The sequence below is a fragment of the Vibrio sp. V12_P9A6T4 genome, assembly GCF_963874835.1.
Classification (GTDB): domain Bacteria; phylum Pseudomonadota; class Gammaproteobacteria; order Enterobacterales; family Vibrionaceae; genus Vibrio; species Vibrio anguillarum.
Genome location: NZ_CAWNJO010000104.1, coordinates 57,672 through 100,320 on the forward strand (window position 1 = coordinate 57,672; position 42,649 = coordinate 100,320).

37 protein-coding genes (1 of these 37 running past the window's edge) are annotated in these 42,649 nt (G+C 44.7%); 18 read left to right on the forward strand and 19 right to left on the reverse strand.

Translation table 11 applies throughout. The features are described 5' to 3' along the window. Positions 1-286: the start of an ATP-binding protein gene (locus tag AACQ42_RS15835; protein WP_094164895.1), read on the reverse strand. It extends 2,063 nt beyond the left edge of the window; the window shows 286 of its 2,349 coding nt (coding positions 1-286); the start codon lies at positions 284-286; the stop codon falls past the left edge of the window. Then, complete coding sequence (locus AACQ42_RS15840; RefSeq protein WP_094146905.1) at positions 283-1,635, reverse strand: ABC transporter substrate-binding protein; 1,353 nt, start codon at positions 1,633-1,635, stop codon at positions 283-285. The genes AACQ42_RS15835 and AACQ42_RS15840 overlap by 4 nt, the downstream gene beginning before the upstream one ends. A 275-nt stretch (positions 1,636-1,910) precedes the next feature. Here AACQ42_RS15840 and AACQ42_RS15845 point away from each other — a divergent pair, with 275 nt between their 5' ends. Continuing rightward, positions 1,911-3,290 carry an MFS transporter gene (locus tag AACQ42_RS15845; RefSeq protein ID WP_088733419.1) on the forward strand — a complete coding sequence of 460 codons (1,380 nt, stop codon included), beginning with the start codon at positions 1,911-1,913 and terminating at the stop codon, positions 3,288-3,290. A gap of 187 nt (positions 3,291-3,477) precedes the next feature. Continuing rightward, on the forward strand, positions 3,478-4,941 hold the full coding sequence (gene pyk, locus AACQ42_RS15850) for a pyruvate kinase (protein ID WP_019280880.1): 1,464 nt from the start codon (positions 3,478-3,480) through the stop codon (positions 4,939-4,941). 142 nt (positions 4,942-5,083) lie between these two features. On the opposite strand, the gene torS is transcribed toward pyk, so the two are convergent. Further along, entirely contained in the window at positions 5,084-7,981 is a 2,898-nt protein-coding gene (torS, locus tag AACQ42_RS15855) for a TMAO reductase system sensor histidine kinase/response regulator TorS (protein WP_254918552.1), read from the reverse strand. A gap of 88 nt (positions 7,982-8,069) precedes the next feature. On the opposite strand from torS, the gene torT reads away from it, so the two are divergent. Both torT and AACQ42_RS15865 read left to right on the forward strand, forming a co-directional pair. Further along, the gene (torT, locus tag AACQ42_RS15860; RefSeq protein ID WP_088729656.1) at positions 8,070-9,071 is read left to right on the forward strand and encodes a TMAO reductase system periplasmic protein TorT; all 1,002 of its coding nucleotides are present in this window, start codon (positions 8,070-8,072) and stop codon (positions 9,069-9,071) included. A 52-nt stretch (positions 9,072-9,123) separates the two neighbouring features. After that, a complete protein-coding gene (locus tag AACQ42_RS15865) occupies positions 9,124-9,579 on the forward strand; it encodes a methylglyoxal synthase (protein WP_026027464.1) in 456 nt (151 codons plus the stop codon). Between the two features lie 103 nt (positions 9,580-9,682). Here the strand turns inward: AACQ42_RS15865 and helD are convergent, their stop codons facing one another. Continuing rightward, complete coding sequence (gene helD, locus AACQ42_RS15870; RefSeq protein ID WP_176429636.1) at positions 9,683-11,746, reverse strand: DNA helicase IV; 2,064 nt, start codon at positions 11,744-11,746, stop codon at positions 9,683-9,685. Between the two features lie 182 nt (positions 11,747-11,928). Between helD and yccS the strand changes: the two genes are divergently transcribed. The 6 genes from yccS (at position 11,929) to AACQ42_RS15900 (ending at position 18,698) form a co-directional block, all read left to right on the forward strand. Then, complete coding sequence (yccS, locus tag AACQ42_RS15875; RefSeq protein ID WP_094164902.1) at positions 11,929-14,082, forward strand: YccS family putative transporter; 2,154 nt, start codon at positions 11,929-11,931, stop codon at positions 14,080-14,082. Positions 14,083-14,220: 138 nt separating this feature from the next. Next, the gene (locus AACQ42_RS15880) at positions 14,221-14,445 is read left to right on the forward strand and encodes a hypothetical protein (RefSeq protein WP_013867905.1); all 225 of its coding nucleotides are present in this window, start codon (positions 14,221-14,223) and stop codon (positions 14,443-14,445) included. 67 nt (positions 14,446-14,512) lie between these two features. Further along, positions 14,513-14,812, forward strand: coding sequence for a hypothetical protein (locus tag AACQ42_RS15885; RefSeq protein WP_013867906.1), 300 nt, complete (start codon positions 14,513-14,515; stop codon positions 14,810-14,812). A gap of 87 nt (positions 14,813-14,899) precedes the next feature. Then, positions 14,900-16,159 (forward strand): hydroxymethylglutaryl-CoA reductase, encoded by a 1,260-nt coding sequence (locus AACQ42_RS15890; protein WP_081245083.1) that lies wholly within the window; start codon positions 14,900-14,902, stop codon positions 16,157-16,159. 185 nt (positions 16,160-16,344) lie between these two features. Beyond that, the gene (gene glpD / locus AACQ42_RS15895; protein ID WP_094164904.1) at positions 16,345-17,889 is read left to right on the forward strand and encodes a glycerol-3-phosphate dehydrogenase; all 1,545 of its coding nucleotides are present in this window, start codon (positions 16,345-16,347) and stop codon (positions 17,887-17,889) included. A gap of 143 nt (positions 17,890-18,032) precedes the next feature. After that, positions 18,033-18,698, forward strand: coding sequence for a PilZ domain-containing protein (locus AACQ42_RS15900; protein ID WP_176429637.1), 666 nt, complete (start codon positions 18,033-18,035; stop codon positions 18,696-18,698). Between the two features lie 17 nt (positions 18,699-18,715). Here AACQ42_RS15900 and luxQ read toward each other — a convergent pair whose 3' ends face one another. From luxQ to AACQ42_RS15930, 6 genes are all read right to left on the reverse strand, one after another. Further along, positions 18,716-21,262, reverse strand: a complete 2,547-nt coding sequence (gene luxQ / locus AACQ42_RS15905) for a quorum-sensing autoinducer 2 sensor kinase/phosphatase LuxQ (RefSeq protein WP_094164906.1) — start codon at positions 21,260-21,262, stop codon at positions 18,716-18,718. Positions 21,263-21,277: 15 nt separating this feature from the next. After that, positions 21,278-22,378 (reverse strand): autoinducer 2-binding periplasmic protein LuxP, encoded by a 1,101-nt coding sequence (locus AACQ42_RS15910; protein ID WP_094164908.1) that lies wholly within the window; start codon positions 22,376-22,378, stop codon positions 21,278-21,280. Between the two features lie 224 nt (positions 22,379-22,602). After that, a complete protein-coding gene (locus AACQ42_RS15915; RefSeq protein ID WP_094164910.1) occupies positions 22,603-23,754 on the reverse strand; it encodes a conjugal transfer protein TraF in 1,152 nt (383 codons plus the stop codon). Positions 23,755-23,849: 95 nt separating this feature from the next. Continuing rightward, positions 23,850-24,173 (reverse strand): GIY-YIG nuclease family protein, encoded by a 324-nt coding sequence (locus AACQ42_RS15920; RefSeq protein ID WP_094164912.1) that lies wholly within the window; start codon positions 24,171-24,173, stop codon positions 23,850-23,852. Beyond that, positions 24,174-24,821 (reverse strand): YceH family protein, encoded by a 648-nt coding sequence (locus AACQ42_RS15925; protein WP_094164914.1) that lies wholly within the window; start codon positions 24,819-24,821, stop codon positions 24,174-24,176. A 57-nt stretch (positions 24,822-24,878) separates the two neighbouring features. Beyond that, positions 24,879-25,082 carry a hypothetical protein gene (locus AACQ42_RS15930; RefSeq protein WP_026027876.1) on the reverse strand — a complete coding sequence of 68 codons (204 nt, stop codon included), beginning with the start codon at positions 25,080-25,082 and terminating at the stop codon, positions 24,879-24,881. 190 nt (positions 25,083-25,272) lie between these two features. Here AACQ42_RS15930 and AACQ42_RS15935 point away from each other — a divergent pair, with 190 nt between their 5' ends. Together AACQ42_RS15935 and AACQ42_RS15940 are read left to right on the forward strand one after the other, a co-directional pair. Next, entirely contained in the window at positions 25,273-25,590 is a 318-nt protein-coding gene (locus AACQ42_RS15935) for a DUF496 family protein (protein WP_010319897.1), read from the forward strand. A 307-nt stretch (positions 25,591-25,897) separates the two neighbouring features. Next, on the forward strand, positions 25,898-26,149 hold the full coding sequence (locus tag AACQ42_RS15940) for a YgjV family protein (RefSeq protein WP_013867916.1): 252 nt from the start codon (positions 25,898-25,900) through the stop codon (positions 26,147-26,149). A 149-nt stretch (positions 26,150-26,298) separates the two neighbouring features. Here AACQ42_RS15940 and glpK read toward each other — a convergent pair whose 3' ends face one another. Together glpK and AACQ42_RS15950 are read right to left on the reverse strand one after the other, a co-directional pair. Then, positions 26,299-27,819: a glycerol kinase GlpK gene (gene glpK, locus AACQ42_RS15945; RefSeq protein WP_026029114.1), complete on the reverse strand. Its 1,521-nt coding sequence runs from the start codon at positions 27,817-27,819 to the stop codon at positions 26,299-26,301. A 52-nt stretch (positions 27,820-27,871) separates the two neighbouring features. After that, positions 27,872-28,726 carry an MIP/aquaporin family protein gene (locus AACQ42_RS15950; protein ID WP_010319894.1) on the reverse strand — a complete coding sequence of 285 codons (855 nt, stop codon included), beginning with the start codon at positions 28,724-28,726 and terminating at the stop codon, positions 27,872-27,874. Positions 28,727-29,255: 529 nt separating this feature from the next. Between AACQ42_RS15950 and glpA the strand changes: the two genes are divergently transcribed. The 3 genes from glpA to glpC are packed head-to-tail and all read left to right on the forward strand — an operon-like array spanning position 29,256 to position 33,438. Next, entirely contained in the window at positions 29,256-30,905 is a 1,650-nt protein-coding gene (gene glpA / locus AACQ42_RS15955; RefSeq protein ID WP_013867918.1) for an anaerobic glycerol-3-phosphate dehydrogenase subunit A, read from the forward strand. Next, positions 30,902-32,215: a glycerol-3-phosphate dehydrogenase subunit GlpB gene (gene glpB, locus AACQ42_RS15960; protein WP_094130345.1), complete on the forward strand. Its 1,314-nt coding sequence runs from the start codon at positions 30,902-30,904 to the stop codon at positions 32,213-32,215. Before glpA ends, glpB begins: the two co-directional genes overlap by 4 nt. Further along, complete coding sequence (gene glpC / locus AACQ42_RS15965) at positions 32,212-33,438, forward strand: anaerobic glycerol-3-phosphate dehydrogenase subunit GlpC (RefSeq protein ID WP_094130348.1); 1,227 nt, start codon at positions 32,212-32,214, stop codon at positions 33,436-33,438. The genes glpB and glpC overlap by 4 nt, the downstream gene beginning before the upstream one ends. 89 nt (positions 33,439-33,527) lie before the next feature. On the opposite strand, the gene AACQ42_RS15970 is transcribed toward glpC, so the two are convergent. Further along, entirely contained in the window at positions 33,528-34,619 is a 1,092-nt protein-coding gene (locus tag AACQ42_RS15970) for a ketoacyl-ACP synthase III (protein WP_094164916.1), read from the reverse strand. Positions 34,620-34,806: 187 nt separating this feature from the next. Here AACQ42_RS15970 and trxC point away from each other — a divergent pair, with 187 nt between their 5' ends. Beyond that, positions 34,807-35,241 (forward strand): thioredoxin TrxC, encoded by a 435-nt coding sequence (gene trxC, locus AACQ42_RS15975; protein WP_017043322.1) that lies wholly within the window; start codon positions 34,807-34,809, stop codon positions 35,239-35,241. A 193-nt stretch (positions 35,242-35,434) separates the two neighbouring features. Next, positions 35,435-36,595, forward strand: a complete 1,161-nt coding sequence (locus AACQ42_RS15980) for an MFS transporter (RefSeq protein WP_017047243.1) — start codon at positions 35,435-35,437, stop codon at positions 36,593-36,595. 16 nt (positions 36,596-36,611) lie between these two features. On the opposite strand, the gene AACQ42_RS15985 is transcribed toward AACQ42_RS15980, so the two are convergent. Further along, positions 36,612-37,016 carry a nitrous oxide-stimulated promoter family protein gene (locus tag AACQ42_RS15985; RefSeq protein ID WP_202599014.1) on the reverse strand — a complete coding sequence of 135 codons (405 nt, stop codon included), beginning with the start codon at positions 37,014-37,016 and terminating at the stop codon, positions 36,612-36,614. Between the two features lie 97 nt (positions 37,017-37,113). On the opposite strand from AACQ42_RS15985, the gene AACQ42_RS15990 reads away from it, so the two are divergent. Next, a complete protein-coding gene (locus AACQ42_RS15990; RefSeq protein WP_094164918.1) occupies positions 37,114-37,314 on the forward strand; it encodes a DUF2986 domain-containing protein in 201 nt (66 codons plus the stop codon). Here the strand turns inward: AACQ42_RS15990 and AACQ42_RS15995 are convergent. From AACQ42_RS15995 to nirB, 5 genes are all read right to left on the reverse strand, one after another. Beyond that, a complete protein-coding gene (locus AACQ42_RS15995; RefSeq protein WP_010319683.1) occupies positions 37,303-37,776 on the reverse strand; it encodes a LabA-like NYN domain-containing protein in 474 nt (157 codons plus the stop codon). The genes AACQ42_RS15990 and AACQ42_RS15995 overlap by 12 nt on opposite strands. Before the next feature lie 63 nt (positions 37,777-37,839). Next, complete coding sequence (cobA, locus tag AACQ42_RS16000; protein ID WP_013867926.1) at positions 37,840-38,595, reverse strand: uroporphyrinogen-III C-methyltransferase; 756 nt, start codon at positions 38,593-38,595, stop codon at positions 37,840-37,842. Between the two features lie 68 nt (positions 38,596-38,663). Beyond that, positions 38,664-39,476: a formate/nitrite transporter family protein gene (locus AACQ42_RS16005; RefSeq protein WP_094124194.1), complete on the reverse strand. Its 813-nt coding sequence runs from the start codon at positions 39,474-39,476 to the stop codon at positions 38,664-38,666. Between the two features lie 142 nt (positions 39,477-39,618). After that, positions 39,619-39,954: a nitrite reductase small subunit NirD gene (gene nirD / locus AACQ42_RS16010; protein WP_017046108.1), complete on the reverse strand. Its 336-nt coding sequence runs from the start codon at positions 39,952-39,954 to the stop codon at positions 39,619-39,621. A gap of 2 nt (positions 39,955-39,956) precedes the next feature. After that, the gene (nirB, locus tag AACQ42_RS16015; RefSeq protein ID WP_094164920.1) at positions 39,957-42,545 is read right to left on the reverse strand and encodes a nitrite reductase large subunit NirB; all 2,589 of its coding nucleotides are present in this window, start codon (positions 42,543-42,545) and stop codon (positions 39,957-39,959) included. Between the last annotated feature and the right edge of the window lie 104 nt (positions 42,546-42,649).

The following is a 42,649-nucleotide window of genomic DNA, read 5'->3' on the forward strand; positions in this document are numbered from 1 at the left end:
TCGTCGTTAAATTGTTATCCAAACGTTGCCGTTGCTCATCCAACTCAACTTTGTTACGCGTATTTGAGATGATTTCGATCCGTCTTTTAATTTCCGAACTACTGCTTTCGAGCAGATAACTGGCATTATATTTAGGAACACTTTTATCAAGCAGCTCGCTCACTTGATTATCTAAACTATTCCATGTTCCCCATGCGACGATGCTGACAATCGTCAACAGCAAGGTACTACAAGCAAAGGCTAAAACCAGTCTCGCGCCAATCGTGTTGTATTTCGGAAAAATCATGGCGTATCGACCCGGTCCAAGTTTTTTAGATCGGACAAAGCTTCTTCTAAGGTTAATGCCAACTGCATCTTCCAACGATGCGTCAGCTCCGCTACTTGCATAGAAATGGCGGCGGAGTGTGTCTCATACTGCGCCTCATCAACACTGATTTTTTGCCATGACTGATATACCACGGCTAACTCTGTTTCGGTCACAGGTAAAGAGAACACTCGAGTTTCAATATTTTCAATGAGCTTCAGAGCGGGTTCATTGTGTGCGTACTTGGTTTTAGCATGATTGATTGCGAGCCAAGTGTCTTTTAACTGAGGTAAGCGTTTGGTAATCGCAATTTCAAACAATAAGTTAACTAACTCCTCACGATGTGTAATGGATGCCATGGACAACTGTGTATATGCCTCATTAAACAGGGATTTATCGTTTATCGCATGTTTAGAAAAATCATTGCTATCCATATTCGTTTGTACCGATTTTGACATCAATAAATCGATGAATGCCTTCGCATATTGATCATTTTCACGCAGGCTCACTTGGGCGACGTATGTGGGCATTAGGGTAAAACTTTCATCATAGCGAAATTGAACGTGCTCAAATTTTCGTTCTAATATGCTGGCATAGCTATCAATCGTTGGGCCTATCCCAAATTGCCCTTTGGCTACATAATCACTCACACCAAAACTGCGTGAGGAAATTGTCCCTAAATTTGCCCCCACGTTCAGTAAAATCCGCCACCCTTGTTGCCAACCATATTTAGCAAGAATGCTCTCGACCATTAACTGAGTAGTACCCGAACGTGTTGGGGTACTCATCGTGATGTGGTCAAAGTAGATAAAATTAGCCAGATCGGTGAACGACGTAGGCGTCGGTAAATGATGTAAGCTGAGATAGTCACGATTCCATACCAAACCAGCGCCAGAATAGCCTATCGTCACGACTTTATCGGTTGGCGGTAACATGTAGGGTTTTAACCATTCTGGTGGTTGCAAATGGGCAGGTAAGGTTGCGAGCTTATTGCTATTTGCTAAATGCTGCATTAAAAAAGGCGATGAGCTCAGCACTACATCAATATTCTGGATATAGCTTTTATTAAGCAGTTGAATACTCGATTGTGCTCTACGGTGGACAACTTGCACATCAACCCCTTGATACTGTTTGCTGAACTCTTCAATAAGAGGTAGCAAGGGTTCACGTGAAAATGTGGTCAGTATGACTAACTCATTCTCTTTTGCATAAGCGGTATTGATAGCCGCCGCTATCGATCCTAGTAGCACCATCCATTTGCACCAGCGTAATAAGGTACAAGAACGGGAAACCGCTTTTAAATCACAAAACCCTAAAAATTGTGCGTTCACTCAAAACTCTACCGTTTAGCTAAAAATAAATTATTAAACATTTGTGTCAGTTATGACGCAAAACAGCGTATTACAATTTCAATTTTATCAGCAAAACATAATTTACCCTTCGCTGAATTCCCATTTTTGACCCATTCACACTCTCAATTTGAGTCATTTCTGCCTCAAATTGGCACTTTTGAGCCCCATACCCATTTGTTTGAAGATGCATTCCGACAACGAAACAACCCTATTTAGTAATAACCCTATTTAGTATTTGATGAATGGAGAGCTCCATGCTTAACTTTTTTAAAACTCGCCCAGATCTACCGCTATCGGATAGCTCTCAGGGCGCAATGCAATCGCGTTTCAAAAGTTTTCAATGGCAAGTATTCTTAGGCTTAGTCTTTGGATACGCCATGTTCTATGTGGTTCGTATGAGTTTAGGCGTCGTTAAAAAACCGATGCTTGATGCGGGCATCGTATCGATAGAAGAACTCGGGATCATGGGATCAGCCTTCTTCTTCACCTACGCATTTGGTAAGTTTTCGAACGGTTTCCTTTCTGACTACGCCAACATCGGCCGATTTATGTCGTTCTCACTACTGCTTTCCGGTGCCACTGCCATATTCATGGGGTTGAACACCACGGCATTCTTCTTTGTGTTACTTTGGGCCGTCAATGGTTGGTTCCAATCGGTGGGTTCTGCGCCTTCTTGCGTCTCGCTTTTCCAATGGTTCTCACCTAAACAACGCGGAAGCCGTTATTCAATTTGGGGAGGATCTCGAAATATCGGCGAAGGCATCACTTGGATTCTAACAGCAACGCTAGTGAGTTATTTAGGTTGGCAAGCGGGTTTCATCGGTGCGGGCATTGCCGCCATCATCGCTGCATTGATTATGTTCTTTGTACTGAAAGATCGTCCGCAGACCTATGGTTTACCTGATGTTGCAACAGCATTTGGTGAAGAGCCCGAGTTCAAAAAAGCCAACGATCCAAAAGAAACACGTCGCGCTCAACTGTTCATTTTGAAGCAACCGACTGTCTGGCTGATTGCCGCTGCTTGTGCCGCGATGTATATCTCTCGCTATGCGATGTCTTCTTGGGCGGTGTTATACCTACAAGAAACCAAAGGTTATTCACTGATTGATGCTGGTTTTGCAATGTCCACTTACCCTATTGCAGGCCTCGCGGGCGCTATTTTGTCTGGTATCATTTCAGATAAAGTATTCAACGCTAACCGTCATATCCCAACGCTACTTTACGGATTTGCCAATATTGCAGGTATGTGCTTGATGTTCTTCGGCCCCGATAACCGTATGGTAGATGCTGTTGCTCTAGGCTTAATTGGCTTTGCGATTGGTGGGCTTGTCGTATTTCTTGCTGGCCTAACGGCTTGTGACTTAATGCCTAAAAATGCCGTCGGTGCCGTAAAGGGCTTTATTGGTTTGTTCTCTTACTTAGCCGCTTCGGCTCAAGAACTGGTGTCTTCATCACTGATTAAAATGACGGAAGTGGATGGCGTAACCAAATATGACTTTACTCAAGCACAATATTTCTGGTTGGCCGCTGGCGTGATTTCTTTACTGCTTGCGACTACGGTATGGAATGCCAAGAAAGTAACGGATATTGATGCTCCTACGGGCCAAATACTGGAAACGAAACCAAGTCTCTAATCTATAACACCCTTGATACAGGGAGGATAATCCTCCCTGTTATTTTCTTATTTTCATTCTTATTTTCTATATCCAAATCACTTGAAAAATCGACCAAATGTCGGCCGAGAGCAATGGACAAGTGCAATTAGCACCACCATAACTTCAAGTAAAATGGCTATAGCGAGTGTCGTTATAGGATACCACTATGTGTAAAACAAAAATCGTTGCAACGCTTGGCCCTGCAAGCCAAAGCCGTGAGATGATCACCAAGCTCATTAATGCTGGTGTTAACGTTGTACGTTTAAACTTTTCTCACGGCACCGCTGACGAGCATATTGAACGCGCGATGTTAGTACGTGACATTTCACAAAAGCTTGGTGTCAGTGTCGGCATATTAGTCGATTTACAAGGACCTAAGATCCGTATTTCCTGTTTTGAAGACGGTGCGATCACTCTAAAAGCGGGTGACTCATTTATTCTCGATGGGCTTCACCCCACAATGGCTGGTAACCAAGAACGTGTAGGCTTAGATTACCCGCAACTGATTCAAGACTTGAAGTTGGGTGATACTTTACTGCTTGATGATGGCCGAGTACAACTCCGGGTCGAAGAACTCAACAAACCACAGCAGTGGGTAAAAACTCGCGTCATAAACAACGGTAAGCTGTCTAATCGCAAAGGCATTAATTTGCTCGGTGGTGGCCTTTCCGCGCCAGCACTGACGGACAAAGACAAACGAGACATCATCACTGCCGCGAAACTCCAAGCCGATTTTCTAGCCGTCTCATTTCCACGTAATGCCCAGGATTTACATGAAGCGCGCCGGTTAGCGGTACAAGCCGGATGTCATGCACATATTGTCGCCAAAGTAGAGCGAGCCGAAGTGGTGAGCGATCAAAAAAATATGGACGCGGTCATCAATGCATCCGACGTAGTGATGGTTGCTCGTGGTGATTTAGGCGTTGAAATCGGTGATGCTCGCCTACCCGGCGTACAAAAAGCGTTGATTGCGCGCTCAAACTATTTAGGCAAACCCGTTATCACCGCAACACAAATGCTGGAGTCGATGATTGACAACCCGCTGCCAACACGCGCAGAAGTGCTTGATGTAGCAAACGCGATTATTGATGGCACTGACGCTATTATGCTATCAGCAGAATCAGCGGCGGGAAGCTATCCCATTGAAGCAGTAGAAGCGATGGTGCGTATCGCTCATGGTGCAGAACAAGAGTTAGGCTGTGCGCAAAATTCATGGGATAAACTGCATCATTTGTGCAGCGATGCGGGCAAAAGCTTCGCGCTTTCTTCCATGATATCGGCGACTAAGGTTCACAAAGATCTTGGGGTCGCCATTTTAACTCAACAGGGAGAAACACCACTGTTGATGTCTCGCTGTCAAAGCCAAGCTACCATTTGGGCACTCTCCGACAGGCCTGAACTGCTGCGTAAATTAACCATTTTGCGCGGCGTTACACCAACCTATATTCCATCATTAGCGACACAAGCGGATTTGCTGTCTCAGCAAGTGCTTAACGCTCTGGCACAAGACGCAGCTAACCGCCATATTTCATCCATTTTGATGACACAATTAGAATCGATCGAAGGCGTGGGTAATATTAACGTCTGTCGTTTATTGACGTTGCCAGTAGTAAAAGAATTAGCCGCGTAGAATGTAGGGTTCTGCGCCGCTAATCATGAGATCATTAAAATTATTCAGTGATCTCAACCTCCCCCTAAAAAAACCTTGCTCCACAGGGAACTTGGCCTGCGCTTGTCGCAGGCCCTTTTTAATAATGCCAACAGCCAATTATTTATATAAACAGTAACCTGAGTGAATGAATGGATTGAGCGGCTAAGGCTTCTAATTCCGCTTGTAGCTCTTGATAAGTTTGCGCAGAGTCAGCACTTTTCTCAATGACTAAACACAGATCAAACAAGGCATGCAAACCTAAGCTGCCAGCTGAACCTTTCAATTTGTGTGCTAACGACTTAACGACCTGAGCCTGTTCCCTCGATTGACGAAACTCGTGTAGGTATTCATGCGTGCAATCGGCGAACAGCTCAATGATTTCATCCATCTTGTCACGCCCTAGCACTTCAATATCCGCGAGTAGGATCCGCTCGTCCATAATCGGACGAGCGGATTTTTGGCTATCCGAGGTTGCGTGCGTAGGCACACTCAACTCAACGAGTAAGGTATTGTGTTCAATACGTTGCTGGACAAGTTGTGCAAGATCTTCTTTGACTAAAGGTTTGGGCAAATAGCCATCAAAACCAGCCGCTAAATAGCTTTCCACCTCTTCATTAAACACATGCGCCGAAATAGCAATCATCGGTGTGGAGCGTAGATGCGAATACTGTTCATTTTCGATAAGTTTGAGCTGCGCCAACAGCTCAACACCATTAACGTCAGGTAGATTAATATCGAGCAGTGCGATATCAAACCGGTGTTCACTAAACAGAACCCGAGCTTCAGCGCCTGTTTTCGCGGTGAGCACATTATGACCGAGACTGGTCAAAAACCCTTCAGCAACCATGCAGTTAACAGGGTTATCCTCCACCAGCAAGATGTTGGCCTCTCGCGTCGCGGCTATCGGCCTTTTAACCACTTCATCCACTGCCTCTCCTCGCTGTAAAGGAACAGTAAACTCAAAACGGCTTCCTTTGCCTAAATCTGATTCAAGCTTAAGCTCGCCGCCCATGGCTTCAACAAGCCGTTTGCTGATAGCCAAACCAAGCCCAGTACCGCCTTTGTAACTCTGTTCACTGGAAGCTTGAGTAAACGCATCAAACAGCCTGATTTGATCCTGTTTACTGACTCCAACACCGGAATCCGACACTTCAAATGTCACTTGATTAGGCATTTCAGCATCAAGACTGACATAAATATCCACATAACCTTGATCGGTAAATTTGATGGCATTACCCACAAGGTTCGTCAGCACTTGACCCAAGCGAGTCATATCACCCACCCAAAAAGAAGCAACATCCAGTTCAATCTGCTTGGTAAATTCAAGCGACTTTTCTTCAGCACGTCCTTTCATCAGTTGGTAAACATCGTCCACCATTTGATGTAAATTAAAGTTGGCATTGCGAATTTCTAAGTGTCCGGCCTCAATTTTTGAATAATCCAGCACATCATTCAAAATGGACAACAAGGTGTGGCCGCTGCGGTTAATCACGTCCACATACTGGCGCTGTTGAACGGTTAATGGCATCTCTTGTAATAAACGAGCCGTGCCCAATACGCCATTCATTGGTGTGCGGATTTCATGGCTCATGGTGGCCAAAAATGCCGATTTAGCACGGTTGGCTTGCTCGGCTAAGTTGCGAGCTTTGGCATGATTCAACACTTCCATATTGAGTTTCTCATTGGTGTGTTGTAATTGTTCTGTTCGCTCGGTAACCACTTCCTCTAAGTGCTCTTTATGTTCTTGTAACGCCTCTCTCGCCTGCGCTTCACTTTCCGCCACCACTTTAAGAGACTGCGCGGTATTGCGAGCCGTGATGATCGCCTGCCCCATTTGCGCCAGTTCATCCTCTCCTTGGACTGCCACTTCCACCTGCAGTTGCCCTTTTGCGATGGATAACAGTGCCGATGAATATTCGGCTAAACGTTTTACCACCGACAGATAGACGACCTTCCACATAATGAAAGCTGCAATGAGAAGGCCAACCAAGGTTAATAAGGTCAATGTATACTGTGCCATGTTCAAGGTTGTAGAGAGCTGCGCAACAGCGTGAGTCGTTGTACGATTGGAGTCATCTACTAAGCGGCTGACGGTAGTATTAAGATCTGAAAACTGTACTAAGGTGTTTTGTGTGAGCGATTTCGCGACCTGCTCGTTATCATAACGTTGCTGCAAAACACTAAAAACCACTTTGCGCTTTTCTAACTCATTAAGCAGCTCTGTCATTTGCTTCGAACGCGTCGGGTCTTCTACCGCGCGTACTCTGCGCTGCATGATGGTGAGGTTATGCAAAAACTCTGTTTGGATTTGTTGGATTCGCTCAACATCGGTAACCGTGCGTGTCTCTTCGATGTGGCTGAGCATTTTGAACGCCAGCAAATGAAGCTCATGCAAGCGCTCTGAAAGATCGAGGTCTACTTCCACTAAAGCGTCTAACGCTTGGTACGCTTGTGACGTTTTATCGGCTTGTAACAAGTCATAAATATGCGTCACATTCGCCACTGCGATGGTACTGGTATTGAGCACTTGAGTGCGCGTCAGCTCTTCCAATTGCAGCGCCAGTTGTCGCATCTCTTCCACTCGAACACTTAAGTCATGTGCCAGATACAACTTACGCTCAACCGTAATACCAAGCTGAGCCAGTGTATCGATAACGCTTTGAACATCATTTTCTAGGCGTGTCAGCAGTTCTGAATCAAAGGAATCGGCACCCAACTGCTTGATGTGATTAAGCAAAGATTGGAGCTGATCGAAAAGCGCTTTGCCATACTGCTGGCGCTCTTGCTCTGTTTTTGAGTTGGTTAACATTTGCACAGACGTAATGATTCGTGTGCTTAACTCCGACACTTGACGCGCTTCCAGCATCGAAGGAATGGCAGAATTCACCACATTACGTTCGGTTTTAGCCACCAGCGAAAAACCAAACACACCGATCAACGCCGATAACAAAACGAGCAGGGCCATTACCGAAAAGGACAACATTAATTTTCGGCCAATACTGGCTTTGGCTAACAACATGGCACCCAACCTCAAACATTACTTCTTAAGCAACACGGAATGGGCTATATTTTGCAGTGTTTACTCACGTTATGCCAACGAATAGCGAATGCAATTGATCTTAAACCTTATTTCCCCAACGCTTTTACTGCTGATTTTAAGCTTGGTTAGCAACACAACATTCGCCGAACCCCATAAGAAAGTCTGCGCTTTATACCCTCACCTCAAAGATTCCTATTGGTTATCAGTCAACTATGGAATGGTTGACGAGGCGAGAAAACAGAAGTTGAATTTACGCGTGTTAGAATCGGGTGGTTATCCTAATCATGAACGACAAAAAGAACAGCTTTCATTGTGCGTTCGTTGGGGCGCTGATGCGATTATTCTCGGTACTGTGGCACCGGATCTTTACACGACAGACTTAAGCACATACGTCGCTTCTACGCCTGTGTTTGCAACGGTTAATCAGCTCATTCTCAATCAGCAGCAGGCTGCACGGCTACAAGGTCAAGTGGGTGTCGATTGGTATTGGATGGGATACTACGCGGGAAAATATCTTGCTGATAAGCACCCACAAGGCAGTGGGAAAACCAATATAGCCTTGCTACTTGGCCCGAAAACCAGTGGTGGTACTCAACCCGTTAGCCAAGGTTTTTATCGCGCAATACAAGACAGCGATATCAACGTAGTGGAAAGCCTATGGGCAGATAATGATAAAGAACTGCAGCGTAATTTAGTACAACAAGCGCTGGAGCGAGCTGACCTTCGCTATATTGTGGGCAGCGCCGTCGCGATTGAAGCGGCGATCAGCGAATTGAGAACCTCAGGGATGACAAACCACATCGGTTTGGTGGCAACCTATTTAAGTCATGGCGTCTACCGCGGGCTGCTGCGTGGCCGAGTCGAATTTGCGCCAACGGATAAAATGGTCGAGCAAGGCAGGCTTTCCATTCAACAAGCTGCGGCTTTTTTCAATCAGCAACCTTATGAAAAAAAAGCCGCCCCGATTATCGAATCCTTAACGCCTATGTCACTCAATCCGCAGATAATTGCAGATTCGTTATCTCCATCTGAATATAGGCCGACTTTTAGCGTAAAAGAGATTGAATAAAAGTGGCGATTTCGCTATTTAACATACTGATTTGAATCATAGGAACTCTTCAATGCAAACAACGACTCGGACTATGCCTGCGCATAAGCATGTCGCTCTCGTCGCTCACGACAACTGCAAACCGGAACTACTTCGCTGGGTAAAAGAAAATAAAGAAAAACTACAGCGCCATTTTTTATACGCTACAGGAACCACTGGCAACATGCTCAGCAAAGAGACTGGCCTTGCTATAAAAAGCATGATCAGCGGTCCGATGGGTGGCGACCAACAAATTGGCGCGTTGATTTCTGAAGGCAAAATTGATGTGTTGATCTTCTTCTGGGACCCACTCAATGCCGTACCGCATGATCCTGATGTAAAAGCTCTGCTACGAATTGCCAGCGTTTGGAACATTCCAGTTGCCACAAACCGCGCCAGTGCTAAATTTTTGTTCTCTTCACAGTTGATAGAGCAAGAGGTCGATATCGAGATCCCTGATTACCAAGCTTATCTAGCTGAACGCATGTAACCTATAACCTTTACATACGCACAGAGACACACAGTCAACATCCAAATCACCACATAAGACAACTTGATCGCCTGCGTGAACGCATCCCCTTTCAAAGGATGCGTTATTTCTGCTTCACCACTGGGTAATCCCCTGATAGCAATTCGCGAACAAAAACCGAGCCGCTGCCCGAGTGCGTGATCCACACTTTCTCTTTAGCGCGGGTCATTGCAACGTAGAATAAACGGCGCTCTTCGGCGTAGGGGAAATCATCATTCGATTGGCTCAATGCACTATCGATATGCAGTGCTTTCACTCGAGCCGGAAACTGTCCCTCATCAACACCGAGCACAATAACAAAATCGGCTTCTTTACCTTTACTGGCGTGACAAGTCATAAATTCTATATTGAGTGAGCGGTAATGCTTTTTCCAGTCGTTAAGAAGTTCTGGTTTATGGTAATGGTTTCGTCCAAGCAATAGCACAGATTGTGTACGATTCGCTTGGCGATTGAGTTGATCCAAGATCTTTTCAATGTTGTTGCTTGGTGCAATAAAAACTGATTTTTGTTTTTGCTGCTTGAAGCTGTTAAGTGTTTTTGGTAACTGATTCGGATTGGCTTGAATAAACTGGTTAGCCACCGCACCCAACTGATCATTAAAACGATAAGTCGTATCCAGATAATGAACCGTCGAGTGTGGGAAGCGTTCACTAAACCCAGTCGTAAGATCAACGTCAGAACCAGCAAATTGATAGATTGACTGCCAATCATCACCCACTGCAAACAAGTTACACGCTCCTGGCTGCTGCTCACATAAAGATTGGATCAACGCCAATCGCTGTGGTGAAATATCTTGGTATTCATCGATCATAATGAATTTCCAATTCGATTTAAATTTGCCCTTTTCAACGTATTCCGTTGCGCGGCTGATCATCATATTAAAATCGATTTGATTTTGCTCTTTGAGCATTTGTAACCAAGCTTGGTAACATGGCCAGCACAAAGAGAGCTCACTGTTCAGCCGTGAATAGTCTGGATGGTCAATCAAACGTTGTTGCAGCTCCTTTTTCCCAAGACCAAGCATAGCCAGTTGCTCAAGCTGCTTTTCCAACCATGCAATCAGCTTTGGGTTTTCAACATGGCTGCCCAGTTCATCATCACCAGCTAAATAAGCAATTGGCCATTTAGATAAATGCTTCTGCCAACGCTTAAAATTGGTCGGCGTCATCCAATGTTTCTTCAACCAATCAATACACCATGCCAACTTTAAGTTACTGTCTAGAGCTACAGGCGAAATGATCGCTTCTCGCCCTTCGACCTCGTTTAAAATTTTCAGCCCTAACTGATGGAAGGTATTAACGCGAACGTGTTCCGCCGCCATGCCGATTTTGCTATCTAATCGCTGTTCCATCTCTTTCGACGCATCGCGACCAAAAGCCACCAGTAGAATTTCGTGGGCCTGTGCAAGGTGACTTTGGAGTAGATACGCAACACGCGCAGTCAAAACGCTGGTTTTGCCCGAACCTGCACCCGCTAGGATGAGGTTGTGATCATCATTGAGTAGCACTGCGTGTTGCTGCGACAAATTAAGTGGAGAACTTTCGACTTGAGAGAATAAGACTTCCCAGTTTTGACGTTCCAATTCAAGCCAGTGTTGATTTCGTTGGGCAAGGGACGCCGAGCGATCCGTAAGCCAAGGCGAGAGCTGAGCAATAGCATCAGGTAGCCGTTGACGTGCTTCGGCTAATTTCATGTCCATCGTCGAAAAATCAGCTTCCACTTGCAAAGCCCAAACATCTAATAAGGAGTGTGGCAAAAAAGAGGGTAAACGCTTCAAGCGATTGAGCTCTTGCTCCCAGCGAGGCAGATACTGACTCAACTGCACACATTGACGATTGTGCCATTGTTGATAAGCCGCTACCGCCGTATGGGCAAACTGTCGGCATTCGGGCCAAGGCAAACCTTGCACCAACCATGATTGCTGAACGCCTTCATCTTCATGCGCAAAAAACTGCAATGCTCCCCAAAACAAACCACGCTTAACACGGACTTTACCATTCCAAACCGTGAACGGGATCCGCTCTTCGCTGACAGCCGAGGAGATAATCAAACGCTGTTGGTCAAGTTCAACTTGGTTATATTCGTCTTGAATGAGAAATTGTGCAGGCTTATTTGCGCTCAGCTGCATGGTTTTATGCTCTTTTATAAGAATGTGAATATGATATACCAATCACAGTGGGCATTGAAAAATTAATGTCAAGATTACTGTTGTTGATTTTGTAATCAAGTAGACGTTTTTCTTTATCTTGATCAGAGTGTTAATCAACGCTTCTGCTACACTATGGTTTTCTTTTTGGATGTTGAAGTATCGTGCCGCTCTCTAGCAAAATTCGCCTTTATTGGGCGAATAAAACTGTCAATTACAGCATTCTCATTTTGATCACTCTATTAGGCGTGGTCATTCCTGCGTGGCACTACAACCTCAATACTTGGATTACGCCACTGATCCTTGGCGTGATTGCCGCAGCACTGGCTGAAAGTGATGACAGTTTCAGTGGACGGTTAAAATCCCTCACTCTGACATTTATCTGCTTTGCTATAGCTGCATTTTCTATCGAACTGCTTTTCCATACCCCGCCACTGTTTGCGATTGGGTTATTCATCTCCTCGTTTGGTTTTATCATTCTTGGCGCAATTGGCCCACGTTATGCCAGCATCGCCTTTGGCTCCTTACTTATCGCCATCTACACCATGTTGGGTGCACACCAAAGCGTGAATTTGTGGTTTCAACCCGTTTTGCTCCTGACGGGTGCCGCTTGGTATTACTTCATGTCGATGATTTGGCATATGTTTTGGCCAATGCAACCAGTACAGCAAAGCTTAGCGAATGTTTTTTTGCAATTGGCCAATTATCTTGAGTCCAAAAGCCATCTCTTCCATCCCGTATCGAACTTAGTCCCTCAGCCATATCGAATTGCTGAAGCCAATTTAAACGCGGCAACGGTTACCGCACTCAATCAATGTAAAGCTACTTTGTTGAGTCGTTCAAAAAGAGGCCATATTGATGGTGCCAGTGACCGATTTCTCAACATCTATTTTATGGCACAAGATATCCATGAACGTGTCAATTCAAGCCATTATCGCTATCAAGAGCTTGCTGAACACTTTGGCCGCTCAGATGTGCTGTTTCGCTTTAAACATTTATTAGAAACACAGGCTAAAGCCTGCCGTGAAATAGCCCAATCGATTCAGTTAGGGCGAAGCTATCAGCACCATTCAGAGTCAATTATGGCTTTGGATGAATTGCAAAGCTCATTAAACTACCTACAAGAACAACAACGCCCTGACTGGCTGGTGTCACTAGCGCAATTAGGTTATCTTTTCAATAACTTAGCAACAGTAGAAAAGCAGCTCAATAACGTTAACAACCCTGATGCTAACAAGCTCGAAGAGGGCATGTTGTATGATACAGAAGCCCACACTCTTAAAGCCATGTGGTTACGAGTGAAGGCAAATCTGCATAAAGATTCCATGCTATTTCGTCATGCGCTGCGTATGTCTATCGCACTCACTATCGGTTACGGAATCATCCAAGGTTTTGGTATTGAACGAGGCTATTGGATTTTACTCACGACACTGTTTGTTTGTCAGCCAAACTACTCAGCCACTCGGCAAAAACTGACGGCCCGAATCATTGGCACGTTATCGGGGCTGTTTTTAGGCGTGCTGCTCTTAACCTTGTTCCCATCGCCAGAAAGCCAATTGGTCTTTATCGTACTATCAGGTGTGATGTTTTTCGCCTTTAGACTAAACAACTACGGCTATGCGACTGGCTTTATTACTCTTTTAGTGCTGTTTTGCTTTAATCAATTGGGTGAAGGTTACGCCGTGGTACTGCCTCGGCTTGCCGATACTCTGATTGGCTGCGCATTGGCCGTCGCAGCGGTAGTGCTGATCCTCCCTGACTGGCAATCAAAACGATTACATAAAGTCATGGCGGATGCGATCGATGCCAACAAAGCCTATTTGGGACAGATTATTGGTCAGTACCGTATCGGCAAAAAAGACAACTTGAGCTATCGCATCTCACGGCGCAATGCCCACAACCAAGACGCAAATTTAACCGCAGCGATCAGTAATATGCTGGCAGAACCGGGTAAATATCGCGCGGCAATCGATGAAAGTTTCCGTTTTCTGACACTGAACCATGCACTGCTCAGCTATATCTCTGCTCTTGGAGCCCATCGGACACGCATCGAAGATGAAGCAACGCACCAACTGGTACTTGAAACTCACCGAGTGATCCACCAACACCTAGAGGTGTTGCACAAACAACTTTATGAACATTGTGATGAATGCGATACCAGCGACATTGACGATGCAGGCTTAGAGAAACGCTTAGCCGAATGGCGTGAAGAAGATGAAAGCTCGGTAAGAATGGTCTTACAACAGCTGCACCTTATTTATCGCATGCTACCTGAGCTTCACTCTCTCGCCAGTAAGTTTGCCGTCCGTGTAAACTAGCAATTGTCGTAATAATGAGAGCGGCTCAATTTCGGGCGGCTCTCACCTTTCTCTTGTTATAACTTGACATTTTTCGGACAAAAAATCGCCACGTCGAGAATAATCTCAGATTAAGTATTTTCTTACAGGTGTAAGGCCATGAAAGGACATCAAACTTACCGCGGTGAGAAGGCAGCGCATTTTTTACTGAGGCATGAGTCGATGACGCATAATCAATTTGAGTCTTTAAAATCACAATTACAGCATTTAACACCTCAACAACTGCGTTTATTACAAGGCGAGATAAAGCACTCTTTGGAAAATGAATCGAATAATTTACTCACTGATGATGAGCTGAATGTGCTTTCGAGCCTCTTTTCCTAGTCACGAATTTCTTCTTGTGCAAAAAGTAAACGGAGCCTAAACTTTAGACATCGACGAGGGTAAGCTTATGTCTATATCTGGTGTTCATTCTGGCTATCAACTGATCAATCAGTCAAATAAAATGGCTGAGGATGCGGCTCGTGAGCTCAATATGGAAAAAGACATCTCTCCTGTTGATAAAGCGGACAAAGCGCTTGCTTTTAATAAAGTTGAGTTTGATAAAGTTGTTGCTAAAGCTGAAGAAAAACCTGAAGAAATTGATAGCCTACTAAAATTGAACCAAGCTACACAATACAACCGCATTGGCACCAATATTATCCAACGAGATCAAGACATGCTGGGTTCAATATTGGATATCCAAGCCTAACTCTTCACACAACTTGCAACACAAGCAAATATTGTGTTTATGTGCATGGTTAGTACAATGCCCGCAAATTCTTTACCATGATTCGCTATGCCTAAGCTAAACCTGCATCGAAGAGATTATGTTTCTATTTTGGGTGGTGATATATCAGCCCAGCAGCTAGAGCAAATACTCCAACCCAAACTCACTTCTCCAACGCTCAAATTAACACCAAGTCCGTATTTAACCGCAAAAAATGTAGAACGCCGTTGGCAAGTACTTAACACGCGAACGAACAAAAGTGCGCTTTTAGATGACTCAACAGAGCAAGATATGCTCAGCTACCACAAAAATATTGAGCATTTTATTGGCACAGTCAAAGTTCCAGTTGGGATCGCAGGGCCATTACGAGTCAACGGACTGTTTGCCAAAGGTGATTATCTCGTCCCGCTAGCTACAACCGAAGCCGCTTTGGTTGCCTCTTATCATCGTGGTGCAAAACTGCTTACTGCGGCAGGAGGTGCAAGCGCCATGTTGTTAAATGAAGGCGTTACTCGCACGCCAGGCTTTGCATTTTATAACTTAATCGAAGCTGGGCAGTTTGTGGCGTGGATAGTGACTCAATATGACCACTTTAAACAAGTTGCAGAAAACACGACAGCACACGGAAAACTGTCAGACATTAATGTCAATATTGAAGGGAACCATGTCTACCTCGTGTTTGAGTTTTTAACCGGCGATGCATCAGGGCAAAACATGGTCACTATTGCCACCAATGCCGTGTTCCAAACCATTCTGGCGAATACTCCTGTGCAGCCTGAATACGCATTCCTTGATGGCAACCTATCGGGTGATAAAAAAGCCACTAGCCAAACACTGCGTAGTGTGAGAGGAAAAAAAGTGACTGCCGAGGTGCATTTATCTGCCGAACTCATCCATAAACATCTGCATACGACGCCACAGTCTATGATGCAATTTGGCCAAATGACGACTGTTGGTGGGGCATTAAGCGGCGCGATAGGCATTAACGCGCATTACGCTAATGCACTCGCTGCTTTGTATATTGCCTGTGGGCAAGACGCCGCTTGCGTTGCTGAATCGGCCATTGGTATGACACGCATGGAAGTGGACAAAAATGGTGGTTTGTACGCCAGTGTAACCTTACCCAATTTAATGTTAGGGACCGTTGGTGGCGGTACAGGGTTACCGAGTCAAAAAGCATGTTTGGATATTCTCGGTCTACACGGTACTGGTCATTCGCAAGCGTTAGCCGAAGTGGCAGCATCACTCTGTCTGGCTGGTGAACTTTCTATTGTCGGTGCGTTCTGCGCTGGCCATTTTTCACGCGCCCATCGCAAACTTGCTCGTTAAGGTATTGCCTCTCCCAATAAAAAAGGCGCTACGTGAATACGTAGCGCCTTTTTTATTGGTTAAGTGAGCATATGCATTAGAAAATAATGATCGAGATCAAAATAAAAAAACAAAAAACTAACTATTTCGACTAAAAAATGGTTTCATACGAACATTACAGAACAAAAACGAAATAGGTGCGCTCAATGAACAACCATTCTGTTTGCAACTCGATTGAAGCCGAAAACAATGTGCTCGACATTATTGTTGTCGGTGGCGGTATCAATGGGGCAGGCATCGCCGTAGATGCTGCTGGCCGCGGGCTGAAAGTTGGCCTATATGAAGCAAAAGACTTTGCTAGCGCTACCTCTTCTACGAGCTCAAAATTAATTCATGGTGGGTTGAGATACCTAGAACATTATGAATTTCGTTTAGTCGGTGAGTCATTGGCTGAACGCGAAGTACTGTTGCGCAAAGCGCCTCACATTGCAAAACCAATGCGATTTCGTCTACCACACCGCCCTTTTCTAAGACCTGCTTGGATGATTCGTGCCGGACTTTTTCTTTATGACCATTTAGGCAAACGAACCTCACTACCTGCCAGCAAAAAAATAGCCCTTAACGCGGGTGTGGTGACTAAAAATGAGATGAAAATTGGTTTCGAATACTCAGACTGCTGGGTCGATGATGCTCGTTTAGTGATACTGAATGCGATGCAAGCACGTGAACTCGGTTCCGAAGTAAAAAACTATTGCCGCGTTGAATCAGCTCGTCGTGTTGACGAGTTATGGCATGTGACTTTGTTTGATGAAAAAACACAAACTCGTTTTACTCGCCGCAGTCACGCGCTTGTCAACGCAACAGGTCCTTGGGTTAAACAGTTCATTGATGAGCAGATTGAAATTACTTCTCCCTACGGTATCCGGCTTATCAAAGGATCACATATTATCGTGCCGAAAATTCACGATGAAGAGCAGGCGTATATTTTACAAAACGAAGATAAACGGATCGTCTTTGTGATCCCCTATCTTGATCACTATTCAATGATAGGCACCACCGATGTCGAATACCGAGGTGATCCTCGTCAAGTGAAAATTAGCGTCGAAGAAAAACAGTACTTATTGAATGTGGTGAATAAACACTTTATCCATCAGGTCACACTGGATGATATTGTGGCTGACTTCAGCGGTGTACGCCCGCTATGTGATGACGAGTCTGACTCACCACAAGCCATTACTCGGGACTATACACTATCATTGGATCAACAAGCTGATAATGCGCCACTACTTTCTATTTTTGGTGGAAAGTTAACCACTTATCGCAAGTTAGCTGAATCTGCTATGGGTCAATTAAAACCATTTTTTAATCGAATGTCTGACAGTTGGACCGCAAACAAACCACTGCCTGGTGGAGAAGCCTTTTATCCAGCACAGCTCAAACAGCAGCTTGAGCAGCGCTTCCCAGATCTTGATAAAGCGACCATTAACCGCTGGATCACTAATTATGGTAGCCGAGCTTCGGTGATGCTCGATAATGTGCAAAGTAGTGCTGATCTGGGTAAACATTTTGCGTTTGGGCTCTATCAATGCGAAGTCGATTATCTCTTACATTATGAATTTGCTTCTTCATGTGAAGATATCCTATGGCGCAGAAGTAAACTCGGCTTAACATTTAACACTGAACAAATTGATCAGTTAAATGATTATATCGACCAATCATCAACTTGCGAATGTCAACGCATCAGTGCTTAACACAAGATGTAGCCACTAGAATTAAACTTGAGAAAAGCTCTTAGAAACATGATCTTCTGAGAGTTTTTTACTTTTTCTTAGTAGGTGACGTAAAAATCACGGGGTATAGTAAAGCTATATTTCCGTAACGACGATGCCACTCAATGCCAATTCCGAATACTAACAGCGACGATCTCATCAAACTCCTTAAGCCATGCATGAAAATCCTCGTCACTATTGAATTCGGACCTGAGGATTCTTACAGCTTTTCAACGACAATTGTCGGATGCAAACGTGAAAGATATGTACTGATCGATATGCCCGTAAAAGCTCGTGAAGACTTGGTGATGCGAAAAATAGTTAATATCCAAATCATTTTGCGTGGGATTTGTGACACTGAATTAGGTCATATACTCGCGTTCAAAACCTCGATTATTCGTAGTATCTCTAAACCGTTCGGATTACTGTTTATCAAGTTTCCTAAGCACTTTGTAACCAAACCAATCCGTGAGCACGAGCGCTACAAACTCTCTTTGCCAGCCGTTATTCATGAAGGAGAGCATCAATTTAAAGGGAAATTAATCGACTTTTCTATTTCTGGCTGCGCGCTATTTATTCCTGGCTTGCACCATTTAGAAAAAGATATGTTTATTGAGATAAAGTCCACACTCTCCCCACTTCTACCACAAGATCTCGCTTGCCAAATCGTCAGTGTGCGTCAACAAGGTAAAGGAATGTTAGTAGGCGTTAAATTTCTTGAATCAATTGCAATGACAGCAGCATTGAAAAAAGAAATATTAGAACGCGCTTTTATGGCTGGTAGCGTATAAGAACGTTGCGCGGTGCTTTATTTCTGCCGTTTTTGGAAGTGACAAAAAGCCTCATGCAATGCTTTCTCTTTGATAGGTTTAACTATCACATACTCTGCACCTGCGGCCATAAATGCTTCGTTGGTAGATTGCATACCATCAGCCGTGCACGCATAAATAGGTACATCCATCATCAACTCATGTTTGATCAAGTGGGTTGTTTCAACCCCACCTAAGTAAGGCAGTTGGTTATCCATTAAGATAAGATCCACTGGATGATCTTTCAAATAATCAATCGCTTGTAGACCATCCTCTACTCTTGTCACTTCCATACCGTATTTTTTGCAAAATGCTTGAGCAATAAAAGCGTTGGTATGATTATCTTCGACTAGCAACACTTTGATTGGTTTTTCAAACATTTCATGTGGCGGCGCGCGCTCATAAGATGATATATCCTTCCCGCAGTCACTGACGACAACCAGCGGGAGTTCAACAGAAAATGTAGTACCTACTCCAAATTGGCTTTTCACGTTTACGGCACCACCAAGCATCTCAATTAAGCTTTTGACAATCGCAAGCCCCAAACCACTACCGCCGTATTCTCGTGTGGTGTTTGATTCTACTTGAGTAAAAGGCTCAAAAATAAGCGCGAGATCTTGCTCTCTGATGCCGATACCTGTGTCACTAATCGAAATAAACAATTGGTGGTTATTCTTTTGCTGGAACTCAATGCTAATCAACCCATGGTGGGTAAACTTAGTCGCATTATTTAATAAATTAAACAGAATTTGGTTCAGGCGAACTTGATCGCTATGGATCATCATATCAGGCGGAATATTGCTCTTTAGGCTGAATTCAATCTCTTTTTCAGCACATAATGGCCGATAGATACTTTCCACGGCAGAGATGACCTCAACCAGCTTAAAGTCAGACTCTTGAATTCTAAACTGTCCCTGCTCTATCTTTGAAAAATCAAGGATATCATTCAGCACCGCCAATAAATGTTCACCACTACTGCATAACACATTCACTTGTTCAAGTTGCTCATGGTCACTGATTTCACGCTTAAGTAATTGAGAAACGCCTAAAATTCCATTCAATGGTGTTCTCAGCTCATGACTCATTTTTGCAAGAAATTCAGCACGAATACGCGCCGACTCTTCCGCTTCTTGCCTTGCGAGTCGGCTCTGTTTGGCCGCCTCAGCGATTGTCGTAATATCTTGTCCTTGAGTGATGATTGACTCAATTCTCTGCTCAAAAATAATGGGGGATAAATTCCAGCGAAAAACCTTATTGCCGACTTCAACGTTTATCTCTCGGAACGTTTCTTGTTCAACCGCAAGGCGTATCTTTGGCTGCAGCTCTTGCTTTAATGCATCAAAAATGCATTGCTGTTGATCATTACGACGCATGAAATATTTTTTTGCTGATGGATTCATTTTGATGATATCACCGTCGATACTCCATACTATGATGGGCGAAAGTGAAAAATTGAACAGATCTTCAAATTGTTTTTCTTGCTCAGATAAACGTTGAAATGTGTGTTCTAGCGTTCTGCCGAAGTGATCAAATTCATAGATTTTAGAACCAGAAAAAAGCTCATAACTCCCAGCTTCAGCCGCTTTGTGAGTGTAATTCATCAAGCTATTGATTTCATTTTTCACTCGCTGCTGTAACCACCAACGTGTCAAAATAGAGACTATCACCATCGCAAAAAGGGCAAAAATCATCCAAAAAAAATAATTTTCACGTAATTGCAATACGTTCTCATTGCTCTGCACACTGAGGACGTTAATATAAATTGGTACGCCTTCTATGGTTAACGCGGTACGGCTTACCATGTAATCGGCAAAACTATAGGCGTCAAAATTATCTTCTAAAACATCACGTTCCGTGTAGGTCTCATCACCATTAATTGTTGAGGCTAAGACCTTTTCACTCGTCGTCATCACGAGATTTTCTGAGTTACTCCCTTCACGTAATGTTTCTGCCAGCACGTAATTGTTGTTAAGTACGGTAGCAAGATGCAAAAAACCAATCACCTCTCCGGACTGCGAGTCAATAACGGGAGTACGTCTGACCATTAGGTAGGCATAGCCCAATTGAGAGGGAGATTTGATCATATGCCAGTTATTACTTAACGCGACTTTACGAGACATGTTTACCAGCTCGTTTTGTTCAATACCATAAAACTGAGCATTGCCATCTTCCCACATCAGGCTGTCAGAATCAGAAATGAAACGAATGTCAGGCGTGTTGGCTACTTCTAGCTGGTCAACTCCAAAAAAGAACTGATCAATGCTGTCATTATCGCCCTTACGAATTGCTTTAACTAAACCTGCATTTTTTGCGCTGCTATCTTGGTTTATCTGCAGTAATGAAAGACGGAAGTTAAAGAGGTTCTGGATGAGACTAGAAGTTTGAGAAGCCGTACGTTGCACTTCTTGAGCAATGATTTTGCTACTGATCTGATAACTTTGAAATAAAACGCTGAGCGTCAACGCGCCAATCACCGCAATCATTGATTTGGTGATCACGGTGGCTATCTTTTGTTTTTTCTTGACGGTGCTTGACCTTAAACTCATTAATGACTCGATATATCAATGGTCAGAGTAACGAAATGCTCTTTTTTTGAGCTTTTCAATATCCGCTAAAGAAGCCTCTTTGGTTACCAACTCGAAACCACCAGAGTAAACCGTAGGTACCGGCTTTCCTTCAAGATCCCACTTAATGGCTTCCGCCATAGCAACACCTGCATCATCATTGACACGCATAATAGTCACATCAAGTGTGCTATTTTGCAGCGCGTCCAATTCAGCCTCACCACCGCCCCAGCCGTTTAACGTAATATCTTCTCTATTTTGCTGCTGCAACGCATCCATGGCACCGAGAGCAACATCAGTAGAGCATGCGTAAATAAAATTAATATCTGGTGTTTGTTTAAGAATACGCAAAGTTGCATCAAATGCACTATCTCGTGTCGCTTTTGTATAAAACGAAGAGGCCAAGTGATATTTACTGTCTCGACTCATTTCTTGGATAAAACTATCACCGCGAGCATCGCTAACATAGCCTTCAGAATAATAGAGTACGGAATAAGCACTATTCTTTGGCGCCGACTTTTTGTAGTAATCCACCAGTTTCATTGTGCCAATTTCATGATCAAACCCTACGTACATAAAAGGCTGGCGATCTCCCCAACTTTTTACTGGCGTAGTGATATTTTGCAGAATAATTTTGGTTTGATTTGAACTTAACAGCTGCTCGATAAATTTACGGTGGCGGATGGTATCAAGCGTAAACACCAAGTAATCAGATTTGTTTCTGATCGCTTCCATCAACGATAAACTTTGTTGGCGAATATCGACATTCGGACGAGTGAATACTTGGTTAATTTGGTATCTAATCCCAAGTTCATCTAAACGCATCTCAAAGGCTTTGATATTGCGCGCCCAATAATCGGAAACTTGTTGACCGGGATAAACAACAGAAATATGAATAGGTTTATCTTGCTCTATTGAGAGTAAAGCAGGAGGTTGACGCACTGCCTGTATCATCTGGTCGGTAAGAGCCTGTTGCGCAGGATTAAGGTCTAAAAACTCTTGATATCGCCAATAGCCATTTAAAACTTGCGCTGCAGCCTGAGTGGAGGCTGCCAAACTGACACTGAACACAAATGAAAGGAGCAGGATTTTTCTCATGGCATTCTCATTACACTAACTTCTGGATTTAATGACACACAATGGCTGATTTCGCACTCATCATATTCTCGGACTACCCAATGAAGGATCAAACAAGTAGCCCGTATATCATCTTGATTATTAAGTATGTTCCTCATAAATGATAGTGCAAACCACTAAAAAAGCTGACTTGCACTCATAACCGCTCATTTACTAAACAAAAGTATCAGAATGCTTTCCTATACTTAAAAGGTGAAAGCTAAATTTCCAGAAATGCCAAATTGATTATCTCCAGCATAGTTTCCTGCAAGATCGAAACTGACAAGATCTCCGGGGCTGATGCCAATGCCAAACGTCACGGCGTTGTCCAAAGTGTCTTCTAAATCGATTTCATAACCCGCACGAAGCTGTGCCCATCCCCAAGCATTACCTTCTAAGCCAAAGCGTAGGTATTGTGTATCATCTTTTTGGTCTTGGAAACGACTCTGCTTTGTTGCATCTAAATCGATTGCAGCAGTGAAAAACTCAGTGACATATCCACCCGAGATTGTGACTTGCGTATCCAAATCATATGAGCTTAAACCATCAATGGTTTTTAATTCTTGAGCAAAAAGATCCTTTACCGCAACACCCACTCGAAAATCGTTAATTAACCATACAGCCCCTAAATCAAGATTGAAGGCATTATCGTTCGTTTCGCTTTTGTCATAATCAGCAAGATCGAATTCTTTTACCGAAACATTTTGCTTATAGGTTCTTAATTGTTGAATTTTAGGCGTAATGCCAAATGAAAATTGTTGGCCACGAATGTTGTATATTTTGGCCAGTGCTAGGCCAAATTCTGAGTAACCAAATGCAATCAGATCAACGGTTGAATTTTTATAACGATTCTCAACGTCGGTGCCGCTACTGCCTGTATTTGCCGCAATATCAGAACGCGCAATCACCTCCGCGTGCCCACGCGCAAAAATATTAAGTGAAACTAGATCGAGAGGAATTGCTATCGCCATACCAATGCCCGCCGATGCAGCAAGAGGTTTGTCATCGGCAAGCTGGTCTAAATACTGATTAAGTTTATCAATATCACTTTGATTGGGTGTACCGGAATTTTCAAACGCTTTGATGCTATCTTGCAGGTCATCAATGGATTTTAGGCTTTTGTCTGGGTCTCTAGCCGCACCACCTATCGCAGGGAAAAGCACGCCAAACGTGTCATTATTCCGATACACGGCCACCAAAGCAGGATTATAGAATGGGGCTAGCAGATAATCGGCCGTTGTTACGCCAGTATTCCCCATTCCATTACCACGAGCGTCAGCTATCGTGTTCGCCGCTTGTGCAGAAGCACAAGCCAACAAGAGCAACGAGACCACTGACCATTTGTTGTAACTGTTCATATTGCAACCAACCTTGTTGTTATTATTCCTTAAACAAGGTTAATACAATTTTTTACATTGCACATGAAATTGGCGAATAATGCCGCTGACCAAACCTAATCGTCACCAAAATCATCCATGCCACTAACAGAGAAATGAAAATTCTCTTGCGCTGCCACCAACTGTTCTTTTTGCAATTTGGTCAGTTTTTTAATCGCTAGCTCAGTTTTTAAAGCGAGGCTTTTACCGCCTTCTACACGTTGAGACCAAACCAATAATAACGGTCCTTTACCTCGTAACGCTTTTGCACCTTTACCTGTTTGGTGTTGTACAAAGCGTCGTTCAACATCCGTTGTAATACCGCAATACAGTGCTTGATGGCGGGTTCGAACCAAATAAACCCACCAGTCCGGGCTATCTTTGTGGGGAACCTTATTCACTTACAGTAAGCTTTCCACCAAAGCGCGTAACTCGGCGACTTCATTTTTTAGTGCGTGAACCTCCTGTTCAAGCTGATCAATACGAGCAGTCGCCCCACCTTCCGGAGCAAAGGTTTGCTCTAAATCTTCAACGTCAACCTCTCCAGAAAAGAGATGTTGATAACGCGACTCTCGCTTGCCCGGTTCACGCGGCAGCTTCACCACCAGCGGGCCTGATTCACGGTTGGCTAAACCGTCTAAAATAGTTTCGACTTCTTTTACATCGGTAAAACTGCATAATCGGTTAGTGCGAGTGCGCAACTCTCCCGGCGTTTGTGGCCCACGCAGCAGCATGCAGCACACCAAACCAAGCTCTTGATTTAACAGCTTTAAATCGCCAAATTCGGTGTTGCAGAAACGGTGCTGATATTTGCTCACTCGGCTATTAAAACCACTTTCATCACTCATCAGGCGACGAGCGATCAAGCCCTCAGCGGCATCTTGAACCTCAGCTTCGGTTAATGACAGCACTGGCTCACGGTTACTTTTTTGGTTACATGCGGTGGTCAAGCTATTGAGCGTTAATGGGTAGTAATCAGGCGTGGTCACTTCTTTTTCAATTAAGCAGCCAATAATTCGTGCTTCTAGGGGAGAGAGCTCAATGTTCATTATAATTTCCTTTTTTCTAAGCGGAGTTTCCTAATCGAGGCCACAATCGATGTTGCATTAGTGTTCTAACAACAGTGAAATTCGGATGATTTTCCCATTGCTATCAATCATCACAATCTTTGCACGGCTTAACTCTAACTCGGTCATCTCCAGCTTCTCACGTTCGCTAATATAAGCTTCACGCAATTTAACACTGTGATGCAGTTCAGCGTTTGCAGGTACATCTTTTCTTTTAGGTACTAAAATTTCTGAAAGTTGCATCTCTAAATACCATAAGATAGCGATTTGAAAGGTACATGATATAGCGCCTATCCGTACCAATACAATCACTCATGACTAGAGTGATTATTTCTTAATCAAGAGTGAGTCAGGATTGATCTAAAGGCTGTTATGAATCAGCTCGATATGATTTAATCAATGGCATTGACATTCAAGTTGGGAAAAGGAACCTATGAGTATCGTATTTGAAATTGTTAACCAAGCTCGCCGTAAAAATAAACTGAAACGTGAACTGCTAGATAACGAGAAAAAAGTTCGTGATAACCGTAAAAGAGTTGAATTGCTTGAAAACTTACTCGATTACATGAAACCGGATATGACCCACGAAGAAGTCATGGCGATCATCAATAACATGAAAGCCGATTACGAAGATCGCGTCGATGATCACATCATCAAAAGCGCAGAAATTTCAAAAGAGCGCCGTGATATTAGCCGTCGTATCCGCGAGCTGACCGATAAAGATAAACAAATGACTCAAGGCAAAAAGTAAAATTGATGCCGACCATCTTCGAAACCCGTCTTAAGACGGGTTTTTTTATGGCCAAAACATTCACAAAACAAATCAATATTTCTATCAACAAAAAGTGCGATAAATTTTATGTGATAGACATTAAACGTTTGCGTAATCGCTAACCTTCACCGAACCTAGTTTTGAGTCTTTTATCACATATTAGCTATTGTTATATTTATACACAGTAAATCAATTATGACCATTCGAGGCACGGAGCTTCCTCACTTATCTCACGGCGAGAAGATTGGTACCGACATCGTTCGGCATATATTAAGAGGGTCAAATTATGGAAATGAATGTGGTTGAAATTTTGGGCTATGCAGCTTCGATCATGGTGGCAATCTCGCTGACAATGAAAGATATCGTTAAACTGCGTATTCTTAATTTTGTTGGTTGTGCACTGTTTACCGCTTACGGACTAATGATTGATTCATGGCCTGTAGTGCTCACCAACGGTTTTATCGCCTGCGTAAACATCTACTTTTTAGCAAAGATGCAACGAGAAAAAAAAACGGCTGACGCCAAAAGCGCTGCATGATAAACCCAAAATAATAAAAATTGACGTGTAAAAAAATGCTCTGCCACGATGACAGAGCATTTTTTATCGATAAATCAGAAAGCAAAAGCATAAATAGCCAAGCAAAAAGCCTCTAGTAGGGGGATACATAGAGGCCATAAGGCTAAGTATTACTCTTCGTCATCGTGCATAGTTGCCCAAGCTTGAGCACATTTCACCGCACGTTTCCAACCTTTATAGCGACGATCGCGCTTCTCTTCATCTTGATGAGGAACGAATGTTTTATCGATCACGGCTTTATCAGCAAGCTCATCCAAGCTTCCCCAAAAGCCAACCGCAAGACCAGCTAAATAGGCTGCCCCTAGCGCGGTCACTTCCGTCACTTTAGGACGGTGCACTTCGGTATCAAGCACATCTGATTGGAACTGCATTAAGAAATTATTGGCTACCGCGCCACCGTCTACGCGTAACGCAGACAGTTTGATGCCAGAATCAGCTTGCATTGCATCAAGTACATCACGTGTTTGGTAAGCGACACTTTCCAAGGTCGCGCGAATAATATGGTTCGAATTCACGCCACGCGTTAAACCAACAATCGTACCACGGGCATAAGCATCCCAATACGGCGCGCCTAAACCAGTAAACGCTGGCACAACATAAACGCCGTTGGCCGTATCAACTTTCGTAGCGAAATATTCTGAGTCATGCGCATCTGAAATCAGTTTCAACTCATCACGCAACCATTGAATCGATGCACCGCCCATAAAGACTGCACCTTCAAGCGCGTAGTGAGGTTCACCAGCAGGGCCACAAGCTAGAGTTGTTAGCAAGCCATTATGTGAGGTGACTTTCTCTTTACCTGTGTTCATCAATAAGAAACAGCCAGTGCCGTAAGTATTTTTTGCTTGGCCCGCCTCAACACACATCTGCCCATAAAGCGCAGCTTGCTGGTCACCCGCAATTCCGGCAATAGGAATACGTGTCCCGCCTTTACCACCAATGTTGGTTTGGCCGTAAACTTCGGAAGATTTCTTCACTTCAGGCATCATAGACAAAGGAATATCAAACTCTTTTAGGATTTTCTCATCCCAATGCAAGTTGTTGATATTGAAAAGCATAGTGCGAGATGCATTGGTATAATCCGTAACGTGAACACGGCCTTGTGTCATGTTCCAAACGAGCCACGAGTCAATTGTACCAAATAGCAGTTTTCCAGCCTCGGCATCTTCACGAGCCCCTTCGACATTATCCAAAATCCATTTGATTTTGGTGCCAGAGAAGTAAGGGTCAAGCACTAGGCCTGTATTCTCGCGAATGTACTCTTCTAGCCCTGGGCGTGCTTTCAATTCTTCACAAATGGATGCGGTACGTCGACATTGCCATACAATCGCGTTGTAGACTGGTTTACCCGTTTCTTTGTTCCACACCACCGTAGTTTCACGTTGGTTGGTAATACCAATCGCCGCAATTTCATCACTGCGAATACCAGCTTTGCCAAGTGCTTCTACTAGCGTCGAACTTTGCGTCGCATAAATTTCCAGTGGATCATGTTCAACCCAGCCAGCTTGAGGGTAGATCTGGGTAAATTCACGCTGAGAAACACTGACAATGTTAGCATCATGATCTAACACTACAGCACGTGAGCTTGTTGTTCCTTGGTCAAGGGCAACAATATATTTCTGCTCAGTCATGGTCTTTTCCTTATCTTTCACGTTAATCGTTTTATGAAGTGTTATCGTTATTTTAGACGTGAGCTTGCTCACTTTCTTCTACGTCATCACACTGGTTTGGAATGGTGCAGCCTACGCCGACAGTGGGTAAGTACGCGCCAATAAATTTAGGGTAAGCCCATGCCCCAAAACAGGCACCAGCAATAGGAGCAATGATAGGTACGATGAAGTATGGGATATCTTTTGCACCTGTTAGTGCGTAGTCCCAGCCAGCTAAGTAGGCAAACAATTTAGGGCCAAAATCACGTGCAGGGTTCATCGCAAAACCAGTCAATGGGCCAAGTGAACCACCGATAACCGCAATCAGAATACCAATCAGCAATGGGTTCATTGCATTGCGATGTGCGCCGTTATTTTCATCACCTAGTGCCAAAATAGCGAACATTAGTACTGCTGTGATGACAAATTCGACCGCCAATGCACCAACAAATGATAATGAAGCATTAGGGTAGGTAGAAAAAATACCCGCTGTGGCTAACGCTTCTTGACTGCTGCGTACAAAATTGTGTGCGATTTCATAATCAGTAAAAAGGTTGCTGTACAAGCCGTAAACCAGAGCAGCAGAGCAGAATGCACCGAGCATTTGCGCCGCAATATAGGGAAGTACTTTTGCTTTGTTGAAGCCGTGGAAGGCGGCCAGTGCAATGGTCACCGCCGGATTAATGTGAGCTCCAGAAACACCCGCAGTGCAATAGATGGCAATTGCCACACCTAAGCCCCACATGATGCTGATTTCCCACTGACCAAATTGTGCGCCAGTAAGAACTAAGGCAGCAACACAGCCTACACCGAAAAAAATCAGCAATCCGGTGCCGATAAACTCCGCGATACACTCTCCGAGAAGAGTATGTTGTTTTGTTCGAGTCATAGTAAGTGTCCTTGTTTATTTTTTGTGTACACAATGTTTGTGTGTGGCAAATTTTGCACATTTTTCTTCCCACGAAAATTAAAAAACAACATTTATGAGCGTTCGAACACAATTTTGTTACTTGCAATATCGTTTTTTGTTAATTAACTCATTATTTTGATCTTCTGCTCATTAACGCAGAGCTTAACAAATGATAGGAAACTAAGGGTGTCTCTATAAACAACGACATAATCAAGTGCAATAAAGGATAGAGATATGATTTCATACTGCCAAGAGAGGCATGATGATGAAGTCATCGGATCAGCTCGTAAGCGCATTTGTTCTCTAAAATCCACTCCAGTTGTTAAATTAACCCAACCTAAATTGTTAAACCGTTCATCATTTTGATATGAAATAACATACAAAGATGAAATTACCGCTAAAATGAAACACAATTTCGCTCATTCGCGCTTTTGTGAGCAATATATCGAACATTTTCTATTGAAAATGCCACACTAAATATAAGTTTTTCATCGAATAAGGTTTCACCATGACCACAACCACACGATTTGAAACCGATGTTGTTATCATTGGTGGCGGAGCAACCGGTACTGGGATCATGCGCGACTGCGCACTGCGCGGCATTGCGTGTATTTTGCTAGAAAAGGATGATATTGCTTCTGGTACCACCGGGCGAAATCACGGTTTATTACACTCAGGAGCACGTTACGCAGTTACCGATCCTGAATCGGCCAAAGAGTGCATCCAAGAGAATCAAATTTTAAAAAATATCGCTAGACATTGTGTAGAGAAAACCGACGGCCTGTTCATTACTCTGCCTGAAGACGATCTTGCTTTTCAGAGCACGTTTATCGACGCGTGCGCTCAAGCTGGGATTACAACCGAGCCGCTTTCTGCCAAAGAAGCACTGCGTTTAGAGCCTCACGTTAACCCAAACCTTGTTGGCGCGATCAAAGTACCCGATGGCACACTCGATCCTTTTCGTTTATGCGCTTCCAATGTGCTAGACGCCAAAGAGCATGGTGCGCGGATCATGAACAAAACCATTGTGACGTCGCTGATCCGCCAAGGTGACACAGTATTAGGCGTGCGCTGTTTACAGCTCAACACTCATCAACAATATGAGATTTTCGCCAAAGAAGTGATTAACGCAGCTGGAATATGGGGACAAAACATCTGTGAATACGCCGATCTCAACATCAAAATGTTCCCCGCGAAAGGCTCATTGTTGATCCTTGATTATCGTATCAACAACCTTGTGATCAACCGCTGTCGCAAGCCTTCTGATGCCGATATTCTTGTCCCTGGTGATACCATTTCACTGATCGGTACTACCTCTGAACACATTGACTACGACCAAATTGACAACCTGCACGTGACTGAAAAAGAGGTCGATATACTACTGGCCGAAGGCGCGAAACTGGCCCCCATCATGGCGAATACTCGTGTACTACGCGCTTATGCGGGTGTGCGTCCATTGGTCTCTATTAATGATGATGGCAGCGGCCGAAACATCAGTCGCGGCATCGTATTACTTGACCACGAACAACGCGATGGATTGAAAGGCCTCACCACGATTACAGGCGGTAAATTAATGACTTACCGCCTAATGGCAGAATGGGCGACCGATTTAGTCGCCAAAAAACTGGGCAATAATACCCCTTGCGAAACTCATACTCGCGCCCTACCCGGCTCCAACGAAACCCCAAAACAGGTCAAAAAAACCGCCAGCATTGCCAAACCCGTCTATGAATCGGCTATTTATCGCCATGGTGAGCGCGCACAAAATTTCTTATCTGATGATGCAAAGAGCCAAGCGGTTATTTGTGAATGTGAAATGGTGACCGCGGGCGAAATTGAATACGCAATTAAACAACTCGATGTAAATAACTTGGTCGATTTACGTCGCCGCACTCGTTTAGGTATGGGGCCGTGCCAAGGAGAGCTTTGCAGCTATCGCGCCGCCAGCTTATTTCAAGAATATGGTCACGTTTCGGGAAACCAATCGAGCCAACTGTTGGTTGAGTTTTTAGAAGAGCGCTGGAAAGGCATTAAACCGATTTTCTGGGGAGATGCACTGCGCGAGGCTGAATTCAGTTACTGGATTTACGAAGGCTTGTTCGGAGCCAATGACATTCCAACGCAACACAAGCAAAATGAAAGTGAGGAGACGTTATGATGAAATACGACGTCACAATTATCGGTGGTGGAATTGCAGGTTACAGTGCAGGTCTTCGCTGCTTACAAGCGGGCCTAAAAACAGCACTGATCAGTCAAGGCCAAAGTGCTCTGCATTTTTCATCCGGTTCCATCGATGTTCTGGGTAAACTGCCTAGCGGCGAAGCGGTTGAATCCCCTTTGCTCGCCATGGAAGCATTACGTCAACAAGCCCCGAATCACCCTTACAGTAAAATTGGCGCTGACACTATTTCGCAAGGGTTAATGTGGTTTCAAAAAACGCTGCAGCAACGCGGCATGCCGCTGACACACCAAGCGGATAATAGTAACCACTATCGCATAACTCCGATGGGGACATTGAAAGCCACTTGGTTATCACAACCTTATGTTTATCAACATAAAACGAATGCTGATTTTAAGCGTATTGTGCTGCTCGCCATCGATGGTTATCGAGATTTTCAACCACATATGCTGCAAGATAACTTACGCGCTCTACCTGCATTTTCGACTATCCCAAGTGAGATCATCAATATCACGATTCCGGGTTTCGAAGCACTTCGCCATAACCCCAACGAACTGCGCTCCATCGATATTGCTCGTTTGCTCAAACAGCCACATGCATGGCGCAGTTTTTGTGATCAACTGATCCGTCATGCCACTGTGCAAGATCTAGTGATCCTACCTGCCATCATGGGCAATGGTGATGGGTTAACCTTACTGAACAAACTCAAATTGGAAACCAACTTGCAGTTGCATGAAGTCCCGACCATGCCGCCATCATTAATGGGCATCCGCATTGAAGAGACACTCAGCCGAGCTTTTTTAACTATGGGTGGTACCCATTTAAAAGGCGATAAAGTCATCAGTGGTGAATTTGATGGTAACCGTTTGACCGCCATTCATACTCAAAATCTCAATGATATGCCGATTCAAGCTGACCATTTCGTGATGGCTACAGGGAGCTATTTCAGCCAAGGTTTACAGGCTTCTCATCACGGTATTAGCGAACCCGTGTTCCAATTAGAGACGGAGAGCTGTCATGATCGCGCTCTATGGCGAAACCATGCCTTTTTCTCAGCAAACTCTCACCCTTTCATGACCTTTGGTGTGCTGACCAACACGTCACTGAACCCAACTCATCAAGGTAATATCATTACCAATTTATACTGCTGTGGTTCGATGCTCGCGGGTTATGATCCTGTCTTTGAAGGCAGCGGTGGAGGCGTTGCTATTGCCAGCGCTTACCACGCTACCTCTCAAATTATGGCTCAAACTCAATCTCGACCAGCCATTCAGGAGGTATTAGCATGAGCACCTCTTTTGTTGAAGCCGCACCCAAAAATACCTCTTTTGATCAATGCATCAAATGCACTGTTTGTACCGTTTATTGCCCGGTTGCTAAAGCAAACCCACTCTATCCGGGGCCAAAACAGTGCGGACCGGATGGCGAACGCTTGAGGATTAAAAGCGCAGAGTATTATGACGACCTACTCAAGCTCTGCACCAACTGCAAACGTTGTGAAACCGCCTGTCCTTCCGGAGTAAAAATTGGCGATATCATTGCTGTGGCGCGTGGCAAACATGGTAAAAAAACGCTGAGTCCAAAGCTGGTGCGTGATTACGTACTCAGCCATACCGATCTTTTTGGCACGATCGCCACACCATTTGCACCGATAGTGAACGCTGCTACGGCTATGCCGATGGTAAAAAGACTGATGCACAAGACCATTGGTGTGCACGATCATAAATCACTTCCCAAATATTCACACGGCACGTTTCGTCGTTGGTTTAAGCAGAACTGCACACGCCAACCCCTGTATAACCGGCAAGTGACCTATTTCCACGGCTGCTACGTTAACTATAACCACCCGCAGTTAGGTAAAGATTTTGTCTCTGTGATGAATGCGATGAATATCGGCGTACGGTTACTGGATAACGAGAAATGCTGTGGTGTACCGCTGATTGCCAATGGTTTTCACGATAAAGCACGTAAAAATGCGCTATTGAATGTGAAAAATATCGAAGCCGCGGTAGTTGATCGTCAAACGACACTCCTCTCCACCTCATCAACGTGTTCGTTTACCTTACAACAAGAATACCCTCATGTTTTAGGGGTTGATAATAGTAAGGTGGTCAAACAAATTGAGTACGTCACACGCTTTCTACTCAAAGAGTTCATGAGCGGTAATGCGCCTAAAATGAAACCCGTTAACTTGAAAGTGGTTTACCACACCCCTTGCCACCTTGAACGCAGCGGTAATGTCATTTTTACCATTGAATTATTAAAAATGATCCCGGGATTGGAGTTAGTGGTCTTAGACAGCGAATGCTGCGGCTTAGCGGGAACCTACGGTTTTAAAGAAGAGAACTATGACGTTTCAATGAAAATTGGCGCGCACCTGTTTGATGCAATCAAAACATCGCAAGCTGACTATGCGATTACCGATTGTGAAACCTGTAAATGGCAAATTGAAGAAAATACCGCGTTAGAAACCATTCATCCAATTAGCCTGCTCGCGATGGCGATTGCCTAGTTTACACACCTAGCATTGAGAGTAAAACAGGCCACATTGTGGCCTGTTTTCATACCGCTTGTACTGTGTGAACATTCGTTTTCTAAACGTTATTTAGATAGCGGGCGCTGCTGGCAGTGCTCAATTGCATTGGCCAATAATTCTAACGCACTGGACTGACACTCTGGTAACTGCGCTTGGCTACGGCTAATCGCGGTAACACGCTCGCCCCATTTGATGTGCCCAGCCCCCCAAGTTAAGCCCGCCCCGAAAGCAGCCACCAGCAGGTTATCATTCGGTTTGATTTTCCCTTGTTCTACCGCTTCACACAATGCAATAGGTACGGTCGCGGCAGACGTATTACCATAGTGTTGAATGTTAACGAATGCTTTATCTTGGCTAATACCTGATAAGTCACACAAGGTTTGAATGATGCGAATATTCGCTTGATGCGGGATCACCACATCAACTTGCTCGGTTGAAAGACCAGAGCGCGCCAGCACAGTTTGCACCGCTGCGCCCATGCCTCGAACCGCACGTTTAAAAATCTCTTTCCCAACAAAATCAAAATCCCAATACCCATTGTCAGCGGCAAAACGATCCATCGATGAGCCAAATTTAGGCACCGCCAAAATATCACGCCCTTCTGCATCACAGCCGATTTGTGCATCTTGCAAACCCACTACTTTATCGGTTTTACTCAAGACAACGGCACCAGCACCGTCACCAAATAACACGGCGGTATCACGTTTGGTCCAATCAATGTAAAAAGAGAGACGCTCAGCACCCACCACTAACGCATGGCGGTAATGGCTTGCTTGCATTAAACGCGTCGCAGTTTCTAATCCATAAACAAAACCGGTACAGGCTGCATTTAAGTCAAAAGCGGCTGCATTTTTAATCCCAAGATTCTGCTGCACTTTCGAGGCAATATTTGGGATAAGAGAATCTGGCGAACAGGTTGCGATGATGATGAGATCAATCTCAGTTGCATCAATCCCAGCACAAGCGATGGCGTGTTGGGCGGCCACCGTAGCTAAATCCGAGGTATTCACATGGCTAATGCGGCGCTGTTCAATCCCGGTGCGAGTTTTAATCCACTCATCGGAAGTTTCAATAAAGGTGCTAAGATCATGGTTTGAGAGCGTTGCAGGTGGTAGGCATTTACCCCAACCTGTAATTTCGGCATAGAATTTTGTCATTGTTAACCTGTTTTTGTTGTATTTTCTAATGCAATCCAAAGACCTAAAATTAAAAACTCATCGTATGAAAGAGAAATGAGACTCAAAAGGTCCTTTTGATGTCAGTCAGTATACGCGCTTTTACTCCGACGTTAAGTCTAGTGCGTCAAATGCGACTGGAACAAAACGCAAAAATAGAGAGGAAACCATGTCAACATTCAATACTCGTTGCCCTTCGTGTCACGCAATGAACCGAGTTCCGATAGAACGAGTAACAGAAAGCCCGAATTGCGGTAAATGCCAAGCTCCCCTATTTGATGGAGCGCCCATTGAAGGAACGGAAGCCAATTTCGAAGCACTGCTTAATAGTCGCCAACCCGTTGTCGTCGATTTCTGGGCACCTTGGTGTAATCCGTGTGTGGGTTTTGCTCCGGTATTCAGTGATGCTGCGACGGAACGAAAAGGAAACATTCGCTTTATAAAAATTGATACTGAAAGTGAACAAAGCCTCGCCACAAAATTTCAAATTCGCAGCATTCCAACCATTATGGTGTTTAAAAATGGTCAACGAGTCGATATGATCAATGGCGCTTTACCAAAAAGTCAATTTGATCAATGGTTAAACCAAGCTATATTGAAATAATCCATCATTATAACCAATAATAAAGTTGGCATTTTTTATCGATTTATGCCAACTTTACTGCTCATTTCTCTTGCTTTATTTTCGATTAATAAAATTAATCGTTAAGAACATAATTTTTCGTTTTACCTTTCTCAATATCAGCTCCATATTCGCCGCAAAATATCCCATCAATTCTGGTTTTGAGGCAAAGTCAATGGACAACATCACTGTGAACGCGTCTTCACCTCGCATTTCCGTTCCGGTCATTGCGCTATCGCTTTATGCGATTGCCTCAGGCTATTTAATGAGCCTGATCCCATTGATGTTGCCGCACTACGGGCTTGAGAGCTCATTGGCAAGCTGGCTTGCCAGTGCCTTTTACGCTGGCTTATTGATCGGCGCATTAGTCGTTGAACCTGTTGTCAACCGCGTTGGCCACCGAAACGCTTTTGTATGGTGCTTAGCGCTACTCATGTTAACCATTTTTGCCTTACCTGCTCTGCACTATGCCAGTGCTTGGTTAGTGGCACGTTTTGTTGCTGGTATTGCGGTGGCTGGTGTCTTTGTCGTTGTCGAGTCTTGGCTATTACATGGTGATGAAAAAGGCCGAGCAAAACGCCTTGGGATTTATATGGCGGCGCTTTACGGCGGCACGGCATTGGGCCAATTAGGGATTGGTTATTTAGGAGTATCAGGCGGCGTGCCTTTCATTGCCATCATTACCTTGCTATTAATCGCCAGTGTGGTGCTGATTTATGGCGAATCTGACCAACCGTCAACTCAGCATGCCGTCAGCCTATCACTGAAACAGGTACTCAAACTAAACCATGCCGCCTTGCTCGGTTGCGGAGTTTCAGGGCTCACTTTGGGGGCTATCTACGGTCTAATGCCTGTTGAATTGGAACAACGCGGTATCAGCCATACCGATATTGGTAGCTTAATGGCGCTTGTAGTTTTGGGTGGCATGGCGGTGCAACCTATGGTGCCTTGGCTATCAAAGTTTTTGGGCCGAACACTATTAATGGCGCTGTTTTGCTTGATTGGCTCTGCGGCGATTACCATAACCTTGTTCGATTCAACGATGATGATATTAGCTGCCAGCTTGTTTTTTTTAGGCATGGCGACGTTTGCCCTTTACCCAATCGCCATCAACTTAGGTTGTGATAAGCTCGATGCCAATTACATTGTCTCAGCGACACAAGTTATGCTGTTTAGCTACAGTATCGGCTCTGTGGTTGGCCCCGTGATCGCTGATTGGTTTATGCAAAGATCGCAAGGCTTAATGGGCTATCTCTTTATTGCTTTACTGGCGACTTGTATTTATATGTTGGCTTCAAGCCTCAAAACCAAACGCCAATGGGTGGCGGGGAAATAAGTCGCAGCAAAGCGGATCATATTTTATCGCAAGGCGCACGGTTCAATCGTTGATGGCGATTTGATGCATGCGCCTTTGGTTTTTCTGGTAGTGCACGTTTTTCATGCAGTAGATGGCGGATCGCCAATATAGGGTGAGAGAGCAACATTCTTGGCCCTGCGTAACGCATCACCAATCTCATTTGTTCTTTCGGCTCAGGCTTATAGCAATGAATTGGGCAACGGTTACAGGTGGGTTTATGTTGGCCATAAGGACAGCGATCTAAACGTACTTGCGCATATTCCAACAAGGTTTTGCAACACGTACAGAGTCCAGATTGACAGCGATGATGGCGCTGACAATAAATGTTCACCATCGCCTCTACGGTGCGAAACTCACTGAGTAGCTCTCCCGTTAAAAGATCGCTATGCATTTTTTCCATTGCCAATAACTCCCATTGAGATCGCAGATAAAAACAAGTATCCTGCGCCACCTTGTTCCTCATGTACCCAAGACTTTGTGTCAAAGAGCAGACGACTATGAACCGCAAAAAGAAAATTAACCAAACACTGCAAAAGCATCTTAAAAAGAAGCATGCCAAGCTGCACGGCAGCAATAAGCCTCGTTATATTTCAAAAGCTGAACGTGAAAAATTAGACGCAGAGCAAGCCGCTTCAACCAGCACGGTAGATAACCAACATAGTGAGATTGTGCCTGCTGAAGGTGAGCTACAACAGTAAGTCTTGCTCGATTGGAACAAACTGGCTGGCGACATCAATAAGGCTTTGAGCCGTCAGCCTTGGTACTCCGTACACTTCTACTTTTTTGTTAAAACGCTGTTTAATCCGTTCGACCAATAGCTCGAAATCACCATCTCCTGATACCAGAACAATCACATCCGCTTGCTCTGCCAGCTCAATCGCATCGAGAGTAATACCGACATCCCAATCCCCTTTTGCACTGCCATCACGACGCTGAATGAAGGGCTTAAGCTGAACCTCAAAACCAATACCGCGCAAAATATGGTGGAACTGGCGCTGCTTAGGATCTTGGCTAGCAATCGCATAAGCATTGGCTTTGATCACCTCTCGCCCTTGAGTGGCTACATACCAAAATTGGTTGTAATCAAAATGCTGGCGGTACTTCTCTTTACAGGTGTAATAGACGTTTTGAACGTCGACAAGAATGGCAACTTTTTCCATGAGCTCTCTTCTCAAATAGAAACAAAAACAGCGGCCTGTTCGCCGCTGCTTTGCAAATTGCGCTTAGTATACGCCAAACCACTTCAATTTGTCGTGCAAGCGAGTCACACTGCCGACCACAATCAAGGCTGGGCTTTGTGCTTGTTGCGCTAAAAGGGGTAAATCGTCAAGCGAGCCCGTCAATACTCTCTGTTTATCTGTAGTGCCGCGTTCGATAATCGCGCAAGGCGTTTCTGCGTTCAGGCCAGCATCCAACAAGTTTCGTGTGATGTTCGGGCACTGCTTTAACCCCATATAAAAAACCAAAGTTTGGTTGTCTTGCGCTAAACATCGCCAATTGATCGCTTTACCTTCTTTTTGTAAGTGACCCGTAATGAACTGCACACTTTGCGCGTGATCACGGTGCGTCAGCGGAATCCCCGCGTAAGCCGTGCAGCCTGCCGCCGCCGTGATCCCCGGAACCACTTCATAAGCGATATGATGTTCAGCCAGCGTTTCGAGCTCTTCACCACCTCGGCCAAAAATAAAGGAATCACCGCCTTTCAAACGAACAACTTTTTTACCTTCTTTGGCTTTATCGACCAGAATTTGGTTGATCTGATCTTGCGGCACACAATGAAAATCCAACTGTTTGCCAACGTAGATCATCTCCGCGCTGCTTGGCGCCAGATCTAAAATCGCTTGCGAAACTAAACGATCATACACCACCACTTGCGCTTGGCTGATCACGCGTAGCCCCTTAACCGTCAGTAGATCGGGATCGCCTGGCCCTGCGCCCACTAAAGAGACAAAACCGCGACTCGTTACACTGCTTACCATGATTACTCTCTACCTTATCGACAAAAGGATATCGTCATTAAGCGAGGTTAAACCTCACTTAACAATGGTTAGCCAAGGTTGCGTTGTGGCAAGGTTTTACCGTGAGTCATGTAAAGGCTTAACCCGGTAAATAACAAGCCGCCCACTAAGTTACCCAATGTGGCCGGAATTTGGTTCCATACTAACCAATCGACGATGGTGAATTTAGCGCCCAACATCATGCCAAGTGGGAACAGGTACATATTCACTACGGCGTGTTCAAAAACCAAACCGAAGAAAATAAAAATAGGTAGCCACATCGCGACCACTTTGCCGCTGACCGAAGTTGAGGTCATTGCGCCCACCACACCTAAACACACCATCCAGTTACATAAGATGCCTTTCACAAACACGGTGATCCAGCCATTGACACCGTGTTCGGCAAAGCCAAGAGTGCGAGCAGTAGACGCTTTAATAAACGCTTGTCCAACCGCGCTCGGCTCGATACTGAAATTCATGGTGAAGGTTAGCGCCACTAAAAAGGCGACGGCAACGGCACCGATTAAGTTACCTAGCCCAACCAAGCCCCAATTCCGTAGAACGCCCGCTTTGGTTACTCCGGCGCGTTTTTCAAACAAAGCTAAAGGCGCTAAAGCAAAAACACCCGTTAATAAATCAAAGCCCATTAGGTTCAAAATACAAAACCCCACAGGGAAGACCAGAGCGCCAACAATAGGCACTCCGGTTTGCACAGCCGCAGTAATGGCCACAGCGACGGCGATAGCAAGAATCGCCCCCGCCATAATGCCGCGAATCAGGGTATCGCGCGTTGACATGAAGATTTTGCTTTCGCCAGCGTCAATCATTGTTTGCACAAAATCGGCAGGTTTTACATAAGACATAATGGTCCTTATTGTCACCAAAGTTAAAATTAAAAAGGGAAATTGAATAGATAAAGGCTCCCAACCATCAATGCATCACCAAGAGAACTCGATGAACAAGGAACCTTTTTGCTATTGAATCTCATCGTCTCAAAAGCGGCTGTTAAGCCGCGACTTCGACCACACCGTCGGTGACTCGCACGGCATAAGCTTTCACGCTAAAGCGTTCATCTTCCATACATTGGCCTGTTATGAGATTGAAACGCTGCTTTTTAAGCGGGCTTGCTATCCAGAACTGCTCTTGATGTTGGCAAATAAAACCGCGTGACAACACATTGGCTCGAGCAAAGGGATCCATATTGCTTATCGCCATCACTTCTTGCGCTTCAGTCGGACGGAAGATAGCCACTTGCTCACCATTCACCAGTGCACACACACCCGTTCCGGGAACAATGTCATTAATGTCACAGATGGCTTGAAATACTGTGTTATTGGCCATGGTTATTTCTCCAAAACAGGGGTAGAGATTGCTGAATCAGCAAGCGCAATGTGGAATATATCGCCTTTCGCTTCTGGGTGTTTTTCGCTATAAGTCGCAGGACGGTGCTGCTCACGAGCGCTGACGAACACGACGTTCTGATCGCGTAAATCAGAATTAATGAAGTGAGTAAAACGAGTTAATTGCTCAGGATGATTAAGCGTTTCTGTCCATTCACAGCGATAATCAGCAATAAGCTTCGCCACATCTGCTTCGAGTTGATCGTTAATGCCCAACTTATCGTCCACAATCACTTCACGCAGGTAATCAACGCCACCTTCTAGGTTGTCTAGCCAAACTGAGGTGCGTTGTAATTTATCGGCTGTGCGAATGTAGAACATCATGAAACGGTCGATGTATTTCAGTAGTGTTGCTTCATCTAAATCAGAGGCCAGCAGATCGGCATGTCGAGGCTTCATACCACCATTACCGCAGACATACATATTCCAACCCGCATCGGTCGCGATCAGGCCTAAATCTTTCCCTTGCGCTTCGGCACATTCGCGGGTGCAACCTGAGACACCAAACTTCATCTTGTGTGGTGTACGGATACCTTTGTAGCGGTTTTCAATCAGCACACCCAAACCGACGCTGTCTTGCACACCAAAACGACACCACGTACTACCGACACACGTTTTTGCCATGCGCAGAGCTTTGGCATAGGCTTGGCCTGTCTCGTATCCAGCATCAATCAGTTTGCGCCAAATCTCAGGTAAATCGTCTTTTTGAGCACCAAACAGACCAATGCGCTGCGCGCCCGTCACTTTGGTGTAAAGTTTGTATTCCTGAGCGACATTCGCCAGCACCGCAAGCGCTTGTGGTGTGACTTCACCACCCGCCATGCGTGGGATCACCGAATAAGTACCGTCTTTTTGCATGTTACCCAAGAAGTTATCATTGGTGTCTTGCAAACTGACCAGCGATGGCGAGAGCACATGATCCCCCCAACACGAGGCCAGAATAGAACCAATTGTTGGCTTACAGACTTCGCACCCATAACCGCGTCCATGTTTTGCCAACATCTCATCAAAACGTGTGATACCGTTAATGCGGATCAAATGGAACAGATCTTGGCGTGAATACGCAAAGTGCTCACAAATATCGTTTTTGACTTCCACACCCGATTTAGCCAGTTCCGCATTCAGAACCGACGTCACTAAAGGCACGCAACCACCACAACCTGTTCCTGCCCCTGTCACCGCTTTAATCGCGCCGAGCGTATGATGACCATCGGCCACGGCTTGGGCAATTTTCGCTTTAGTCACATCAAAACAAGAGCAGATCACAGCAGTATCAGGTAGTGCATCCGCGCCTAATGCCGGTTTTTCAGCGCCAGCATGCGCAGGTAGAATCAAGGTGTCAGGGTGTTTGGGCAGCTCAATATCATTGAGTTTGAGTTGCAGTAAATCGCCGTAATCTGACGTGTCGCCGACTAAAACTGCACCAAGCAGTTTTTTACCATCTTCAGAAACGATAATGCGCTTATAAACTTCATCTTCTTCATTTTGATAGACGTAGCTTTTACAACCCGGAGTTCGCCCATTGGCATCGCCAATCGATCCCACCTTCACACCCAGCAGTTTGAGCTTGGCGCTCATGTCTGCACCACTAAATTGGCTCTCATTGCCCACAAGATGATCAACCGCAACCGTTGCCATTTTGTAACCAGGAGCGACCAGACCGAAGAAAGTTTGATTCCAAGAAGCACATTCGCCAATCGCGTAAATATCAGGATCGGATGTTTGGCAGTGATCGTTAATGGCAACGCCACCACGCGGCGCGATGTCTAGACCCATATCACGAGCTAATTTGTCCTGAGGACGTATCCCTGCGGAAAATACGATGAAGTCAACTTCCAAATCCGAACCGTCGGCAAACTTCATGGTATTACGAGCGGTCTCGCCTTGAGCAACGATCTCTAGCGTATTTTTGCTAGTGTGAACTTGCACCCCCATCCGCTCAATTTTATTACGCAGTTGTAAACCGCCTTGCAAGTCAAGTTGCTCAGCCATTAATACCGGAGCAAACTCAATCACATGGGTTTGTACGCCCAACGCTTTCAGCGCGCCAGCCGCTTCAAGGCCAAGTAAACCACCGCCTATCACTACACCACTTTTGCTCTTTTTCGCGCACGTTTCGATGGCCTTTAGATCTTCAATGGTGCGATAGACAAAGCAGCCTTTACTTTCATTGCCTTTGATCGGCGGTACAAAAGGATAAGAGCCCGTCGCCAAGACTAATTTGTCATAGCTCACTTCACGGCCAGTATTTGAATAGACCACGCGCTTTTCGCGGTTAATGTTAACCGCCCGCTCACCCATCAAGACATTAATCGCATGCTTTTGATAGAAACCCGGCTTAACAAGCGAAAGCTCTTCAGCGGTATGGTGCGAAAAGTAGGAAGAAAGATGGACGCGATCGTAGGCAACACGCGGTTCCTCACAAAAAACCGTGACATCAACAGCCGATGCCTCCATTTTTTCGACCAAATCTTCGATATAGCGATGGCCAACCATGCCATTACCGATGACAACCAGCTTCATCCTGCTCATATGGGTTCCTAATTATGGTAACGTTTCATTGAGCGAGATTTTTAATTATGAAAGAAAATGAATTACTGATGTAAATCAATTACAAACTCAAACTACCCTAAAGA

Bases quoted from the DNA above. Each gene is read 5' to 3' on its own strand.
- AACQ42_RS15935 (WP_010319897.1), top strand. From the start codon at position 25,273: ATGAGTATCGTATTTGAAATTGTTAACCAAGCTCGCCGTAAAAATAAA.
- trxC (WP_017043322.1), top strand. From the start codon at position 34,807: ATGTCAACATTCAATACTCGTTGCCCTTCGTGTCACGCAATGAACCGA.
- AACQ42_RS15985 (WP_202599014.1), bottom strand. From the start codon at position 37,016: ATGGAAAAAATGCATAGCGATCTTTTAACGGGAGAGCTACTCAGTGAG.
- AACQ42_RS15970 (WP_094164916.1), bottom strand. From the start codon at position 34,619: ATGACAAAATTCTATGCCGAAATTACAGGTTGGGGTAAATGCCTACCA.
- glpK (WP_026029114.1), bottom strand. From the start codon at position 27,819: ATGACTGAGCAGAAATATATTGTTGCCCTTGACCAAGGAACAACAAGC.
- AACQ42_RS15940 (WP_013867916.1), top strand. From the start codon at position 25,898: ATGGAAATGAATGTGGTTGAAATTTTGGGCTATGCAGCTTCGATCATG.
- nirB (WP_094164920.1), bottom strand. From the start codon at position 42,545: ATGAGCAGGATGAAGCTGGTTGTCATCGGTAATGGCATGGTTGGCCAT.
- cobA (WP_013867926.1), bottom strand. From the start codon at position 38,595: ATGGTAAGCAGTGTAACGAGTCGCGGTTTTGTCTCTTTAGTGGGCGCA.
- AACQ42_RS15890 (WP_081245083.1), top strand. From the start codon at position 14,900: ATGCCTAAGCTAAACCTGCATCGAAGAGATTATGTTTCTATTTTGGGT.
- AACQ42_RS15910 (WP_094164908.1), bottom strand. From the start codon at position 22,378: ATGAGAAAAATCCTGCTCCTTTCATTTGTGTTCAGTGTCAGTTTGGCA.
- torT (WP_088729656.1), top strand. From the start codon at position 8,070: ATGCAATTGATCTTAAACCTTATTTCCCCAACGCTTTTACTGCTGATT.
- nirD (WP_017046108.1), bottom strand. From the start codon at position 39,954: ATGGCCAATAACACAGTATTTCAAGCCATCTGTGACATTAATGACATT.
- AACQ42_RS15915 (WP_094164910.1), bottom strand. From the start codon at position 23,754: ATGAACAGTTACAACAAATGGTCAGTGGTCTCGTTGCTCTTGTTGGCT.
- glpB (WP_094130345.1), top strand. From the start codon at position 30,902: ATGATGAAATACGACGTCACAATTATCGGTGGTGGAATTGCAGGTTAC.
- AACQ42_RS15995 (WP_010319683.1), bottom strand. From the start codon at position 37,776: ATGGAAAAAGTTGCCATTCTTGTCGACGTTCAAAACGTCTATTACACC.
- AACQ42_RS15925 (WP_094164914.1), bottom strand. From the start codon at position 24,821: ATGAACATTGAGCTCTCTCCCCTAGAAGCACGAATTATTGGCTGCTTA.
- AACQ42_RS15880 (WP_013867905.1), top strand. From the start codon at position 14,221: ATGAAAGGACATCAAACTTACCGCGGTGAGAAGGCAGCGCATTTTTTA.
- glpA (WP_013867918.1), top strand. From the start codon at position 29,256: ATGACCACAACCACACGATTTGAAACCGATGTTGTTATCATTGGTGGC.
- AACQ42_RS15950 (WP_010319894.1), bottom strand. From the start codon at position 28,726: ATGACTCGAACAAAACAACATACTCTTCTCGGAGAGTGTATCGCGGAG.
- AACQ42_RS16005 (WP_094124194.1), bottom strand. From the start codon at position 39,476: ATGTCTTATGTAAAACCTGCCGATTTTGTGCAAACAATGATTGACGCT.
- helD (WP_176429636.1), bottom strand. From the start codon at position 11,746: ATGCAGCTGAGCGCAAATAAGCCTGCACAATTTCTCATTCAAGACGAA.
- AACQ42_RS15980 (WP_017047243.1), top strand. From the start codon at position 35,435: ATGGACAACATCACTGTGAACGCGTCTTCACCTCGCATTTCCGTTCCG.
- AACQ42_RS15865 (WP_026027464.1), top strand. From the start codon at position 9,124: ATGCAAACAACGACTCGGACTATGCCTGCGCATAAGCATGTCGCTCTC.
- AACQ42_RS15900 (WP_176429637.1), top strand. From the start codon at position 18,033: ATGCCAATTCCGAATACTAACAGCGACGATCTCATCAAACTCCTTAAG.
- AACQ42_RS15885 (WP_013867906.1), top strand. From the start codon at position 14,513: ATGTCTATATCTGGTGTTCATTCTGGCTATCAACTGATCAATCAGTCA.
- AACQ42_RS15845 (WP_088733419.1), top strand. From the start codon at position 1,911: ATGCTTAACTTTTTTAAAACTCGCCCAGATCTACCGCTATCGGATAGC.
- luxQ (WP_094164906.1), bottom strand. From the start codon at position 21,262: ATGAGTTTAAGGTCAAGCACCGTCAAGAAAAAACAAAAGATAGCCACC.
- AACQ42_RS15990 (WP_094164918.1), top strand. From the start codon at position 37,114: ATGAACCGCAAAAAGAAAATTAACCAAACACTGCAAAAGCATCTTAAA.
- glpD (WP_094164904.1), top strand. From the start codon at position 16,345: ATGAACAACCATTCTGTTTGCAACTCGATTGAAGCCGAAAACAATGTG.
- pyk (WP_019280880.1), top strand. From the start codon at position 3,478: ATGTGTAAAACAAAAATCGTTGCAACGCTTGGCCCTGCAAGCCAAAGC.
- glpC (WP_094130348.1), top strand. From the start codon at position 32,212: ATGAGCACCTCTTTTGTTGAAGCCGCACCCAAAAATACCTCTTTTGAT.
- AACQ42_RS15930 (WP_026027876.1), bottom strand. From the start codon at position 25,082: ATGCAACTTTCAGAAATTTTAGTACCTAAAAGAAAAGATGTACCTGCA.
- torS (WP_254918552.1), bottom strand. From the start codon at position 7,981: ATGTTGTTAGCCAAAGCCAGTATTGGCCGAAAATTAATGTTGTCCTTT.